This window comes from Dietzia sp. 179-F 9C3 NHS, from assembly GCF_045369825.1.
In the GTDB taxonomy this organism is placed as follows: Bacteria; Actinomycetota; Actinomycetes; order Mycobacteriales; family Mycobacteriaceae; genus Dietzia.
The window spans coordinates 1-56,240 of sequence record NZ_JBIQES010000011.1; the positions used below are offsets into that span (position 1 = coordinate 1).

Sequence of the window (56,240 nt, forward strand, 5' to 3'; positions counted from 1 at the left end):
CGTTCGTCTGGACGAAAACCGCAGAGGAAGTCCTCGCGAAAGCCAACCGTAAGAACACTTCAAATGCGGACCACTAGCGCCCCGCCCGCCCTCGTTCGTCTACGACACGTCGCGGGCGCATTCACCAATTCGTTTCGAGCTCGGCGCTAGTCGCGCGAAACGCGGCGTCCTTGCGAGGACACAGGTGGCCGTGTCGCACAATCGAGCCATTCAGCATTTGACTCTTGAGAGGCTGCCCACGTGTCTTCGTCTTGGCTCGATACCGCTGTTTCGGAATTCGGGCAGCGTTGCAAAGCCAAGTTGGCCGGCCCCGGCGAGGCCGAAGCGGCGATCCGAGCTCCGATCGAACAGCTTCTGGCTGCAGTCGGCGCACATCTAAGGCTAGAAGTCGTCCCCCATGACGAGGTCCGCGACGACGACCGCGGTGTGCGTCCCGACTATGCGATCAGCGTCGGCGGCGCGATCACCGGATACGTCGAAGTCAAGAAACCAGGCGCCAACCTGGACCCAGACTCAATGCGAGGACACAACCTCAAACAGTGGACCAGGCAGAAGGACCTGCCAAACCTCATCTACACCAACGGCACGGAGTGGCGGCTCTACCGAGACAGTGCTCCCGTTGGAGATCCGATACACCTCACTGGCGGGCCGCTCCGCTCGACAGGGGCCAAGCTCACCGCGCCCGCGGAGTTCGAGCAGCTCCTCACCGATTTCCTGCGGTGGAAGCCGGCACCCATCACTAGCGTAATCGCGCTCGTACGGGCCGTTGCACCACTAACTCGACTTCTGCGTGGTGAGGTCCTTGACCAACTCGCAGCCGAGAAACGCAACATCACCGCAGGGGCTCGTCGCGAAGACCAGCCCTTTCACGGCCTTGCACGGGACTGGCGACACCTGCTGTTCCCTACCGCGAGCGACGAAACATTCGCCGACGGCTACGCGCAAACCGTCACATTCGCCCTACTCCTCGCCCGCACCGAAGGCATCTCCCTCGCCGAAGCCGGCGGACTACACGCAGTAGGCACGAAACTCTCCGGTCAACACTCACTCATGGCCCGGGCACTTCAACTCTTGACCGACTACGTCGCTGACGACTTCAAAGTCACCGTCGACCTACTGGTGAGGGTGATCGATGCGGTGGAGTGGCCGAAGGTCCGTGCCGGCCGTCGTGACACCTACCTGCACCTGTACGAGACATTCCTGGACGTCTACGACCCGCAGCTCCGCCAGAAGTCCGGTTCCTACTACACACCCCGCGAAGTAGTGGAGCAGATGGTCCGCCTCACGGAGGAGGTTCTAGAGACCCGCCTGGGCAGGACCGCGGGCTTCGCAGATCCGGATGTCGTCGTGGCCGACCCCGCGATGGGGACCGGCACATTCCTCCACACAGTCATCGAACACGTCGCGGACCGGGTCACCAAACGCGACGGCGAAGGGGCCGTGGCCGGTGCGGTGAGCCAGCTCGCCGAGCGGCTAGTGGGATTCGAGCTCCAAACCGGCCCGTTTGCTGTCGCCGAACTGCGAGCCACCGATCTACTCACCGACCTGGGAGCCAGCCTCCCACCGGCAGGCCTGAACATGTACGTCACCGACACCCTCGACGACCCCCACGCCGAGCAAACCCAACTCGGCTCCGGACTCGAGCTGATCAGCCGGTCCCGGGCCCGGGCAGCCCAGATCAAGGCCAAGACCAAAGTCACCGTCGTAATCGGCAACCCGCCATATGACGAACGGGCACAGGGGCGCGGCGGCTGGATCGAGAACGGCAGCGACAGCGAGAAGACGAAGAAGGGCGGCAGCTACCGCCCCCTGGACGACTTCCGCGCCGAGGGCAACGGCCGCACCGAGTACGTCCTCAAGAACCTTTACATCTACTTCTGGCGGTGGGCTACCTGGAAAGTCTTCGACGCTAACGCGAACCTGGCCAACGGTGACGTGGGAGTCGTTTGCTATATCACCACGTCAGGCTATGTACGCGGCGCCGGTTTCAAGGGCATGCGCGAATACTTGCGCCGCACCACCAGCGAAGGCTGGATCATCGACGTCTCCCCTGAAGGGATGCGTCCCGATGTACCTACTCGGATCTTCCCCGGCGTGCAGCAACCACTCGCGATCGCGATCTTCACCCGTCGCCCGGATTGTGACCCGGACATACCGGCCACGATCCACTACACCGCGGTTCACGGCCGCCGACTGGAAAAGTACGCGGGCTTGGCCGACCTGAACCTCGATGGCGAGCAGTGGCGTCAAGCCCGCACAGCATGGCAATCCCCGTTTACCCCCGCGGCAGACACAGAGTGGGACGACTTCCCAGCGCTCAATGACCTGCTGCCGTGGAGTACCACCGGAATGACCCCTAATAGGGGTTGGGTATACGCCCCCAGCAAAGAGGTACTCTCCGACCGTCTTCAGCACCTCATCACAGAGCGTGATGCCGAATTGAAGGGCGCGTTTTTCAAAGAGACTTCTTCGCGAGACCTTCGTAAACCCCAACAGCCATTGCCGGGGAGGGACACGGAAACTAATACCGTCGCAGCTTTCGACCAGGAGACGTCTGTTTACCTCAGCTCATTGCGTTGCGTCCGGGTTGGATACCGTGCATTTGACCGTCAGTGGGTCGTGGCGGACAAGCGACTCATCGACCGACCACGGTTGCCCCTCTGGGAGGCTCGCCACCCAGGACAGATTTTCACGATCGAGCAGCATACGCACGTAATCAACGATGGACCGGGACTTGTTTTTTCATCGCTCATTCCTGACGTCGACCACTTCAACAACCGTGGTGGGCGGACGTTGCCACTCCTCCACCCCGGCGGACGACCCAACGTGGCCGCTGGCCTGCTCGGAGCGGTGGCCACACTGGCAGGGCGATCAGTCACTCATCATGATCTGATCGCCTACGTGGCTGGGACGGTTTCCCATCCCGGATTCACCGCGCGATTCGCAGACGAGTTGACCACCCCGGGTATCCGAGTACCGTTCACGACCAACCCGGAGCTCTTCGAGCGGGCCGTCACCCTCGGGATGGACGTTGTCTGGCTGCAGACTTACGGCGCCGCATTCATTGCCTCGGAGGCTGGACGCCCAGCCGGCGATGTGAGGCTCCCGGTCGGGGATTCTCGGCGGGTGATGAACAAAGCGGCAATAACCGAGATGCCGTCTGAGATGACGTTCGACGAGACGGCTGGCGAGGTGCGGCTCGGGGGTGGTGCATTCGGCCCGGTAGCCCCCGCAGTGTGGGAATACACCGTAGGCGGCAAGAACGCGCTCCGGTCGTGGTTCAGTTACCGCAAGGCCGAACCAGGGGGAAAGAAGTCGAGCCCCCTCGACGATGTACATGTGTCGTCATGGCCGTCGGAGTGGACCAGTGAGCTGCTGGATCTGCTGTCCGTGTTGACCCGGCTGGTCGGGCTCGAGGAAGCCCAGTCTGAACTACTGGACGAAATCATGTCTTCGTCGCTGGCATCTCGCGACATGCTCACAGCAGCGGGGGCGGCTTTGCCGAGCGGAGACAAGGACCCGCAGCGCAAGCCGAACTACTCAAGTGCGAGGCCCGGTGTGGAGGAAGTCGACGAGGGCCAGCTGGGCTTCTCTTTCACATGAACGAGTCGGGCTTACGAGTTCGGAAGTAGTACGCCACCCAGTATCTAACCGACGCTTTTGGAAATGGCGGACAATATCGTCATGGATTCGTATCTGAGAGAACCTGATTACCAGCTTGTGTGGCCGCGTCAGCTGTTCATCAGCGAAGCAACAGCACTACTCAACGACCGAGCGCAGCCCGATTGGAATGACCGGTGTGAGCTACTATTGGCGGATGCATTCGAGGGCGGCCAAGAGGCCGGCCCTGCAGCCGACCTTCGAGACCTATCCCGAGAAGTGACTGAGAAAGGCTCACGAACCGGGTGGGGCCAATCAGAACCACACGCGCAGAGGTCGAGTTTATTAACTGAACAGCAACGTTTCCTGCGCGGACTGGTAACTGACGCCAACAAGCTGAGCGAAGACCCCGCCCCGCGTCCCTACTGGAAGGAGCGCCGACTCGGGACTCAATCCGCGTCCAGTAGCCGTCTGACTTCTACCCAGGTAGTTGCTCGTGAGTACGTCCGCATCATCGCGGAGTTCGATACTGCCGGGTACTTCGACAAGCGCTTCGGCGTAGATTGCGTGGACGACGAGCGTGGTCATCAGCCCTCACTCCTACTCGAGCGATGGCTCCATCAAGACGATCTTTGGCCCCTCAACGCAGATCGCCTCGCCGAAGACGAAGACCTGATGTTTTCGGTGATGGAGTTCCTTCACGATCAGGTCGCTCGTCCTCGCAGCCCGGGTTGGTATCACAGCTTCTGCGACTGTGGGTGGCACCGCTCTAGCTTTGACGTTTCCACAGGAAGGCAAGTGTATCGGTGGCGGGTAAACAAGCTCCTCGCCCGCAGTCTCATTGGGCTGCATCTAGCCGATGAAGGAGAAGACACTGGCAGGCTGGTCGCTACCACCGACGAAGGCCGCGCCGATCTCATTGAAGCCGTCGCTGAACGTGAAGGCAGCACCGCCGATGAGCAAGTACGTCACGCGCTCACCCTGTTCAGAAGTAGAGAGGCCGATCGTCACCAAAAGCGCTCCGCAATTACGGCGTTAGCGCTCATCCTCGAGGAGCGGCGGCACAACGTCCTCGAAGACGCCCTCCCGAGTAAGGATCGCAACGAGCTGTTTCGAATCGCAAATGGATTCAACATCAGACACCAGGGCGGTGATCAGAAGTCCGAGTACGACGACTTCTACCTTGACTGGGTGTTTTGGTTGTTCCTCGCCACGATCGAACTGACCAATCGCATCGTCGAAGACCAGGCATCAAGCGACGCCATCAGTTGATCACCGATCGACAGTGTGACGACACTCCACCGCTAATCAGCCGCCTCGAACGTGTGACGATGTGAGCGACTGGCACGCTCCCGCGACCCACAGATCCCGCAGTGTGCCGATAATGTGCTTTTCGACAAGCTGCCGCGGTCGCCCTCCCCTGGCATCGCCTCGGGGCCCGGGGCACGTTCGAGTGCGTCTACGGCCCCACGCTGACAGCCCTGCCGCGACCAATGTGTTCCATCGGCAGAACCCCAGCGCCCGCGCTACGCGGTTCGGTGGTCCGACGGGACCGGCTCTTTTCGGCTGCCGAGCGTTCGCTCGTAGGGAAACCAGAGGGAAAGCACGGTCGCCACCACTCTTGCGAGCTGAAGCCGTCGGCTCACGCCTAGCATCTCGCTCCTCGCCCGCGGCCTGGGCTTTGCGGACCCAGGTCCTAAGTGCTTCGCGGTGCACGCCGAGCTCTTCGGCGGTCCGCATGATCGCACCGCGCGCCCAGCCGGGGTCGGCCAGTGCTTCCAGCGCCATCCGCGCCGCTCGTTCACGAAGCTCATCCGGATACTTGCGAGGTGCTCCCATAGCGTTGATGACCCCTTCCCGGGTAATCGATGTCTCCATCAAACCCGGGGCGCTTCACCAACGAAGCGGGAGCGGCCCCCTAGCCTCCCACCCAGTTGTCAATAGAGCCCCTTCATCCCCGAAAAACAACGTAGCCGCAGGTCACGACTTTGTGACCTGCGGCTACGATTGGGCTTAACCGCCCGTGGTGGGCGAAGGGGGACTTGAACCCCCACGTCCCGAAGGACACTGGCACCTGAAGCCAGCGCGTCTGCCATTCCGCCACTCGCCCGAGTAACGCCCGAACACGGTAACACGGGGCCAACCGGGCACACTAATCCCCTGATAGGGGCGGTATCACGGTGCCACTCCGGGGCGCGGGCGGAGCGTGAGCGTCGCCACTGCGGGACGCGGGCGCGTGCTTCGACCGCGATTCGCCTCTATGATCGACCGGATGCCGCCGGCGGGCGGCTTGCCGCGGCGTGCGCTGCGGAGGTCCGACGCGAGAGGAGGCACCCGTGGGCATCGTCGGAAGGTTCGAACGCACCCTGCAGGGTGCCGTGGGCGACGCGTTCGCCCGACTCTTCGGCGGCAAGGTCGTGGCGGCCGAGGTGGAGGCGCAGCTGCGCAAGCGCGCCGAGGCCTCGCTCAGGACGGTCGACGGCCGCCAGCTGGTCTCGAACAGCTACACCATCACGCTGGCCCGCTCGGACTACGAGTCCTTCACGGAGGACGAGGCCCTCGCCGTCAAGGCCTTCTCCCGCCACCTCTCGGACCACATCGCCGAGCAGGGCTGGCAGACCTACGGTCCCGTCACGGTCGGCTTCGCCGAGCGGGAGGACCTCCACACCGGGCAGATGCGCGTGAGCGGGGTGGTGGACCCCGACTCGGGCGAACCCGGCACCCCCTTCCAGATCTCGGCCGCCGCGCCGGCACCCGCCCCGGGCCACCCGGAGCCGTCGTCGCCGAGCATGCTCCAGGAGAGGAATCCCATGCAGGCACCCGCCTCCAACTACCCCGTCGACTCCCGTTCGTCGCGTTCCGCGAGCGGCTGGGGCGGCCCGTCGGACGCGCCCACCCAGATCACGCAGGGCCGCACGTCGCTGACCGTGACGCTGCACCTCGAGGACGGGTCGGGCCGCACGTTCCGGCTCCAGCGGGGCGACAACCTGCTGGGACGCGGCCAGGACGCAGCGTTCCGGCTGCCCGACACGGGCGTGTCCCGGCAGCACGCCCAGATCCACTTCGACGGCCGCGAGGCTGTTCTCTCGGACCTCGGCTCGACCAACGGCACCACCGTCAACGGCGGGCCGGTCCAGGACTGGCAGCTCGCCGACGGCGACGTGATCCGCGTCGGACACTCGGAGATCACCGTCCGTTTCGACTAGCCTCGACGCGAGTGACCCCCCGGAACCGTCCGGGGGTGCCCGGGCGTTGACCCGGCGTACCCCGCCCGCGAGGGCGGACCGGACACCAGGGGTGAGCAGGCGAAGGGAGGGGCCGCGATGCAGGGACTCGTATTGCAGCTCTCGCGTGGACTCCTGCTGGTCATGCTCTGGCTGTTCATCTACCTCACACTCCGCGCGCTCAAGACCGACGTGTTCGGCAACGTCGGCATGCGCTCGGGCGGGCGCTCGCCGTCGGGGGGAGGCTTCCTGGGCCGCGGCCCCAAGGCCATCCGCCACCTCGTCGTCACCCAGGGGGCGCTGGCCGGCACCCGCATCACGCTGACCGAACAGCCCGTCCTGCTGGGCCGGGCGGACAACTGCACCCTCGTCATCGAGGACGACTACGCCTCCAACCAGCACGCACGGCTCTCGCCCCACGGGCCCGACTGGTTCCTCGAGGACCTGGGCTCCACCAACGGCACCTATCTCGACAGATCCCGGGTCACCACACCGGTCAAGGTGGCGGCCGGGACGCCGATCCGCATCGGCAAGACCGTGATCGAGCTCCGCGCGTGACGCCCGCGCTCGACTACGCCGCCCGGTCCCACCTGGGCATGGTGCGGCAGAACAACGAGGACTCGGCCTACGCCGGACCCCGGCTGCTGGCGCTGGCCGACGGCATGGGCGGGCACGCCGCCGGCGAGATCGCCAGCCAGTACCTCGTGGCCTCGCTGGCCCGGCTCGACGAGGACGAGCCCGGCCAGGACCTCACCGGGGCGCTCGTCGCGGCGATGGAGCGGGGTAACCGCGCGATCGCCGCCCACGTCGACGCGCACCCCGAGACCGACGGCATGGGCTGCACGCTCACCGCCCTGCTCTTCGACGGCCGCCGCATGGGCCTGCTCCACGTGGGCGACTCGCGCGCCTACCTGCTGCGCGACGGCGAGCTCACCCAGATCACCAAGGACGACACCTTTGTCCAGTCCCTTGTGGACCGCGGCGAGCTCTCCCCCGACGAAGCCCACTCGCACCCGCGCCGCTCGCTCATCCTCAAGGCGCTCACCGGCGAGCCGGTGGAACCCACCGCCGTCATCCGCGAGGCCCGCCCCGGCGACCGCTACCTGCTCTGCTCGGACGGCCTGTCCGACCCGGTGAGCACGGACACCATCGCCGAGACCCTCCGGACCGGCTCGGCCGACTCGGCGGCCGAGCGGCTCGTGCAGCTCGCGCTGCGCTCGGGGGGGCCGGACAACATCACGGTGGTGGTGGCCGACGTTCTCGACGACCCGCGCCGCGCTCCCGTCGAGCCCGTCGTGGTGGGCGCGTCCTCGACGGACGAGCCGGGCGAGGTCGCGGACCCCGACACCGCCGCGGGCCGCGCCGCCGCGTTCTCCCGCTCCCGGGCGGCCGCCCAGGCCGAGCCCGCCGACGCGGAACCCCCGGACCCCGGAGACGACGACGAGGTCGACGCCGCCCCGCCCCGCGGCAGCCGCTGGCGGTTCGCCGTGAGCGTCCTCGGGGTGCTCGCGCTCATCGCCGGGATCGTCGGCGTGTCCGCCCTGCTCGTCCGCTCGAACTACTTCGTCGCCGAGGCCGACAGCCAGGTGGTGGTCAAGCGGGGTATCTCCGGCGAGGTGTTCGGGATCTCCCTGGCGTCGGTGAGCCAGGTCGCGTGCCTGTCCCGCGAGGGCGAGCTCACGCTGCACGACCCCGACGCGATCCCGGCCGGCTGTGACGTCTTCACACTCGGCGACCTGCGCGAGCCCGCCCGCGAGTCGGTCCGCGCCGGCATGCCGTCCGGCAGTCTGGCCGACGCCAACGCCCAGGTCTCGCGCCTGGCCCACGACAACCTGCTGCCCTCGTGCGGCGAGCTCGAGGCCGCCGACCGGCCCGCCCCGGCGCCCCGCGGGTCGGCACCCCGGGACGGCGATCCCACGACAACGGCGGAACCCTCGCCGTCGTCCACCTCCCCGTCCCCCGAGCCCCGCCCCGGTGAGCGAGCCCCCGACCCCGACGACCCGGAGGCGTCACCGTCGCCGGGGCGCCCCGCGCCCATGCCCGTGCCGGGGGAGAACTGCCGGGCGGTGAGCTGAGCCATGACCGCCCCCGCATCCGACACCGGACGGCAGGCGGCGCCCATCCGGCCCCGCCGCGGCAAGGAGCTCGTGCTCCTGGTGGCCGCGTCCGTCATCGTGGGCTTCGCCCTCCTGCTGGTGCAGCTCGCCCAGGAGCAGGAGTTGAGCCTGGCGCTGCTGTGGATCACCCTCGCCTTCCTGGGCCTCTGCGGGGTGGCGCACGCGCTGGTCCGCTGGCTGGCGCCGTTCGCCGACCCGGTCCTGTTACCGGGCGTCGCCCTACTCAACGGGCTGGGACTGGTACTCATCTACCGGCTCGACCTGGGGTACGCCTCCCGGGCTGCCGCGGCGGGCCGGCCCGATCCCGGCATGGACGTGACAAAGCAGCTGCTGTGGACCCTGCTCGGCCTGGCCGTCATGGCCGCCGTCCTGTACTTCCTGCGCAACCACCGGGTGCTGGCCCGCTACGGCTACACCATGGGCTTCGCCGGCCTCGTCCTCCTGGTGATCCCTGCGATCCTGCCGGCCCGCTTCTCCGAGATCAACGGCGCCAAGAACTGGATCATCCTCCCCGGCTTCACCATCCAGCCCGGCGAGTTCGCCAAGATCCTGCTCATCGTGTTCTTCGCCTCGATCCTCGTGGAGAAGCGCGAGCTGTTCACCACCGCCGGCCGCCGCATCCTCGGCGTGGACCTGCCGCGCGCCCGCGACCTGGGCCCGATCATCGTGGCCTGGTTCCTCTCGCTGGGCGTCCTGGTGTTCAACACCGACCTGGGCATGGCGCTCCTGCTGTTCGCGACCGTCCTCACCATGCTGTACGTGGCCACCGAGCGCGTGAGCTGGCTGCTCATCGGCGTGGTGCTCGTGGCGCTCGGCGGCCTGCTCGCCTACTCGCTCTTCGGCCACGTCCGGGTGCGGTTCCAGGTCTGGCGTGACCCCCTGGCCTACTTCGACACCGGCGGCTACCAGCCGTCCCAGGCCCTGTTCGGGCTCGCCTCCGGCGGCATGGGCGGCACGGGTCTCGGCAACGGCCGTCCCGACCAGGTGCCCTTCGCCAACACCGACTTCATCACCTCCACCATCGGCGAGGAGCTGGGGCTCATCGGCCTGGCCGCCGTGCTCATGCTCTACGCGATCCTCGTGCTGCGGGGGATCCGCGTGGGTCTGACCATCCGCGACAGCTTCGGCAAGCTCGTCGCCGTGGGCCTGGCGTTCACCGTCGCCATCCAGATGTTCGTGGTGGTGGGCGGCGTCTCCGGGCTCATCCCGCTCACCGGCCTCACGCTGCCGTTCATGGCCTACGGCGGCTCGAGCCTGCTGGCCAACTACGCGCTGTTCGCCATCCTGCTGCGCCTGTCCCACGACGCGCGACGCCCGATGCCCACCCCGCGGCAAGGGCCGGTGAGCGCCTCGTGAACACCGCCATCCGCCGGGTCGCGCTCGCCGCCATCGTCATGGTGGTGGCGCTGCTCGCGCAGCTCACCTGGGTGCAGGTCTTCCGGGCCGACGAGCTGCGCGCCGACGCGCGCAACACCCGCATGCTGCTCGACGAGTACTCGCGCCAGCGCGGCCAGATCACCGCCGGCGGGCGGGTCCTGGCCATGTCGCAGCCCAGCGACGGCCGCTACAAGTTCGTGCGCTCGTACCCCACCGACCCGGTCGCCTTCGGGCCGACAGTCGGTTACTACTCACTGGAGTTCGCCACCGCAGGCGTCGAGCAGTCCCAGGACGCCTTCCTCAACGGCTCCGACGACCGCCTGCTCTCCCAGCGCATCTCCGGGCTCATCTCGGGCCGGACCCCGCAGGGCGGCTCGGTGGAGCTCACCCTTGACCCGGTGGCCCAGAAGGTGGCCTACGACGCCCTCCAGCGCGGCACCGGCCAGGGTCCGGTCGTGGGCTCGGTGGCGGCCGTGCGGCCCTCGACCGGCGAGGTGCTCACGCTGGCTTCCAGCCCGGCCTTCGACCCCAACGCGCTGTCGAGCCAGGACCCGGACGCGCGCGCCGCGGAGATGCAGCGCGTCGAGGCGAGCGCCGACCGCCCCCTGCTCAACCACGCCACGCAGCAATCCCTCCCGCCCGGCTCCACCATGAAGGTCGTTACCACCGCCGCCGCGCTCGAGGCCGGCATGAGCCCCGACACCCCGGTCTCCGGGGCCGACCGCACCCTGCTCCCCGGCACCGCCACGTACCTGCAGAACTACGCCGGCCAGACCTGCGGCGGCGGTACCGTCACCCTCCGCACCGCGTTCGAGCTCTCCTGCAACGTGCCGTTCGTGGAGATGAGCCAGGAGATCGGCGCCGAGGCCTTTACCGACATGGCCGAGCGGTTCGGCATCGACGGCACCCGCCCCACCAGCCTGGGCGTGCCGTCCGCCCCGTCCGGGCTCGGCCGCATGGAGGACGACGCCCAGCTCGCCATGAGCGCGATCGGCCAGAGCGACGTGCGGATGACGACCCTGGCCAACGCCATGGTCGCCGCCACCGTCTCCAACGGCGGGGTACGCATGGAGCCGCAGCTGGTCAAGACCCTGACGGCGCCCGACCTCTCCGTCGTCAAGGGGTACACGCCGGACGACGCCGGCCGCGCCTTCTCCGACGACGTGGCCGGGCAGCTCACCGACCTCATGGTGGCGGCGGAGAACCACGCCGCCGCCTCGGGTGGCGGGGCGATCCCCGGCGTCACCATCGCCTCCAAGACCGGCACCGCCGAGCACGGTGCCGAGGACGCCGCTCCCTACACCTGGTACATCGCGTTTGTGCCCGGCCAGGACGTCGCCGTGGCAGTGGCGATCGAGTCCGGCCCCGGCATCACGCGCGACACCGTCGGCGCCACCTACGCGGGCCCCATCGGCCGCGAGGTCCTGGGCGCCCTCCTGGAGGGCGGGCGATGAGTCTCACCTCCGGCGCGGTGCTCTCCGACCGCTACCGCCTCCTGCGGCACATCGCCACGGGCGGCATGGGCGCGGTGTGGGAGGCGGACGACGCGGTGCTCGACCGGCACGTCGCCGTCAAGATCCTCAAGCCCGAGTTCTCCTCCGACGCCGAGTTCGTGGAGCGCTTCCGCGCCGAGGCCAAGGTCACGGCCCAGATCTCCCACCCGGGGATCGCCGCCGTCTACGACTACGGGCAGGTCGACGACCCGGTCTCCAGCACCCCGCTGTCCTACCTCGTCATGGAACTCGTCGTGGGCGAGCCGCTGTCCGACGTGCTCACCCGGGAGGGGACGGTCCCGCTGCGCCACACCCTCGACATGCTCGAGCAGACCGGGCGGGCGCTCAACGCGGCGCACGCCATCGGGCTCGTGCACCGGGACGTCAAGCCGGGCAATATCCTCATCACGCCCGCCGGGCAGGTCAAGCTCACCGACTTCGGGATCGCCAAGTCCATGGGTTCGGCCACCGTCACCCAGACCGGGATGGTCGTGGGAACCGCGCAGTACATCGCCCCCGAGCAGGCCATGGGGCACGCCACCACCCCGGCCGGCGACGTCTACTCCCTGGGCGTCGTGGGCTACGAGTGCCTGGCCGGGCGACGGCCCTTCGTCGCCGACTCGCCGGTGACGGTGGCGATGATGCACGTGCGCGACACCCCGCCGCCGCTTCCCGGGTCGCTGCCCGGCCCGGTGCGTCGCCTCGTCGGTTACGCCATGGCCAAGGACCCCAACCGGCGCTACCCCGACGGCCGGGCCTTCGCCGAGGCCGTGGCCGACGTGCGCGCCGGCCGCTCGCCCCGGCCCCCGGTCGCGTTCGCGACCGCCACGGGGACCGCGGCGACCACCGTGCTGCCCGAGGACCCGCCCGCCGGCGGACCCACCCCGACCCGCGCCTACACGCGGCTGGACTCCCGCCCGACCGGCCCCCGCACCGCGCCGCAGCAGTCCCGCCCGGGCCGTCCCGCGGGCGGCCCGCCCTCCCGGCGCCCGGCGCCGCCGCCGACCTCACCGCGCCGGCCCGCCCAGCGCAGGCGCGGCGGCTGTGCGATGTGGTTCCTCGTGATCACCGCCCTGGTCCTGGCGATCGCCCTGGCCGGCGCCATCGTCCTGTCCAACTCCGGCGTCTTCGGCCCCAACGGCCTGTTCGGCGGCTCCACGACCTCCCCCACCACCAGCACACCGCGCACCACGACCACCGTCCCCGCGCCCCCGTCGCCCGCCCCCGAGCCGGAGCCGGAGCCGGAGCCGACACCGGAGCCCGCCCCGCCGACCGCGCCCGAACCCCCGGCCGGCCAGGACCTGCAGGACATGCTCGACTCGCTCACCGCCGAGCTCAGCGACCTCGTCCCGCCCGGGGGTAACGCCGGCGGCGCCCCGCGCAATAACGGCAACGGTGCCGGTGGCGGCGCCGACGGAAACCAGGGCGTCGGAGGAGGTGGTGGCGAGTGACCACCCCCAGCATCCTCGCGGGCCGGTACCAGATCGGCGAGACGCTCGGCTACGGCGGCATGTCCGAGGTCCGCCGGGCGCGGGACACCGTTCTCGGCCGCGACGTCGCCGTCAAGATCATGCGGCCCGAGCTGGCCCGTGACGAGACGTTCTACGCGCGCTTCCGGCGGGAGGCGCAGAACTCGGCCTCGCTCAACCACCCCTCGATCGTGGCGATCTACGACACGGGCGAGGAACACACCGACGACGGCGACCTGCCCTACATCGTCATGGAACTCGTCGAGGGCGACACGATCCGGGACCTCGTGCGGATGGACGGCCCGATGGACGTGACCCGCGCCCTCGGGGTGATGGCCGACGTGTGCGGCGCGATCGGCTTCTCGCACAAGAAGGGCATCATCCACCGGGACGTCAAGCCAGCCAACATCATGATCTCGCAGGACGGCGCGGTCAAGGTGATGGACTTCGGCATCGCCCGCGCCATGAGCGACTCCACGTCCACCCTCACCCAGACCGCCTCCGTGCTGGGCACCGCCCAGTACCTCAGCCCCGAGCAGGCCCGCGGCGAGTCCGTGGACGCCCGCTCCGACCTGTACTCGGCGGGCTGCGTCCTCTACGAGATGGTGGCGGGCACGCCGCCGTTCACCGGCGAGTCCCCCGTCGCCGTGGCCTACCAGCACGTCCGTGAGGACCCGGCCCCGCCGTCGTCGGTCAATCCGGAGGTCGACCGCTACGTCGACGCGGTGGTCATGCAGGCCATGGCCAAGAACCCGGAGAACCGCTACGCCACCGCCGGCGACATGCGGACCGACCTGCTGACCGTCCTCTCCGGCGGCCGGCCCGCCGCACCGCTCGTGCTCTCCGACGAAGAGCTCGACGACGAGCACCGGCCCGAGGAGGACCACGGCTTCACCGGCGCCGGCTACGGCTCGCCCGCGCCCGGCTGGGGCACCGCCGACGCCCCCACCGAGGCCCACGCGCTGCCGGGCCTCGCCGGCGCCGCCGCAGGCGCCCGCGAGGGGGACGGCACCGGCGAGCGGTCCCGCCCGGCCTCGTCCGACACCCATTCGGCCTCCCCGCCGGCCCGCCATGAGGAGCGCACCCGGCCCCGGGCCGCCGTGATCGCCGCCGCGGTGCTGCTCGTCCTGGCCTCCATCGCCGGCGCCGCGGTCTGGATCGCGTCGCGGGACGGCGACGAGACCGTGCAGGTGCAGGAGGTCACCATCCCGGAGGTCGCGCAACGCCCCGTCGAGGAGGTCGTCGCCCAGCTCACGGAGCTCGGGCTGGAGCCGGTCGAGCATCCGCGGCCCGACCCGCAGATCCCGGCCGGCGTCGTCATCTCGTCGGATCCCATCGCGGGAAAGCGACTCCCGCGCGGTTCCGAGATCCACCTCGCCGTCTCCACCGGTGTTCCCGTCCTCACCATCCCCAACGTCATGGGCATGGCCCCGGCCGACGCCCGCCGCACCCTCGAGGAGGCCGGCTTCCGGGTGGAGCCCGAGAACACGCCGCGCCCCTCGACCCCCGAGGACCGAGACAAGGTGGTGGCCACCGAGCCCGGTCCGGGCACGGACATCCCCTCCGACCAGCCGGTCCGCCTGCTCGTGGGCTCCGGCCCCGAGCAGGTCCAGGTCCCCGGCGTGGTGGGCCAGGACGCCGACTCCGCCCGCGCCACCCTCGAGGCCGCCGGGTTCGGCGTGGACACCGTGCGGGTCGACGGCACCGAGCCCGAGGGCCGCGTGGTCCAGCAGTCCACCGCCGCAGGGCAGACCCAGCTCAAGGGCGCCACCATCACGCTGCAGGTCTCCGCAGGAAACCGCTTCGACATGCCCAACCTCGTGGACAAGACCGTCGATGAGGCGCTCGACGCGCTCCGCGCAGCCGGCTGGAAGGGCAACCGCGCGCAGCTCGTCGAACTGCCCCAGAACGACCCCGACCTGGGCCGGGTGGGCAAGATCTACTCCCAGCAACCGCCCGTCGGCGAGGCCGGCGTCAACGACCAGGTGGTGGTGCGGGTGATCCGCTTCGGGCTGGTCCCCGGGCCCGGCTGAGGGCGGGCTGGCGCGTGAGGCCAGGCGCTGCCGCTCCTGCCGCAGCCTCAGGCCAGCGCCGCGCCGCGCGTCCGGTCGAGATCGGCCTCGAGCTGCGCCACGAGCGTCTCCGACGGCCGCTCGCCGCAGAGACCGAGCCACGTCGCGAGCATGCGGTGCCCGCCGTCGCTCATCACCGACTCCGGGTGGAACTGCACCCCGTGGATCGGCAGCTCGCGGTGGCGCATGGCCATGACGGTGCCGGACTCCGTCCACGCCGTGGGGACGAGCTCGTCCGGGATCGACTCCGGCACCACGGTGAGCGAGTGGTAGCGGGTGGCGGTGAACGGGCTGGGAATGCCGTGCAGCACGCCCGTGTCGTCGTGCGTCACGCGGCTGGTCTTGCCGTGCATGAGCTCCTCGGCGCGGTCGACGGTCGCGCCGAACGTCGCCCCGATGGCCTGGTGTCCCAGGCACACCCCGAGCACCGGCACCCCGGCGCGGCCGCACACCCCGATGAGCGGAATCGTGGCACCCGCGCGGTCGGGGACCCCCGGTCCGGGACTGAGAAGGACGCCGTCGTACCCGGCCACAACCTCCCCGAGGGTCGCCTCGTCGAACGTGCCGTCGGGGCCGGCGAGCCGCGCATCGTCGTTGCGCCACACGTCGCACGACGCCCCGAGCTGGCCCAGGTACTGGACCAGGTTGTAGACGAAGCTGTCGTAGTTGTCGACGACGAGGATGCGCATGGGAGCAGCGTACTGCGGCGCGTCGGGCGCCATCCCCCTTGGTAGAGTGGGCCGGACATCCCCCCGCGAGCACGAGGTCTGACGAATGCCCAAGTCCAAGGTCCGGTCCAAGACCGAGTACACCGACGCGGCCGTCCGCCGTACCCCCGTCAAGGTCAAGGGCACGCCCACGCCGCGCTGGTACCTCGTGATCATGTTCGGGCTCATGCTGCTCGGGCTCGCCTGGCTGGTCGTCTACTACATCGCGGGCGAGAAGATCCCGTTCATGATGGAGCTCGAGACGTGGCAGAACTTCGCCATCGGCTTCGGCCTGGCCGTGATCGGCCTGCTCATGACGATGCGCTGGCGCTAGCCGCGTCCGGCCCGAGGCGTACCGCCACAGGGCTTTTCGGATTCCTCCACAGCTTTCTCCACAGATCACCCCCCGCCAGCCGCGGGGGGTGACCTGCATTTCTGGACCGAACTGTTCGTTTATGCAGGTCAACTGCCGGTTCTGTGGTAGCGCCAACCCGGGCTCGGGCGTGTCGATCCGCGTACACAGCCTGTGGAGAACCTCCTCCACACTGGGGAGAACCTCCCTGTCGGACGCTCGTCCGTGATGCCGCAGGTCGGACCGCGCCCCGCTCGAACGCCGCTCGAACTCCACGCGTGTGATTCATCCACAGTGTGGATAACCCCTGTGGACAATCGGCCCCCGCCCCGGGCTAATGCCACGGGTGTGATTCCGCCACACTGTGGAGGGGTCCTGTGGAATGACAGCGGTGTAGTTCATGCACACTGTGGACGACCGCTGTGGAGGGGCCGCCGCGGGCGAGGAGGTCCGACGATGGAGCAACCCGAGCCGCGGGCCGCGTCGTGGTCGCCCGGTGTGCTGTGGCCGTCGGTGCAGATCGCGCTGGGGATCGTGGTGGTGGTGGTGGGGTTGCTCAGCGACTCCCCGATCGGCCTGCTGCTCTCCGGGCTCGCCGCGCTGTTCCTGCTGCCGGCCGGCGCACTGCAGCTCGTCCGGCGCCCGCGCCTCGAGGTGGTCGACGGCGAGTTGGCGATCAAGGCCCTCACCGGCACCCGCTTCGTCCCCCGGTCCGAGGTGGTGGAGGTCCGTGACCTCGGCATCCCCCGCTGGGGGATCCGTCAGCACCTCATGCGGATCGAGTACACCGACGAGCAGGGGCGCGAACAGCTCGACGTGTTCACCCGTGCGGACCTGGGCACCGACCCGCGGGACGTGGTGGACCGGCTCGTCGGGCTGGGCTTCCCGGGACGCCGGGCCAGTGACTGACTCCGCTGCTCAGCCGACCCACCCGCTACTCACCCGTTCCTCGCCTCCTCCGGCTTTCCCGATTTGCACAACGGCAGTCGGCGGACCACTCGCACGATGCCGGGCCTGTGTTGTGCAAGACCGCCGTGTTGTGCAGAACCGAGTGCAGGACAGGCGGGCACCGGCAGCGGCCGACCCTCCTGCGCGTTTCAGCGGCGGAGGACCGACTCCAGGGTCATGACCTCCGCGGAGTACCACGCGGCCACGGCCACCACGGCCACGAGGAGCAGGAACGTCCCCCACGAGGCGGCCCGGCGGGTCCCGCGCCCGACGCGGGCCGGCAGCCGGCGCGGGAGGATCACCAGCACGAGCGCGGCAACGGCGCCCACGACGAGGCCGCCCATGTGCGCGGCCAACGAGACCCCGGGCACGAGGATGCTCACCAGGATATTGAGCCCGATGAGCACCGCGATGCCCCGGAACTCCAGGCGCAGGGCCGCCGCGATGATCCCGTACGCGCCCATGAGGCCGAACACCGCGCCGGAGGCGCCCGCGGTGAGCGCGCCGGGGCTGAAGTACATCACCGCGACCGACCCGCCGAGCGCCGAGATCAGGTACAGCGCGAGGTAGCGACCGTGGCCGATGCTGCGCTCGGTCCCCACCCCGAGGATCCACAGCATGTACATGTTGAGCAGCAGGTGCAGCGGCCCGAAGTGCTGGAACGCCGCCGTGAGCAGCCGCCACCACTCGTCCAACACCACGACGAACGGCGGATAGAGGGCGGTGGCCTCGAACAACGGCGAGTCCGCGTTGTCGAGCAGGCTCCCGGACTGGACCACAGTGGCGACGTAAACCGCGAGGTTGGCCGCGATGAGCCACGCCGTGACCGGCTGCAGGCGGAAGAAGCGGGCGATCGCGCCGTTGCGGCGGGCGGCGGTTGTCATGGGTCCGTCCTGGGTGGGGACACGACGGCGGCGCGGGACCGGCGGACCGGTTCCCGCGCCGCGCGTCAGTGGTGGGTCGGGGAGTCAGACCTGGGGTGTCAGGCGATCTCGATGGACTCTATGACGACGTCCTCGACCGGCCGGTCCATCGCGCCGGTGCGGGTGGTGGCGATGGCGTCGACGACCTTCTGCGAGTCGGCGTCGGCGACCTTGCCGAAGATCGTGTGGCGGTTGTTCAGGTGCGGGGTCGGGCCCACGGTGATGAAGAACTGCGAGCCGTTGGTGCCCGGGCCGGCGTTGGCCATGGCCAGCAGGTACGGCTCGGAGAACTGCAGCTCGGGGTGGAACTCGTCCTTGAACTGGTAGCCCGGGCCGCCGCGGCCGGTGCCCGTGGGGTCGCCGCCCTGGATCATGAAGCCCGAGATGACGCGGTGGAAGATCGAGCCGTCGTAGAACGGGCCCGACTGCTCACCCTTGGCGTTGGGCTGCGAGTAGTCCTTGGAGCCGGCGGCCAGACCGGTGAAGTTGGCGACCGTCTCCGGCGCGTGGTTGCCGAACAGCTCGACGACGATGTCGCCCTGGTTCGTGTGGATGGTGGCCTTCTGCGTTGCGATGCTCACGCCACCCATCCTGCCACGGTGCGCGATCGGGTGTCGCCGAGGCGGTGGTCCGCGACCGATGCCTGTGGAAGCATCGGGTCATGAGCAAACGACGTGATCGTGCCGAAGAGAAGCGTGCCCTCAAGGGCGCCGAGAAGGACCTCAAGGCGGCCGGGAAGACCGCCCGCAAGGCCATCGACCTCAAGGATCCGCGCCTCCTCGGGGAAGCCGCCATCGCCGCCTCGCGCGGCCCGGTTGGGCTGGCGATGTTCGGGGCCAGCCGCGGCCTCAAGGTGATGCGCGAGCGCCGCGCCGAGCAGGCCGAGGTGCTGGACGGCCTGGCCTCCGACGCGCGCAAGCACGCCGAGGCGCTCAAGGAGCGAACTTCGGCGGTCTCGGCGCCGCCGCAGAAGCGCCGCGGTGTCCTGCGCCGGTTCGCACCGCTGTGGATCGTGGGCCTCGCGGGTGGCGCGGCCGTCGCCGGCGCGACCGCCTACTTCCTGCGCGACCAGGGCACCCCGGCCACGGCCCCCGCGCCGAAGCCCACCCCGGCGCCGCCGACCCCGCCCGCACAGTCCGCCGTCCCCGGGACCGGCTCCGACGCCTCGGGCGAGGACCTCGCCGTCGACACCCCGGACCCCGAGGGCCCCGGCGACCAGAAGGCGGACACCACCCCTGCCGCCACCTCGGCCGACAACGCCCCCGCCGCCGGCGACGCCACCCCGGGCGCCGCGGCCGGTATCGCGCCGCAGCCCGCCGACGAGGGCCTCACCACCGACGACGACAAGTGAGCGACGGCGACGACCCCCTGCGGATCGTCGCCGCGCCGCTGACCGGGCTCGGCCCACTGGACGTCCACGCGCTGTACAAGCTGCGCGTGGACGTCTTCGTCGCCGAGCAGGACTGCCCGTACGCGGAGATCGACGACGTGGACGCCGACCCCGGCACCACGCACCTACTCGCCTGGGCGCCCGGGCAGCACGGCGAGGAGCTCGCCGGGACCCTCCGGGTGTTCGGCTCGGACGTGCACGGCGGCGTCATGCACCTCGGGCGCGTGTGCACGCGCCCGGACCGGCGCCGGAACGGCATCGCGGCGCGGCTCATCCGGCGCGGGCTCGCGCTGTGCGGCGACCGGCCGGTGGAGATCGGCGCCCAGTCGTACCTCGAGCGGTGGTACGAGCAGTTCGGGTTCGTGCGATGCGGCGAGGAGTACCTCGACGAGAGGATCCCCCACGTGCCCATGCGCCGCGATCCGGCCTCCTAGGATGAGATCCGGCTCATACCCCCTGTGAAGCGCGAGGAACCCTCATGACGTCTGATCTGGTCAAGGCCCTGCTCCCCGAGAGCGAGATGCCGACCCACTGGTACAACATCCAGGCCGACCTGCCCGAGCCGATGGCGCCGCACCTGCACCCCGGCACCAAGGAGCCGCTCGGGCCCGAGGACCTCGCGCCGCTCTTCCCCAGGGCGCTCATCGAGCAGGAGGTCACCCCCGAGCGCTTCGTGGAGATCCCCGAGCCGGTCCGCGAGATCTACCGGCTCTGGCGGCCGTCGCCGCTCATCCGCGCCCACCGGCTGGAAAAGGCGCTCGGCACCTCTGCGCGGATCTACTACAAGTACGAGGGCACCTCTCCGGTCGGCTCGCACAAGCCCAACACCGCCGTCGCGCAGGCGTACTACAACGCCGCCGAGGGGATCACCAAGCTCACCACCGAGACCGGCGCCGGCCAGTGGGGCGCCTCGCTCGCCTTTGCCGGCCAGGCCTTCGGGATCGACGTCGAGGTGTGGCAGGTCAAGGCCTCCTTCGAGTCCAAGCCGTACCGCCGCATGCTCATGGAGACCTTCGGCGCGACCGTGCACCCCTCGCCGTCGGACCTCACCGAGTCGGGCCGCGCGTTCCTCGCCAAGGACCCCGACACCCCGGGCTCACTGGGGATGGCGGTGTCCGAGGCCGTCGAGGTGGCCGCGGGTGACGGCGAGGCGCGCTATTCGCTGGGCTCCGTGCTCAACCACGTGTGCCTGCACCAGACGATCATCGGCGAGGAGACCCTCAAGCAGCTCGCGATGTTCGGCGAGGGTGCGCCCGAGTTCCTCTTCGGCTGCGCCGGCGGCGGCTCCAACCTCGCCGGGCTGGCGTTCCCGTTCGTCCGCGAGAACCTGGGCGGCGGGTCGACGAGGATCGTCGCCGTCGAACCCGAGGCGTGCCCGTCGCTGACCCGGGGCGAGTTCCGCTACGACCACGGCGACGTCGCCGGCCTCACGCCGCTGATGAAGATGTACACGCTCGGACAGGACTTCGTCCCGGACCCCATCCACGCCGGCGGCCTGCGCTACCACGGCATGGCGCCGCTGGTCAGCCACGTCAAGCACCTCGGGCTGCTCGACTCGATCGCGGTGGAGCAGAACGCGGCGTTCGCGGCCGGTGTGGAGTTCGCCAAGGCCGAGGGCGTCGTCCCCGCGCCCGAGTCCACCCACGCGCTCGCGGGCGCGTTCGCCGAGGCCCGCAAGCACACGGGCGAGGCGGGCTCCGGACCGGCCATCGTCATCGGCCTGTCCGGCCACGGTTTCCTCGACCTGCCGGCCTACGAGGCCTACGTCCGAGGCGACCTCGCCTGAGACCCCGCCTCCCGGCGGGTCATGCCGAGCCGGTCGCCAGCGGCGCCGGACCGGGAGGGCGGCCGCCATCAGCTGTTTCGTGAGCAGCCGGTCCGGGCCCGTGGGCCGCGATTACGCTGAAGCGTAGGGCACGCGGCGACGAGTCCCGCGGCCACCCCGACGAGCACCCCGGAGGACCCTGGAATGAGCACCCCCATCGACTTCACCGACCGCGTCGCGATCGTCACCGGCGCCGGCGGCGGCCTCGGCCGCGCCTACGCCCTGGCCCTGGCCGAGCGGGGCGCCAAGGTCGTCGTCAACGACCTCGGCGGCGACGTCCACGGCGCCGGCGGGGACGCCAGCCCGGCGCAGAAGGTGGTCGACGAGATCGTGGCGGCCGGCGGCGAGGCGATCGTCGACGGCCACGACATCACCGACGAGCCCGCCGTCGACGCGCTGGTCTCCTCGGTGATCGCCAAGTGGGGCCGCATCGACATCCTCATCAACAACGCCGGCATCCTGCGCGACAAGTCCTTCGCCAAGATGGAGACCGACGACTTCCGCAAGGTCCTCGAGGTGCACCTCATGGGCTCGGTCACCTGCACCAAGGCCGTCTGGCCGCACATGGCCGAGGCCGGCTACGGCCGCATTCTCATGACCACCTCGACCTCCGGCATCTACGGCAACTTCGGCCAGTCCAACTACGGCTCCGCCAAGTCCGGCCTCGTGGGCCTGATGAACGTCCTGGCGATCGAGGGCGCCAAGAAGAACATCAAGGTCAACGCCATCGCCCCGACCGCCGCCACCCGCATGACCGAGGACCTCCTGCCCCAGCAGGTGCTCGAGCTGCTCGGCCCCGAGACGATCGCCCCCGGCGCCCTGTTCATGGTGAGCGACGACGCCCCCACCAAGACCATCCTCGGTGCCGGCGCCGGCGTCTTCGCCGTCTCCCAGATGGTCGAGTCCCGCGGCGTCTTCCTTCCCGAGCAGGCCCGCACCCCCGAGGTCGTCGCCGAGCGCTGGGACGAGATCGCCGACCTCACCGACGCGCAGCCGCTGGAGTCCGCGTTCGAGCAGACCTCCAAGTACGCCGCTCTCGCCGCCCGCGAGCTGGGGATCAACCTGGACTAGGCACCCATCGGCCCCCCACGCGTCCGGCACGTCCGGGTTCACGTCGGGAGGGTGCCTACTCCTGGTCCGCGAACTGAGTCTCGTAGAGCTCGGCGTACCGCCCGCCCAGTGCGAGGAGCTCGGTGTGCGTGCCGGACTCGACCACCGAGCCGGCCTCCAGGACGAGGATCCGGTCGGCCGCGCGGACCGTCGAGAGCCGGTGCGCGATGACCAGCGACGTCCGGTGCGCCATCGCCTCGGCGAGCGCGGCCTGGACGGCGGACTCGTTGGTCGAGTCCAGCGCGCTCGTGGCCTCGTCGAGCACCACCACGGACGGCTCGGCGAGCAGTAGACGGGCAATGGTCAGACGCTGGCGCTCGCCGCCGGACAGGCGGTAGCCGCGGTCGCCGATCACGGTGTCCAGTCCGTCGGGCAGGGAGCGGACGAGGTCCTCGAGGCGGGCGCGCCGGAGGGCGTCCCACACCTGGTCGTCACTCACCTCGGGCCGCGCGAAGGCCAGGTTGGCGCGCACCGAGTCGTGGAAGAGGTGCCCGTCCTGGGTCACCACGCCCACCGTCCGCCGCAGCGACTCGGCGGTCACCTTTCGTACGTCGAGGTCGGCCACGCGGACGGCGCCCGAGTCCACGTCGTAGAGGCGCGGCAGGAGCGAGGCGATGGTGGACTTGCCGGCGCCCGAGGAGCCGACGAGGGCGATCATCTCCCCCGGCTCGGCGCGGAAGTTGATCCCGTGCAGCACCTCCTGGCCACCGCGGGTGTCGAGGACCGCGACCTCCTCGAGCGAGGCCAGCGAGACCTTGTCGGCGGAGGGGTAGGAAAAGCGGACGTCGTCGAACTCGATCGAGGCCGGGCCGGCGGGGACGTCGACCGCGTCGGGGGCATCGGTGAGCAGCGGCTCCAGGTCGAGGACCTCGAAGACGCGCTCGAAGCTGACGATGGCCGAGACCACGTCGACCGGCGCGTTGGCCAGCGCGGTGAGCGGCCCGTAAAGACGGGTGAGCAGCAGCGCCAGCGCCACGACGGAGCCGGCGTCCATCGCCCCCTGGAGCGCGAACCAGCCGCCGAAGCCGTAGACGAGCGCGAGGGCCAGCGTGGAGACCAGGGTGAGCGAGTTCATGAACACGCTCATGAGCAGCGCGGTGCGCACGCCGATCGACCGAACCCGGCCGGCGCGCGCCGCGAACTCGGCCGACTCCGCGTGTGGCCGGCCGAACAGCTTGACCAGCGTGGCGCCGCCGGCGTTGAACCGCTCGGTCATCTGGTCGTTCATCGACGCGTTGAGGTCGGAGGCCTCGCGTCGCAGCCGTGCCAGGCGGCGGCCCACGTAGCGGGCGGGCACGAGGAAGATCGGCAGCAGCAGCACCGAGAGCACGGTGAGCTGCCAGTTGAGCCCGGCCATGACGATCAGCGTGAGCGCGAGCTGCACGACGTTGGACACCACCCCGGACAGGGTGTCGGAGAAGGCTCGCTGGGCGCCCAGGACGTCGTTGTTGAGGCGACTGACGAGCGCGCCGGTGCGGGTCCGCATGAAGAACGCGACCGGCATGGTCTGGACGTGGTCGAACACCGCGCGGCGCAGGTCCAGGATCAGGCCCTCGCCGATTCGCGCCGACCAGAGCCGGGTGGCCACGTTGTTGACGGCCTCGGCGATGCCGATCGCCGCGATGGCCAGGGCGAGCAGGATGACGATCCGCGGTGCCGAACCGTCGACGATCGCCGTGACGACCCGCCCGGCGAGCAGGGGGGTGGCGACGGCGAGGACGGCGCCGAGGACCGAGAGCACCAGGAAGAGGACGATCCGACCCGTGTGTGGGCGGGCGAAGACCCCGATCCGGCGCATGTTCTCGCGGGTGAAGACGCTGCGGTCGAGTCGGGTGTCGGCATTGTCGGACCGCATCATCGCGCGCATGGCGGCCTGCTGCATCGTCACGTCCCGCAACTCCTCTCCGGGGCCCGGTACGCCGCTCGCCCGCTCGCCCTGTCGCGTCGGAGGGAGGTACCGACGGCCTGTCGGATCCAACCCCGCGGGCGGCGGACCTATTCCGCCGGGCTTGTTCCGGCGGGCGCGTCGTCGGGCGGCGCCCCATCCGGGTTGCGCATCCCTTCTGTCGCGGAAGGGAAGCACAGCCGCCCGGCAGCACGACGATGTGGGTGCACAACCGAGGGCCCGGGGAGGCTCGGCGCCCCGACCGGCGCCCGAACGGACGCTGCTGGACAAATTCGGCGCCTGTGTCTAGACATAGCGCAGGAATTTGTCTAGCCTGGCGTCAATGCAGTGGCGTAAGCCACATGCGCCCGAGTACGGAGGTCGTCCGAGATGTCCAGCACCGAGTTCAGCCGCCCGACCGATCAGGCCGCGCCCGCCGAGCCCGCCGTCGAGCCCTACGCGTGGACCGACGCCAAGCGCTACCTGTGGCTCCTCGGCCTCATTCCGGCCACGGGCCTGTTCCTCTCCCTGCCGCTCGTGGCGGGCTTCAACGCGCTCGGATGGTCGATCCCGGCCACCGTGGCGTGGTACCTGCTGCCGTTCCTGGTCTACGTGGCGGTGCCGTGGGGCGACTGGAAGATCGGCGCGGACGGCGAGAACCCGCCGGACGAGGTCATGGAGCGGCTCGAGGCCGACCCGTACTACCGCTGGTGCACCTACCTCTACATCCCGTTCCAGTACGGCGCGCTGATCCTCGCCTGCTACCTGTGGGCGGCCGACGACCTGAGCTGGCTCGGCTACGAGGGCGGGCTGGGCCTGGCCGCCAAGATCGGCGTGGCGTGGACCGTGGCGATCACCGGCGGCATCGGGATCAACACCGCGCACGAACTGGGCCACAAGATCGCGGGCAGCGAGAAGTGGCTCTCCAAGGTGGCGCTGGCGACCACCGGCTACGGCCACTTCTTCATCGAGCACAACCGCGGCCACCACGCCCGCGTCGCCACCCCGGAGGACCCGGCCAGCTCGCGGTTCGGCGAGTCGTTCTGGGTGTTCCTGCCGCGCAGCGTGTTCGGTTCGCTCAAGTCCGCCTGGCACCTGGAGTCCGAGCGTCTCGGCCGGCTGGGCAAGAGCCCGTGGACGATCCGCAACGACAACCTCAACGCGTGGCTCATGACCCTCGTGCTCTTCGGCGGGCTCACCGCGATCTTCGGGCTCGAGGTCCTGCCGTGGCTGCTGGTCCAAGCCGTGTTCGGCTTCTCGCTGCTCGAGGTGGTCAACTACCTGGAGCACTACGGGTTGCGCCGGCAGAAGCTCCCCAGCGGCCGCTACCAGCGGTGCCGGCCCGAGCACTCGTGGAACTCCGACCACCTGGTGACGAACATCTTCCTCTACCACCTGCAGCGGCACTCGGACCACCACGCCAACCCGATGCGCCGGTACCAGACCCTGCGCAGCTTCGACGAGGCGCCGCAGCTGCCGTCCGGCTACGCCGCGATGATGGTCGTGGCCTACATCCCGCCGCTGTGGCGCAAGGTCATGGACAAGCGCGTCCTCGCGCACTACCAGGGCGACCTGAGCCGCGCCAACCTCCAGCCGTCCAAGCGGGAGAAGCTGCTCGCGATGTACCCGGCACCGGGGGCGGCGAGCGCGGCGGGGCACGCCGCCGACACGGCCACCACGACCCTTCCGGAGCCCGAGGCCCCCGCCACCCGGGTCTCCCCCACCGGTGAGTACGTGTGCCCCAACTGCGGTCACCACTACTCGGAGGCCGCGGGTGAGCCGCGAGAGGGGTTCCCGGCCGGTACGCCGTGGTCGGCGATCCCCGACGACTGGCAGTGCCCGGACTGCGGGGTGCGCGACAAGGTCGACTTCCTGCCGGTCTCGTGACCACCGCCGGGACGGCCCCCGCCGACGCGGTGGGGGCCCCGGCGCCGGGGTTCGTCCGCACAGCCCGGCGCCGATCGGGGACACTGGACGGCATGGCCCCCCGCAGACGACACCCCGGCGACCAGGCGACGCGGCGACCGCTGCGCGTGACCGTGTTCGAGGCCATGCACGAGTTGCTCACCCACCGCGACTGGTCCGCCGTCACGATGAGCGACGTGGCCAAGGCGGCGGGACTGAGCCGGCAGACCCTCTACAGCACCTTCGGCAACCGCCAGGGCCTGGCCCAGGCGTACGCGCTGCAGCTCGCCGAGACGTACGCCGGCGCGATCCGGGACTCCATCGAGCGGCACCCCGGCGACATCGACACCGCGCTCAGCGAGGGTATCAACGGCTTCCTCCAGGCCAGCGCCCGCGATCCGCTCATCCGAGCCCTGCTCACGGGCGAGATCAAGCCGGACCTGCTCAGGCTCATCACCACCGAGGCCGGCCCGCTCATCGAGCGCGCCACCGAGGTGCTCACCCCCGCGCTGAGCGAGAGCTGGATGCGGCTCGAGGAGCGCCACGCCCAGTTGGCCGCGGCGATCATCGCGCGCATCGGGATCAGCTTCGTCTCCCTGCCCCCCGAGGACCCGGAGGTGCTCGCCACAGGACTCACCGAGGTGATCGGCCCCTACCTCAAGGAGGTCGTGCGGATCGACGTGTGACGGCGAGGGGTCAGGCCCCTCCGTCGCCGACCGTCGACCGCTCGTCCGGCTGACCCGGCACCGGCACGCTCGCCTCGAGAAACAGACCGCGAGCCTCGACGCACAGGCGGTCGCCGGCGTGGATGGTGGCGTGGGTCCACGTCTTGCGTCCGTCGATCTCGGCGACCCACGACCGGAAGCTCAACGGCTGTAGCAGCGGGGTGGGAGAGCGGTAGTCGATCTCGTAGTGGGCCGTCATCCCGTACCGGTCGGCCCAGTGGTTGGCGAAGCCCATCATGTGGTCGATGATCAGCGCGCTGATCCCGCCGTGCACACATCCGGGCGGGCCCTGGTAGGCGATCCCCAACGTCTCCTCGGCCCACACCGAGCCGTCGTCACAGCCGTAGAAGAGCACCGGCGGGGCGATGGGGTTCTCCTGGCCGCCCACCGGGTTGGCGCGGCGCGACCCGGCGCCGGACCACATGTTCTCCAGGCGCTTCCGCGGGTCGGGCACTCGGGGCTCGAGCAGGTCCGCCGCGCGGGCGAGGCTATCCGCGACGTCGCCGAGCTCGACCCCCGAGTGCGCCAGGCCCGCGATGGACTCGCGCAGGCGGCGCAACTCGGCCACCGCCCGGTCGAGGTCCGGGTCCGGGGTGGGCAGCTCGGCCACGGGCACCGGGTCGAAGCGGTCGCCCAGTTCCTCCCGCACGGTCTTGAGCTGGAAGGCGTCCACCCCGGGGATCCGGGGCAGGGGGCCGCGGCTGATCCCCGGCGTGTCGGTGTCGTTGGCCATAGGCTGGAGCCTATGTCGACAACCGGCAGCCCCACCAACCAACCCACTCCCTTCGACCCGGCGACCTTCGACGCGGCCGCCTACGGCCCGTGGGCCCTCGTCGTGGGCGGCAGTGAGGGCGTGGGCGCCGAGATCGCGCTCCACCTCGCCGACACGGGGGTCTCCTCCGTCCTCGTGGCCCGCAAGCCCGGGCCCCTCGAGGAGACCGCCGCCGCGGTGCGCGAGCGGGGGCGGGGGCACGGGGTGGAGTGCCGGACGGTGTCGGTGGACCTCACCCAGGAGGGCTCGACGGCCCGGATCGCGGACGCCACCGCGGATCTCGACGTGGGCCTCGTCGTCCTCAACGCCGGAGCCAACACCTACGGCGCCGAGTTCGCCGACTCGGACATGGAGCAGGTGCAGAAGGTCATCGACCTCAACATCACCTCTCCCCTGGCACTGCTGCGGCAGGTCGCGCCCCGGCTGCGCGAGCGGGGGCGTGGCGGGATCGTGGTGATGGGCTCGATGGCCGGCTACCTGGGCCACGCCGACATGAGCATCTACTCGGCTGCCAAGGCGTTCTCCCGCGTGTTCGTCGAGGGCCTGTGGCTCGAGATGCGCGCGCACGGCGTGGACGTGGTGGAGGTGATCCTCGGCGTGACGCGCACGCCCGCGATGATCCGCGCGGGGCTCGACATGGATCTGCCGGGCATGACCGTGAGCGAGCCGGACGACGTGGCCCGCGAGGTACTCGGCGCGATCGACTCCGGCCCCGTGTACGTCTGCGGCGGCGAGTCCAACCAGACGGGCGTCGCCTTCTCCTCCGGGACCGACCGGGGCCGGATCGTGGCCGGCGCGGCCAAGCGGATGAAGGCCCTGCGCGAGGGCCGCTGACGCGCCCCGCGCTACTCCCCCGCGACCTGCTCGGCGGTGACGCGGGACTCCTCCTCGGCGGCCATCCGCTCGGCGAGCGCGCGGGGGACGACGAACATGCCCGTGGCCGACGCGCAGAGCCGGTCGCCGGCATGTAGCTCGGCCTCGGTCCAGATCTTGCGGTCGTCGCGCCGGGTGACACGCGAGGTGAACACGAGCGGCTGCCCGAGCGGGGTGGTCGAGTGGTAGCGGACGTCCAACTCGACGGTCATCGCGGGGATGCCGGCCACGGCGTTGGCCACGCCCAGCATCTCGTCGATCACCATCGCCACCACGCCGCCGTGCACGCAGCCGGGCGGGCCGTGGTACTCGTGGCCCAGGGTCAGCTCGGCGCGGATCGAACCGTCGGGCATGACCTCGGGCTCGAGTGGCGGGGCGATCGGGTTGATGTTGCCGATCACCGGGTTGGTGCCGATGACGTGCGGGTCGTGCCAGCGCGCGTGGATCCGCAGGTCGGACGGGGTGGCGCGCGATTCGAGCTCGTCGGCCACCCGCCGGAGGGCCTCGGTGGCCCCGGTGACGTCGCCGTCGATCGAGTGCGCGGCCGTGAGCGAGCGCAGCCGACGCAGCTGCGTCACCAGGTCCGCCATCTCGCCGGCATGCTCGGTGAGCAGGTCGATCCGCTCGCCGCTGCCTGCCGTGTCGTCGTTGTCCATGCCGCGTGACGTTACCCGCCCGTGAGTCGGCGCCGGTTCTCGCGGAGCAGATCGCCGGGTAGGACCGAGAAATACTCGACCGTAACCGGACCCGGCTCGGCGGAGAGGGCGCGGATCCGCCGCACCTGCTCCACCAGGTCGTAGAGGCCCGCCTCGTCGTCGGGCTGCCGGTCCACCGGCTCTCCACCACGGCGCCCCGGGTCGAGTGGGGCGAGGTCGGGGGCCGGGCCGGGGGTCGACGACGAGGTGGTCACGCGCCCGCCGCCCCGCGGCCTGCGCGCCGGCCGAAGAACGACCCGTCACCGAGCGACGTACCGGAGATGTAGCCCTCGCCGTGGAGGCCGTGCGTGCAGCGGCCCGCGGCCCACAGGCCCGGGATGGGCTCGCCGGAGCGGTCGAGGACGCGGGAGTCGACATCCGTATGGAGTCCGCCGAGGGTGAAGCCCTGGGCGTTGAGCGGCAGGCCGTTGAACGTCTCCGGGCCGCCCGCGCCCGTGGGGTACGCGCCGAACGGCGGCTCGAGCGGGCGCAGCCAGGTTGCGCTCTTGCCGTGGGCGTCGTTGCCGGACCCTGCGCCGGCGTTGTAGCGGCGCAGGGTGTCGGCCAGGGCGTCGGCGGGTAGGCCGCAGTCGGCGGCCAACTCCTCGATGCTCTCGGCGGCGTGCATGGGCTGCATGCCCCACAGCTCGCCCTCCGGGACCTCCTCGATGCCCTTCTCGTCGACGATCACCCAGACCGGCCCGGGCCGGTGGTGCACGGCGGCGTGGCAGTACAGGCCCGGGTAGACCTCCTCGTTGATGAAGCGCTGGGCGTCGCCGTCCACGAGCATCCCGCCCACGACCAGGCGCGGGATGACGAGCATCGCCGTCTCGGTCTGGTGCATGCGGCGCACGGCCGCGCCGGCCGCCATGCCCATCTCGATGCCGGAGCCGTCGTCGCGGCCGTCGGAGATCTTCTCCTTGCCCAGCTGGTGGGGCGCCCACTGCTCGAGCATGCGGTCGTTGTCCACGAACCCGCCCGTGGCCAGGACGACGCCGCGGGTCGCGCGGTATTCGCGCTCGGCGCCGAACTCGGTGGCCCGGACGCCCACCACACGGCCGTTCTCCACGACGAGCTCGCGCGCCCTGACGTCGCAGTGCGTCTCCACACCTGTCGCGTCGGCGGTGGCCTGCAGTGCCGCCATGAGGTGGCCGCCGGCGAAGTTCGGCTCGGGTGGGCGGTGTCCGCGGGCGGCGGGCCGGGCGAGCGAGGCGTACGGCTCGGCGCGCTCTCCCATCCACATGAGCCCCGAATCGTCGCCCGGCATCCACGTGGGGGTGTCCCAGAGTTTCACGTGGAACACCGCGCCGTGCGCGACGAGCCAGTCGTGGTGCTCCACCGCGCCCGCGCAGTAGTCGGCGAGCTTGGCCTCGTCGGCGTTCGGGCCCAGCGCCGCGGTGAGGAACGCGCGCATGTCCTCGACCGTGTCCTCGATGCCCAGCGCCTGCTGCGTGCCCGTGCCGCCGCCGAGGTACACCTCGCCGCCGGACTGCGCCGACGACCCGCCGGGCCCCGACGCCCCCTCGAGAGCCAGCACCGAGGCGCCCGCCTCCGCCGCTTCGATCGCTGCACACACGCCGGCGATGCCCATCCCCACCACAACCACGTCAGCGGTGAACACCGCGGCGCCGGCCTCCGCCGGACGGCTGTCTGAACTCGTGTCCGTCATGAGGGTGAGACTACTGCGCCCCTCCGCGGCCCGCCGGTCCGGCCGGCGCATTAGTCTCGGATCCGTGGCCGCCGGAACCGACCCGAACCGACTCGACGCCCTCGAGGCACGCCTCGCCGCCGCCGAGGCCGGCCTCGCTCGGGCGGCCGACGAGCTCGCCGTCATGCGCATCCTCGCCTCCTACTCCCCCCGCGTGGACTCCGGCGACGCCGAGGGCGTGGCAGCACTGTGGACCGAAGACGGGGTGTACGACGTCGACACCGGGCGCCTCGACGGCCGCGACGGCATCGAGGAGATGGTCCGTGGCGAGGCCCACCAGGGGCTCATCGCCCACGGCTGCGGGCACGTGCCGAGCCTGCCGGTGGTCCTGCTCGACGGCGACCGCGCCGTGGCGACCGGGTATACCCAGCTCGTCGCGCGCTCCTCCCGCCCCGGCCGGTACACCGTGTTGCGCGTGACGGCCAGCCGCTGGGAGCTCGAACGGCGCGGCCCGGTGGACGCGCCCGACCGCGGCTGGCGGGTGGTGCTGCGCACGGCGCGCGCGGTGACCGACGACGGCGAGGGCAGAGCCCTCCTCGGCCGCTCCCGCGAGGGGTAGCGTGGCCGGTATGTTCCGGCGACGCACCCCGGCCCCCGAACCCGCGCCCGACCCCTTCCTGCGCGCCGGGCGGCTCGCCCTGCTCACGTCGTCCGCCGTGCACCTGGGCTTCCAGTCCGTCGTGACCGCCGTGGTCTTCCCACAACTATTCGAGGGGCCGAGGCACGACATGGCCGACCGGCAGGCCGACCACGCCCGGCGGATCGCCCCCGTGGCCGTGGCCGTGTACGCCTCGACCCTCGGCGCCGCCGGCTGGGCCACGGTAGCCTCGCTGCGCTCGCAGGAGGAGTCCGGTCGGGCGGCCACCGCCGTGGCCTGCGTCGCGGCCGCTCTCGCGCCGACCGTCACCGGAGGCGTGGCCGTCCCCCTGCACGTGGGCGTGGCCTCGGACCGCGCCTCGACGATGCGCCTGCAGACGCTCCTCGCCTCCGACCGCGTCCGCACGGGCGTCGCCGCGATCGGCGTGGTGGCCGCCGCCCGGGCGCTGGGCGCCTGAGCACAGCCACCCGTCCACTGTCACCCATGACGCGACTCATCACAAAGTGGAGCCTAGGGGATTCGAACCCCTGACATCTGCCTTGCAAAGGCAGCGCTCTACCAGCTGAGCTAAGGCCCCGCGCGCCGGCCGAGGCCGACGACTGCCACCTAGCATAAACGCCGGTCCGCTGCTGATGCGGATCCGGCGTCTGCTCGTGCGGAGTGGGCCTAGGAGGACTTGAACCTCCGACCTCCAAATTATCAGTTTGGCGCTCTAACCACCTGAGCTATAGGCCCTTGTACCGATCGATGAATCTACCCGACGTCCCGCGCGCTTCCCAAATCGGGGCGCGGAGGGCCGTCACCGGCGGCGGTCGCCGAGGGTCAGCTGCACACCCCCGCCGGTGAGGCCGGCGACGAGGTTGTAGATGAACACCGCGAGGGTGGCGAGGATCGACAGGAGTAGGACGTTGAGCAGCCCCACGCCGCCGGCGTAGAGGAAGATCGTCGACGGTCCGATCACCGTGGCGGAGGCGTCGCCGGCCACTCCGGAGAGCAGCCCGCCGAGGCGGTCCCACACGCCCATGCCGGACATCAGCAGGTAGACCACGCCCACGGCGACCATCCACACCAGGTAGAGCGCGAACATCAGGCCGAGGACGGTGGTGAACGCCGACCACGGGTCGATCCGCCGCAGGACCAGCACCGACTCCATGGGGCCGCGCCGCTCGGCGGGCGAGACCATAGGCGCCGCCTGGCCGGCCGCGCCGCCCGAGTGGGCTCGGGCCACCCCACCGGAGCCGCCCTCCGCGCGGTGCTGTTGCGCGGCCGGGAACCTCGTCGTCCGGGCCTCCCCCGAGTCGGCCGGGCTGTCCGTGGCCGGGACATCCCGGGTCGGCGCGTCCGGCGTCGACGACTCCGACGTGCCCGAGAACGGCGGCGGCGTTGACCCCTTGGGGGCCGGTCCGGCCCCCGCGGCGCCCGTGTCGGTCGGCTCGCTCATCGCGTGCTACTCCTTGCCGGACCCGGCCTCCGCTGCGGCCTGGTCCTCCTCGTCGGGCTCGTCGGCGTTGCGGGCGATCGCCAGCAGCGCGTCACCCTCGGCGAGGTTCATGAGCCGGACGCCCTTGGTCTGCCGGCCCGCCTTGCGGACCTGCTTGGCGAACGTCCGGATCACGCCGCCGCCGGAGGTGATGGCGTACAGCTCGTCCTGCAACTCCACGATGGTCGCACCGACGAGCTTGCCGCGCTTGGGATCGAACATCAGGGTGAGCACGCCCTTGCCGCCGCGGCCCTGCGCCGAGTACTCGCTCAGGGCGGTGCGCTTGGAGTAGCCGCGCTCGGTGGCGACCAGCAGGAAGAGCTGGTCCTCGTCCACCTCGGAACGGACCACGGACATGCTCAGGAGGGCGTCGCCGTCGTTGAACCGCATCCCCATGACGCCGGACGTCGCGCGGCCCATCGGGCGGAGCGTGTCGTCATTGGCGTGGAACCGGATCGACTGGCCCTTCTCGGAGACGAGGAGCAGGTCGTCGTCGGGACCGGCCAGGGCCGCGCCGACGAGCTCGTCGCCGTCACGCAGGTTGACGGCGATGAGGCCGCCCGAGCGCGGCGAGTCGTAGTCCTCGAGGCGCGACTTCTTGACCAGGCCGTTCTTGGTGGCCAGCACCAGGTACGGAGCGTCGGCGTAACCCTTGATCCGGATGACGCCCGCGATGCGCTCCTCCGGCTGGAACGCCAGGAGATTGGCCACGTGCTGGCCGCGCGCCGTGCGGTTGGCCTCGGGCAGCTCGTACGCCTTGATCCGGTACACGCGGCCCTTGGTGGTGAAGAACAGGAGCCAGTCGTGCGTGGAGGAGACGAAGAAGTGGCGGACGATGTCGTCCTGCTTGAGCTCTGCGCCGCGCACGCCCTTCCCGCCACGTTTCTGGGCGCGGTAGAGGTCGGTGCGGGTGCGCTTGGCGTAGCCGGTCTCCGTGATGGTGACGACCACGTCCTCACGCGCGATGAGGTCTTCGTCCGTGACGTCGCCGTCCGCCGGGATGATCACCGTGCGGCGGTCGTCGCCGTACTTCTCGACGATCTCGGCGAGCTCCTCCCCGACGATCGCCCGCTGCCGCTCGGGCTTGGCGAGGATGTCCTTGTAGTCGGCGATCTCCAGCTCGATCGCGGCGAGCTGGTCGATGATCTTCTGCCGCTCGAGCGCCGCGAGGCGGCGCAGCTGCATGTCGAGGATCGCCTGCGCCTGGTCGTCGTCGATGTCGAGCAGGTCCTTGAGGCCCTCACGCGCGATGTCGACGGTCTCCGACCGGCGGATCAGCGCGATCACCTCGTCGAGCGCGTCGAGCGCCTTGACCAGACCGCGCAGGATGTGGGCGCGCTTCTCGGCCTCGTCGAGCAGGTACTGGGTGCGCCGGACGATGACCTCGATCTGGTGCTTGACGTACAGCCGCACCATCTGGTCGAGCCGCAGGGTGCGCGGTACGCCGTCCACGATCGAGAGCATGTTGCAGCCGAACGAGGACTGCAGCGCCGAGTGCTTGTAGAGGTTGTTGAGCACCACCTTGGCCACGGCGTCGCGCTTGAGCGTCACCACGATCCGCAGGCCCACGCGGTCCGAGGACTCGTCGTCGATCTTGGAGATGCCGGCGATCTTGCCGTCGCGCACCTGCTCGGCGATCGACAGGATCATGTTGTCCGGGTTGACCTCGTAGGGCAGCTCGGTGATCACGATGACCGTGCGGTTGCCCTCCTCCTCGATGGAGGTCTTGCCCCGCATGCGGACCGAGCCGCGACCGGTCGAGTAGGCGTCCTTGATCCCGGCGTCGCCCACGATGAAGCCGGCGGTGGGGAAGTCCGGGCCCTTGATGTGCTCCATGCAGGCCGCGAGGGTCGTCTCCTCGTCGGCCTCCGGGTTGGCCAGGCACCAGTCGACGGCCGCGGCCACCTCACGCAGGTTGTGCGGCGGCATCTTGGTGGCCATGCCCACGGCGATGCCGGAGGAGCCGTTGATGAGCAGGTTGGGCACCCGCGACGGCAGGACCACGGGCTCGGACGTCTTGCCGTCGTAGTTGGGCTGGAAGTCCACCGTGTTCTTCTCGATGTCCCGCACCATCTCCATGGCGAGCGGGGTCATCTTGCACTCGGTGTAGCGCATGGCGGCCGCGCCGTCGTTTCCGCGGGAACCGAAGTTCCCCTGGCCGTCGACCATCGGGTAGCGCATCGCCCACGGCTGCGCCAGGCGCACCAGGGTGTCGTAGATCGCCGAGTCACCGTGCGGGTGGTAGTTACCCATCGTGTCGGCGACCGGCTTGGCGGATTTGACGTAGCTGCGGTCCGGCCGGTAGCCGTTGTCCCACATCGCGTACAGGATGCGGCGGTGCACGGGCTTGAGCCCGTCGCGGACATCGGGGAGCGCGCGGCCGACGATGACGCTCATCGAATAGTCGATGTAGCTCTTCTGCATCTCCGCCTGGATGTCGACCGGCTCGATGCGGTCGCCTCCCTCGGCTTCGGGCGGCAGCGTGGTGTCCGTCATGAGCTCCTCTTCTGTCAGCTCGGCTCGGCGCCCAGGGGGCAGCGGTCCGACCGGGACAGTCTATAGGTCCTGCGGAAACGGGACCGCCGGGCACGCGGCCCGGCCCCGATTACTCCGACCCGACACCGGGTGCGGGTACGAATGGGGAATGACCGAATCCTCGTCGGGCGTTCGTGCCGACCTCGCCCCCCTCTTCGAGCCCCTGCGAATCCGCGGGACGGAGCTGGCCAACCGCGTGCTCATGTCGCCCATGACGCAGATGACCTCCCCCGGCGCTCGCCCCGGCGAGACGGTCCTCGAGCACTACCGCTCGCGCGCCGCCGGCGGGACCGGGCTCGTCGTCACCGAGGGCATCGGCATCGACCACCCGGCGTCCGTGGACCACAGCGCGATCCCCCGGCTCGACGGGCCCGGGGCCATGGACGCCTGGCGGGTCGTCGTCGACGCCGTCCACGCCGCCGGCGCGCCGATCGTCGCGCAGCTCTGGCACGTCGGCCCACTCTGGGGCGCCAACGCGATGTGGGACCCGGAGCACCGCGCCGCGCTCGACGCCGTCCGCCCGATGCGCCCCTCCGGCCTGTGGGGCCACAAGGGGGTCACCACCTATCCCGACGACGAGGTGGCCCGCTGGCTGGAGCCGATCGATCCCATGTCGGACCGGGAGATCTCCGACTGCCTGGACGCCTACGCCCACTCGGCGGCGCTCGCGGTGGAGGCCGGGTTCGACGGCGTCGAGATCCACGGCGGCCACGGGTACCTGCCCGACGCCTTTGTCTGGTCCGAGACCAATCGGCGCACCGACCGCTGGGGTGGCGACCTGGCCGCGCGCGCCGGGTTCGCCGCCGAGGCCGTGCGCCGGGTGCGCGCAGCGATCGGCGGGGACCGGCCGCTGTTCTACCGCTTCTCCCAACACACCCAGCAGGACTACACGGCGCTCAAGGCGCGGACGCCCGACGAGCTCGGCGTGTACCTCGGTGCGCTCGTCGCGGCCGGCGCCGACGTGCTCGACGCCTCCGCCCGGCGCTTCGACGCCCCCGCCTTTCCGGACCTGCCCGGCACCGACGGCGAGCTGAGCCTCGCCGGCTGGGCCAAGCGGCTCACCGGCGCGTTCGCGGTGGGCGTCGGCGGCGTGGGCGTGGCCACCACCCTGCGTGAGGCCCGCGAGGGACGTAAGGCCGCCGACGCCGGCTCGGGCGAGAACATCCACCTCGCCGCCGCGGCGGTGGGCCGCGGCGAGTTCGACCTGCTCGCCGTGGGCCGGATGCACCTCAAGGACCCCGGGTACGTCACGTCGCTGCGCAACTGACCCGAGCGGTGATTCCCCGGTCGACGCAAGTGTGACCTGGGTAACATCCCGACATGGTGTCCACGCGAACCCCTCGTCGTCGTCCCCTCCTCGCCCTCACCGCGGCCCTGACCCTGGGGCTGGGCCTCCCGACCCCCGCCGCCGCCCTGCCGGCCCCACCCGAGGCGGGGGTGGCGGACGCCGAGGTGTTCGACCTGCCCGGGAGCTTCTATGACACGCGCGACCTGCCCGTCGGGGCACCCGGCGAGGTCCTGCGCGCGGAGCCGGCGAGCCTCCCCCTCGCCGTCACCGTCCCCGGGCTGCCCGAGGTGCCGTCACCGCTCCCCGCCCGCGCCCAGCGCGTCATCTACCAGTCCACCGACGTGCACGGCCAGCCCGTCGCCACCTCCGGCGCCCTATACGACTCCACCGCCCCGTGGCACGGCCCCGGACCGCGGCCGACGGTCGTGCTCGGGCCCGGCACCCAGGGCCAGGGCGACCCGTGCGCCCCCTCGCGCAACCTCGAGTCCGGCGTGGGGACCAACCCGCACACCGGCGGGCCCGCCCCGTCGTACGAGCAGGCCTTCGCGCTGGCGCTCGCCGGCCAGGGGCATCGCGTCATGGTGGTGGACTACATCGGCCTCGGCACCCCGGGGACGCACACCTACGCCGACCGCGTCGAGCAGGCCCACGCCATGCTCGACGGCGCCCGCGCCGCCAACGCGCTCACCGGCGGCGTCGCCCCCATGGTGTTCTGGGGGCACTCGCAGGGCGGCGGCGCCTCCGCGGCCGCGGCCGAGCTCGCCCCGGAATACGCGCCCGAGCTGGACCTGCGCGGCGCCTACGCCTCCGCCCCGCCGGCCGACCTGCTCGCCGTACTCCGCCACATCGACGGCAGCACCCTCACCGGCGCCATCGCCTACTCCATCAACGGCATGAGCCTGCGCTACCCCTCGCTGGCCGGGGTGATCGAGCGCAACATCAACGACGCCGGGCGCGCGGCCCTCACCGACACCGCCAAGCTCTGCACCCTCGACCTGCGCAGCCGCTACGGCGACCACACCACCGCCGAGTGGACCCGCAGCGGCGAGCGGCTGGGGGACCTCATCGTCTCCGAGCCGGACGCCCTCGCGGTCCTCGACCACCAGCGCATCGGTGCCCGACGGCCCGACGTCCCCGTGCTGCTCGCGGGCGGGATCCACGACGACACCATCCCGCTCGGCCAGATCGAGCAGCTCGGCCGCGACTGGTGCGGCCAGGGCGTCGACGTGCAGTTCCACCACGAGACCACCCCGCCGGTGCGCGGCGTGACCCACGCCGCGGCAGCCGTGACCAACTTCCCGCTGGCCGTGCAGTTCGTCCACGACCGCCTCGCCGGCGTGCCCCCGCGCAACGACTGCGGTCGCCTCTAACCCTGCCCCGCCATCGGCGACTCCGCTGCCGGATCGGCAGCCCCTGAGGGGATCGCGGACACAGCGGCGGAGTCGCCGATTTCGGGGGTCAGACGTCGAGGAAGCGGACGTCGCGGGCGTTGCGGGTGATGAAGCTGCGGCGCGCGTCCACGTCCTCGCCCATGAGGATGGAGAACAGCTCATCGGCGGCGGCCGCGTCCTCGAGCGTCACCTGGCGGAGCGTGCGGACCGTCGGGTCCATGGTGGTCTCCCACAGCTCCTTGGGGTTCATCTCGCCGAGGCCCTTGTAGCGCTGGATGCCGTCGTCGACGTTGATCTTGCGCTTGTTCTCCAGGCCGATCTTGAGCAGCTCGTCGCGCTCGCGGTCCGAGTACGCGAAGTCCGGCTCGCCCTTGCCCCACTTGAGCTTGTAGAGCGGCGGCTGCGCCAGGTAGACGTAGCCGTTCTCCACCAGCGGCTTCATGAACCGGAACAGGAGCGTGAGCAACAGGGTCGCGATGTGCTGGCCGTCCACGTCGGCGTCGGCCATGAGCACGATCTTGTGGTAGCGCAGCTTGGAGATGTCGAACTCCTCGTGGATGCCGGTGCCCAGGGCCGTGATGATGGCCTGGACCTCGGCGTTCTTGAGGACCTTGTCGATGCGCGACTTCTCGACGTTGATGATCTTGCCGCGCAGCGGCAGGATCGCCTGGAACATCGAGTCGCGGCCCGACTTGGCCGAGCCGCCGGCGGAGTCGCCCTCGACGATGTACAACTCGGACTTGGCGGGGTCGTTGGACCGGCAGTCGGCGAGCTTGCCCGGCAGGCCGCCGATGTCCGTGGCGGACTTGCGGCGCACCATCTCGCGCGCCTTCCGGGCGGCCACCCGCGCCTGGCTCGAGGCGATCGCCTTGTTGACGATGGTCTTGGCCTCGGCCGGGTTGGCCTCGAACCAGTGGCCGACGTGGTCGGTCACCTGCCGCTGGACGAAGCCCTTGACTTCGGTGTTGCCGAGCTTGGTCTTGGTCTGGCCCTCGAACTGGGGGTCGGCGATCTTCGCCGAGATCACGGCGGCGAGTCCCTCGCGGATGTCGTCGCCCGTGAGGTTGGGGTCCTTCTCCTTGAGCAGCTTCTTGTCGCGCGCGTACTTGTTGACCAGGGAGGTCAGCGCCGCGCGGAAACCCTCCTCGTGGGTGCCGCCCTCGTGGGTGTTGATGGTGTTGGCGAAGGTGTGGACGGACTCCGAGTAGCCGGAGTTCCACTGCATCGCGACCTCGACCTCGTGGCCGGTGCCCTTTCCGTCGAAGTACAGGATCGTGGGGTGGATGGCGGTCTTCGACTTGTTGATCGCCGTGACGTAGTCCTTGAGCCCCTCGGGGTAGTGAAAGGTGCGCTTGCGCTCGCGGACGGGCGCCGCCGGCGCGGCCTCCGTGTCGCCGGCCCCCTCGGCGAAGGTGGCCTCGGCATCGACCGCGTGCTCGTGGTCCGAGCCCTCGTCGGAGCCGGGCGCGGCGTCGGCGCCGCTCGTGCCCTCGCTGTCCGCGATCGCCTCGAGCTCGGCGGCCTCCTCTGCCGCCGGGCGGCGGTCGGTGAGCGTGATGGTCAGGCCCTTGTTGAGGAACGCCATCTCCTGCAGACGGCGCGCCACCACGTCGAAGTCGTACTCCACGGTCTCGAAGATCTCCGGGTCCGCCCAGAAGCGGACCTTGGTACCGGTGCCCTCGGCCGGGCCGGCATCGACGAGCTCCGCGGGGACGGCGCGGTCGAAGTCCTGCTTCCACAGGCGCCCGTCGCGCTTGATCTCCACCTCGACCCGCGTCGACAGGGCGTTGACCACCGAGATGCCGACGCCGTGGAGGCCGCCGGACACGGCGTAGGAGTCCGAGTCGAATTTGCCGCCCGCGTGAAGCTGGGTCATGACCACCTGCACAGTGGGCATGCCCTGCTCGTGCATCTCCACCGGGATGCCGCGGCCGTCGTCGATCACCTCGATACCGCCGTCCTCCAGCATCGTCACCTTGACGCCGGTGGCGTGGCCGGCCATCGCCTCGTCGACCGAGTTGTCGACGACTTCCCAGATCAGGTGGTGCAGGCCGCGCGGACCGGTGGAGCCGATGTACATGCCCGGACGCATCCGGACGGCCTCGAGCCCCTCGAGGACGGTGATGGAGGACGCACCGTAGTCCTTCTTCTTGCTGGCCTTGCTCTTGCCGGCGTCCGCCACGTGCGAACTCCTCGCGTCTCGGGGATCTGGGACCCGGCCAGTCTACCTGCGGCGACGGCTCGGAGCGGCCTCCGCCTCGCGGTGGCGCCCGATCAGCCGTAGGTGTCCCGCGGCCCGCGGCCGCGCACGTGGAGCGGACCCTTGCGCCAGCTCGGCCCGGCCGGCCCCTCGATCCGCAGTCGACGCACACGGTTCGGCCCCATGGCGGCGGCGATCCGACGGAGGATGTCCGCCGACATGAGCCGCAGTTGGGTGGCCCACGCCGTGCTCGACGCCCGGACGTGGAGCACGCCGTCCTCGAGGCGTTCCGGAGTGGCGTGCGCGGCCACGTCCTCGCCGACGATCGTGCCCCACTGCGCGAAGAGCCGGCCGGTCGTGACGTTGTCCTCCCAGCCCCTGCGCTTGGCGACCTGCCCCATGAGCCGCCCGAGCGGCTGCGGATCCCAGGGGTCGGCGCCGGCCCCGGTCCAGCCCCGCTTACGCAGGCGGTTGCCCGTGCCCACGGGCCGCGCCCGCCCCCGGCCCACCTGTTTGCCCTCGGCCCGGGCGCGGGCGCGGGCCTCCTCGAGCGCCTGCCGAGCGACGTCATAACCACGTTGCGGCTGGCCGGACGGTGTTACGGACCCCTGTCCCGGGATGTCTGTCACGGCTTCTCCTCCTGGGCGGCGCGGCCCGGGTCCGGCTCGGCCCGGCCTGTCGTGGCGGCGTCGTCACCGGCTCGTGACGCCGTGATGCCCGACTGTCGATCGGCGCCCTCCCCCGTCATGACGACGTCGTGACGCACTCCCCGGAGCGCGTCGGGCACGTCCTCGCCGACGGCTGCAGTGACCAGCACCTGCTCCACGCCGGAGGCCACCTCGGCGAGCGCGGCCCGCCGGTGACGGTCGAGTTCGGCGAACACGTCGTCGAGCAGAAGCACCGGTTCGAGGCCGTCGGCGCGAAACAGCTCCAGCGAGCCGAGGCGCAGCGCGAGTGCGAACGACCACGTCTCGCCGTGGCTCGCGAAGCCCTTGGCGGGTTCGTCGCCGAGGTTCAGGGTGAGGTCGTCCCGGTGGGGACCGACCAGGGACAGGCCCCGGTCGATCTCGTCCTCCCGCCGGCGGGCGAGTTCCGCGAGCAGCAGGGCCTCGACCAGTCCGGGGTCGGCGAGCTCGGCCTCGGGGGGCGGGTCGGCGACGCGGAACACGTAGGCGAGGCCCGCCGGGCGGGACTCCGGCGCGAGGTGGTGGTAGGCCTCGACGACGAGGGGGCGCAGATCCGACAGGAGTGCCACCCGCCCCGCGACGATCCGGGCCCCGTGCTGCGCGAGCCGGCCGTCCCACACGTCGAGCGTGTCCAGCGCGGCCCGCGCCTCGTCGCCCCGACCCCGCCGCAGCGCGACGGAGGCCGACTTGAGCAGCGCCGACCGCTGGCGCAGGACCGAGGTGTAGGCAGTGAGGTCCGCGCCGTGCGCGGGGCGGCGCTGGATCTGCAGGTCGTCGAGCAGGCGCCGACGTTCGCCGGGTTCTCCACGGACGAGCGCCAGGTCCTCGGGGGCGAAGAGCACCGACTGCACCACGCCGAGGATGTCGGACTGGCGGCGACACGGAGAGGTGTTGAGCCGGGCCCGGTTGGCCTTGCCGGCGTTGAGCGCGAGTTCCACGGTGAGCTCGCGGCCGGCGTTGTGGGCAAGTGCGCCCACGAGCGCGGTCTCGGCCCCGGTGCGGATCATGGGCGCGTCCTGCGCGACCCGGTGCGAACCGAGCGTCGCGAGCAGGCCGATCGCCTCGAGGACGTTGGTCTTTCCGTGCCCGTTGCGCCCCACGAGGGTGGTGACCCCGGGCGCGAGGTCCAGTTCCAGCAGGGGCCAGGACCGGAAATCGAGGAGCCGCAGGTGACGCAGGTGCATTCGTGCCGGATCAGCCCGGCAGGCGCACGGGCATGAGCAGATAGGTGTGGTCGGACTCCACCGGCGCCAGGGTCCCGTCCTCGGCCGGCGTGGGCAGGGCCTCCGGCGCGGGCCGGAGCACGGCGGGGCGGCTGGGCTGGGTGAACCCGAACGCCACGCGTGGGGAGTGGATGCTCGACAGGCCGTCGAGCAGGTAACCGGGGTTGAAGGCGATCGTGAGGTCCTCACCCACGAACTCCACGGGGAGGGTCTCGTTGGCCTGGGCCGCGTCGTCCCCGCCGGCCGAGAGCGCGAGCTCGCCGTCGGAGAACGCGAGACGCACCTGGACGCCGCGGTCCGCGACCAACGCGACGCGCTTGATGGCCTGGACCAGCGAGTCGACCTCGACCACGGCCATCGACGTGTGCTGCGGCGGCAGGAGCTGGCGGACCTTGGGGAACTCCGCGTCGAGCAGCCGCGTGGTGGTGCGCTGCCCGGACACGAGCACGCCGAGGATGCCCTCGGCCCCGACCTCCGAGCCGGCGCCGAGGCTGAGGTCGACGCGGCCACCGTGGCCGGAGGAGCGGCTCACCTCGGAGAGCGCCTTGGCCGGGACCAGCACCTCGACGGCGACGTCCTCGCGCGCAGGCTCCCAGTCGAACTCGCGGATGGCCAGGCGGAACCGGTCGGTGGCGATGAGCGTGACCCGCGGGCCCTCGATCTCCATGCGGATGCCGGTGAGCATCGGCAGGGTGTCGTCCTTGCCGGCGGCCACGGCGACCTGCGCCACGGCCTCGGAGAACGCGTCGACCGCGGCGGTGCCGGTGGTCCCGGGCATGGTCGGCAGCTGCGGGTAGTCCTCGACCGGCATGGTCGGCAGGGTGAACTTCGCCGAGCCGCACGTGATGTGCATCTTCTGCGCGGTCACGCTCACCTCGACGGGCCGGTCCGGCAATGCGCGGGCGATGTCGGCGAGCAGTCTGCCGGAGACCAGGGTCGTGCCCGGCTCGGACACCTCGGCGGGGACGGAGACCTGGGCCGAGGTCTCGTAGTCGAATCCCGAGATCGTCAGGCCGGAGTCGGCCTCGAGCAGGACGCCGCCGAGGATCGGCACTGACGGCCGCGAGGGCAGCGTGCGGGCCACCCAGGCCACGGAGTCGGCGAAGTCCTCGCGGGTGACGCGGAACGTCGGATCCGTGATCTCCATCGGTGACCTCTTTCAGGCGGGCGGGTACCTGGTTCGGTACCTGGACGGGTGGTCTGATGACGGCTGTCGTGTCAGGACGCGCGCCGGCGAGCGGCGGGTGTCCTCACGAGGGTAACGGTTCGGTCGGACTCCGGGGTCACGGACTCCGGTAACCCGGTCAAGCTGACTCGCCGCTCCACATCCCTACTTCTTACAAGAACTCCAAAGAGAGAAAAGAAGTAGTAGTAGGTCCTGTGAAATTGTGAGCCGACGCCTGTCGGTGCAGGTCTGCCTTCATGTGCTGATGTGGACGCCGCTGAGGGATCCTGTGGGCCGCGGGTGGGGGTCGGGGGAATGACACAACAGTGTCCACCGTCGGTCCACCGTCCGTCCACAGGATTCCACAGAGTTGTCCACACCTGTGAAGGATGTGACGAACGGTGTGAACGGGATCACAGTTGCGTTGCGGTCGGGTCGCAGAAGAAAGACGGCCCGCGCGTGGGCGGGTCGTGGGGTGGGGGTCACAGGGACCGCGAGCGCTCCTTGATCCGGGCGGTGAGTTCCTGGATCTGGTCGTACGTCCGGCGGTCGTCCTTGATCTCCTTGAGGATCTTCTTCTGGGCGTACATGACCGTGGTGTGGTCCTTGCCGCCGAAGGTGACGCCGATCTTGGGCAGGGAGAGGTCCGTGAGCTCGCGGCAGAGATACATGGCGATCTGGCGGGCGCGGGAGAGCGACCGGGTCTTGGACGTCCCGCAGAGCTCGTCGATGCTCGTGGCGAAGAACTCGGCCGTGACCGCCATGATCGTGGCGGCGGAGATCTGCAGCGAGTCGTCGTCGGAGACCACGTCCCGCAGCACCACCTCGGCGAGCGGGACGTCGATCTCGTGCCCGTTGAGCGAGGCGAACGCCACCACGCGGATGAGCGCGCCCTCGAGCTCGCGGATGTTGCGCTGCACGCGCGTCGCGATGAGCTCGAGCACCTCGCGGGGTACCACGTAGCCCTCGGACTTGGCCTTCTTGTCGAGGATCGCGATTCGCGTCTCGAGCTCCGGCGGCTGGATGTCCGTGATCAGTCCCCACTCGAACCGCGTGCGCAGGCGCTCCTCGAGGGGCTGCAGCTGCTTGGGCGGCCGGTCGGAGGAGATGACGATCTGCTTCTGCGCGTTATGGATCGTGTTGAAGGTGTGGAAGAACTCCTCCTGCACCTGCTCCTTGCCGATGAGGAACTGGATGTCGTCCACCAGCAAGATGTCCGCCTCGCGGTACCGCTTCTTGAACAGGTTCTGGCGGCCGTCGCGGACGGAGTTGATGAAGTCGTTGGTGAACTCCTCGGTGGAGACGTACTTGACCTTCTGGTCCGAGTACATCCGCAACGAGTAGTGCCCGATCGCGTGGAGCAGGTGGGTCTTGCCGAGCCCGGATTCACCCCAGATGAACAGTGGGTTGTAGGCGCGGGCCGGCGCCTCGGCCACCGCGAGCGCGGCGGCGCGGGCGAAGCGGTTGGAGTTGCCCTGGACGAACCCGCTGAACGTGTAGCGCTCGTTGAGCCCGGGGGCCGTCGCCGCGGAAAGCGCCTCGTCGCGGTCGGTTCCGCGCAGCAGCCGCTCGGCGGCGAGCTGCTCCTCGGTCATCCGCGGCGGACGCGGCGTGGCGGGCTCGGCGTCCTGATCAGGATCGGGCCGGTGGATCTGCGCACCGTCGACGCGGGGGTGCTCCTCGCCGTCGACCCGGTCGGTGTCGTCCGGCGGCCCGCCGGCGAGCGAGGTGTCGACCTTGACCGCGAGGTCCACGGGCTCGCCGAGCTGGGAACTGAGCGCGCGCGTGATGGGTCCGCGGAGGACCGACTCGATGTTGTCGCGGGCGAACGCCGACGGCGCCGCGAGCATCGCGAACCCGTTGACCACGGCGATGGGCTGGACCAGCCGCAACCAGGCCTGCTGCTGCCGGGTGAGGACGGGATTGTCGTCGTCCGCCCGGGAGGGATCGGTGAGCGAGTCGAGGACGGAACCCCACACGTGTTCGAGGTCGGGAGACACGGTGGGGGTCTCCTCTCGTCGGACGATCACACGGGCATGGGCACTCTATCCACAGGCTCGTCACCCGGTCCACCACGGTATCCACACACTTGTCCACAGGTGTGGATGCGTGACCCCCACCCGGGTCCGGGTGGTGGTGCGCGTTGTGTGGTCCTCGGTGGACGGGCACGTGCGACGGCCCGGTCACGAGCCGATGATGGAAGACGGTAACAACATCGTGAACGCACGGGCAACCCTCAAGATCAACTGGAGAGCGGTTGTCAAGGATCCGCGCCGGGCGCGTGTCGCGGTGGCCTGCGAACTGGTGCCGTTGTGACCGGTGAGACGGCACGGTTTGGTCGGGAGCAGCGGGTACGCGTAATCTTGAACAGTCTGTCGTGCGCCCGTGAGGCGTGCGGCGCGTCGTGGTGCCGCCCGGGTGCGGCACCCGGCGACGTCGGAACTCGAACGGGCGCCCCGCCGGCGCCGACATCACGTAGAGGAGCCAGCCATGGCCAAGGGTAAGCGGACCTACCAGCCCAACAACCGTCGTCGTGCCAAGGTGCACGGTTTCCGCCTGCGCATGCGGACCCGCGCAGGACGCGGCATCGTCGCCGCGCGTCGCCGTAAGGGCCGCTCCTCGCTGACGGCCTGATCCGGGCCGGGGTGGCGGGTGCTTCCCGGTTCGCACCGGCTCCACCGCTCCGCTGACTTCGCGGCGGTGGTGCGCCGGGGTGCCAGGAAGGGCCGCCGCACCATGGTCGTACACGCCCACGTGGACTCCTCGGACGTCCGCGTGGGCGGTCCGCGTTTCGGGCTGGTCGTGAGCAAGGCCGTGGGGGACTCCGTCACCCGGCACCGCGTCAGCCGCCGGCTCCGCCACCTGGCTGCCGGGCTCCTCGACGAGGTGGAACCGGATCTCATGGTGGTCATCCGCGCCACCCCCGCGGCCGTCTCGGCGTCGCGCGGAGAGCTGGAGCGGGATCTGCGTTCGGGGCTGGCCGCGGTCCGGTCCCGGCTGCGGGAGGAGGCGTCGTGACCGAGGATCGACCGGGGCCCATCGCCCGCATCCTGCTGTGGATGTTGGACTTCTATCAGAAGGGCATCTCGCCGCTCACCCCGCCGAGCTGCCGCTTCGAGCCCACGTGCAGCGCGTACGCCGTCGGCGCCGTCCGGGCGCACGGCGCGTGGCACGGGACCTGGCTCGCGGTGTGGCGTCTGCTCAGGTGTGGTCCGTGGACGCGCGGCGGCTGGGACCCCGTCCCGGAGCCGCGTGCCCGCTCGGTCCCCGTCCCGGCGCCCCCCTCGGAGGACTCCCCCACGGTGGACCCTCCCGTGACCGACCCGACCGACCGACTCTAGGACCCACCACCCATGTCGTTCATCACCGATCCCCTGGTCTACTACCCGATCTCCGGGATCCTCTGGTTCTGGCACAAGATCTTCGCCTTTCTCGGCGGCCTGCTCCCCTGGGTCCGGTCCCCGGACTCCAACGGCGTGATCTGGGCGCTCTCGGTGATCTTCCTCGTGGTGACGCTGCGCGTCATCCTGTTCTGGCCGGCGGCCAAGCAGATCCGGTTCTCCCGCAAGATGCAGGAGATGCAGCCCAAGATGAAGGCGCTGCAGAAGCGGTACAAGAACGACCGCGAGAAGCTCGCGATGGAGACCCGCAAGCTGCAGAAGCAGGAGGGCTTCAACCCGGTCCTCGGCTGCCTGCCGATGTTCATCCAGATCCCGGTGTTCCTCGGCCTGTTCCACGTGCTGCGGTCGTTCAACCGTATGGGCGAGGCGTTCGGTCAGCTCGGCATGACGGCCGAGGAGACCCGGAACACGGGCAACTACGTGTTCAACGCCGACGAGGTACAGAGCTTCCTCGACGCGCGACTGTTCGGGGCGCCGCTCTCGTCCTTCATCTCGCAGGCCGAGGAGCAGTTCCAGGCCTTCGTCGCGCCCGGGATGGCGATCGACTTCGAGCGCTGGCACATCTGGGTGGTCGCGATCCCGCTCATGATCATTTCCGCCGTCACCACCCACCTCAATGCGCGGATCTCCCTGTCGCGGCAGTCGGCCGAGGCGGCCGCCAACCCGCAGGCCAAGATCATGAACCAGCTCATGTTGTGGGCCTTTCCCATCGGCATCCTGGTCACCGGTGCGTTCTGGCCCCTGGCGATCCTCGTGTACATGGTCACCAACAACCTGTGGACGCTCGGGCAGCAGTACTTCCTGTTCGAGCAGATGGCCAAGGAGGACAACGAGGCGGCGCGGGAGCGCCGCGCCTACCAGGAGTCGCTGGCGCCCAAGGTCGGAGTCAAGCCGGCCAACCCCAAGAAGGGCCGCGGCACCGGTTCCCGGGGGGCGGTGGCGGTGGCCCCTGCCACCGAGGGTGTGATGTCCGAGGGCGCCGACGACGAGGTCACTCCGTCGACGGTGGAGGGCCGACCGGGCGGGAGCTCGGAGACGACCGACGAGCCGTCGGCACCGGCCGGTCGCCGCAAGCGCAACCGCTCCAAGAACCGGAAGGCCGCCTCGGCGGACGCGGAGAAGGGCGCACCCGGTGCGAAGCCGACCGCCGGGGCGGCGGACACCTCGTCGTCGGGATCAGATGCTGCGGCCACGTCGTTCCCCGCGACCCCGTCTCCCGGGACCCCGTCGCCCTCTTCCGCGGGCCCGGCGCCGGGGGCGACGCCCCGGCCGGGGCAGCGGCCGCAGGGTTCGGGCCGCCAACGCAGCCGGCCCGCCCAGAAGAAGGGCGGCGGCAAGGGTAAGGGCAAGAAGAAGAAGCGGTGACGCCCGCCCGGACGAGAGGTCGTCCACTCGACGTGGTCCCCGGTGCCCCGGCGCCGGGGACCTTGTCGCATACTCGTGTGAGAACATCGGTGCCGCGGAGGCGACGATCGGCAGAAGTGACGGAGGCGGGTTCATGTCCAGAAGGAACGTCGAGGTGTCCGAGGAGCGGCTCGTCGAGGAGGGCGAGGTCGCCGGCGATTACCTCGAGCAGCTGCTGGACATCCTGGACTTCGACGGCGACATCGACCTTGACGTCGAGGGCGACCGGGCGATCGTGAGCATCGATGGGGGCGACGACCTCGATCAGCTCGTGGGTTCCGACGGCGAGGTGCTCGACGCGATCCAGGAGCTCACCCGTCTCGCGGTGCAGCAGGAGCTCGGCGACCGCAGCCGATTGATGCTGGATATCGCGGGGTGGCGCGCCGCCAAGCGGGAGGCACTCACGGACGCAGGACGGGTTGCCGCCCAGCGGGTTCTCCAGTCTGGCGAGTCCGAGGAGCTGGAGCCGATGACGCCGTTCGAGCGGAAGATCGTGCACGATGCGATCGCGGAGATCGAGGGCGTGCGGTCGGACTCTACCGGGGCGGAACCGAACCGCCGCGTGGTGGTTCTGCCGGAGGACTGAGGACCGGGTCCGGTGGATCCGGACTGACGCGAGCAGGGGTGAGGGCGACGCGCCCTCACCCCTGCGGCGTGTAGGGCCCGCGAATGACAGGCGTGTAATTCGGGGCGTGTTTCACGTGAAACCTGGCGGCCGATGAGCGCCGGAAAGGACGGCATCCCCATGACCGAGGACTCACGGACCGAAACGACACGTGACGCCAGCGGAACGACCCGGGGCGAAGCGTCCGGCCTCGAAGTCCCGCCGGCCCCCGCCGGCGCTCGAGAGGTGTTCGGCGAGCGACTCGGTGTCGCTGAGCGGTACGTCGGGTGGCTTGCCGGCGCGGGTATCGAACGCGGGCTCATGGGCCCCCGCGAGCGGCCCCGGTTGTGGGACCGGCACGTCCTCAACTGCGCCGCCGCCCGGGCCGGGATCGGTGACGGCGAGACCGTGGTCGACATCGGGAGCGGTGCGGGGCTCCCCGGCATCCCGCTGGCGCTCGCCCGACCGGACCTCATCGTGACGCTCGTCGAGCCGCTGCTGCGGCGGGTGACTTTTCTCGAAGAGGTGATCGCAGATCTCGGGCTCGAGGTGCGTGTTGTCCGGGGCCGAGCGGAGGAGAAGGCGGTGCGGGCCGACCTCGGCGGTGCGGACGTCGTGACGTCCCGCGCCGTGGCCCCGCTCGAGCGCCTCGCCGGTTGGTCTGCCCCCCTGCTCCGGGAGGGTGGTCGGATGGTCGCGCTCAAGGGGATCTCCGCCGAGCAGGAGGTGGCGCGGGACTCCGCGACGCTCACCCGCCTCGGCTTCACTGACGCCCGCGTTGAGGTGGTGACGGCGCCTGACGCCGAGGAGACCCGACTGGTGATCGCGACTCTCACCGGGGTGCGGTCCGGGGATAGGATGGGAGGCCGCGGCTCGCGCACGGGGTCGCGGCGCCGCGGTCGACGGTGAACTCCCGGTAGCGGGGACGACGATGTCCGTTTCACGTGAAACACTGACCATTGCGTTGAAGACCCCGGGGCCCTCCCGGGCCGCGTAGCTCTGTCCAGCAGTCGAGAGGTGACGGATGACCGACGACGAGACCCCGATCTTCGCCGCCGCGCGACAGGCGAACGAGGTTCTCCACGGGAACGCCTACCTTCTCCCGCGTCCGGATGGGACGCGGATCATCACGATCGCCAATCAGAAGGGCGGCGTCGGTAAGACGACGTCTACGGTCAATCTCGCTGCCGCGCTCGCACTGGGTGGCCTGGGAGTGCTCGTGATCGACATGGACCCACAGGGCAACGCGAGCACCGCGCTCGGCGTTGACCACCGAGAGGGGACCCCGTCGAGCTACGAGCTGCTCATGTGGGAGACGGCGGTCGACGACCTCATGCAGCAGAGCCCCCACGCGGACCGTCTCTTCTGCATCCCCGCGACCATCGATCTCGCCGGATCGGAGATCGAGCTGGTCGGCCTTGACCACCGCGAGCGCCGCCTCGCGGAAGTGCTGGTGCCGGACGACCTCGCCTCGCTGGGGATCGACTACGTCTTTATCGACTGCCCGCCGTCGCTCGGCCTGCTCACCGTCAACGCGATGGTGGCGGCACGCGAGGTGCTCATCCCCATCCAGTGCGAGTACTACGCCCTCGAGGGCGTGGGCCAGTTGTTGCGCAACGTGGAACTGGTGCAACAGCACCTCAACCCGGAGCTCGAGATCTCGACGATCATGCTCACGATGTACGACGGCCGGACCAAGCTCGCGGAGCAGGTGGCTGGCGAGGTGCGCGAGCACTTTGGGGACACCGTCCTCCGTACGGTCATCCCCCGGAGTGTCAAGGTGTCGGAGGCACCCGGCTACGGGATGACGATCCTGCAGTACGACGCCGGCTCGCGAGGGGCACTGGCCTACCTCGACGCCGCGCGAGAGATCAACAGCCGAGCCGTCGCCTCATCCGCGACAGCCGGGAAGACGGAGGAGTGACGATGGCTCAGCAGCGCAAGGGTGGTCTCGGTCGGGGCCTCGCCGCACTCATCCCCACGGCCCCGGAGCAGAGCCCGCGGCTCGGAGACGACGCGGCCGACCTCATACTGGGTCCTCGCGGCACCGAGGACCGGGGAGACGGTCCGCGGACCACCCCGCCGCGGCCCCGTAGGGCGGGCGGTACTCCCCCGCGTCCAGGGGGCACGCGTACCGGCACGCCGGCGGAGAGCGCGGACGATGTTTCACGTGAAACCTCGGAGCTCGTGGACCCGGGCGCCGTGTACCGCGAGATCTCGCCGGCGGACATCGACCCCAACCCCAAACAGCCGCGGACGTATTTCGACGAGGAGGCGCTCGCGGAGCTCGCCCACTCGGTCAAGGAGTTCGGGCTTCTCCAGCCCATCGTGGTCCGGGAGATGCCCGACCATCGCTATCAGCTCATCATGGGCGAGCGTCGGTGGCGGGCCAGCCAGCGCGCGGAGCTCGAGACGATCCCCGCGATCGTCCGGCAGACCGAGGACGAGGACCTGCTCCGTGACGCGCTCCTCGAGAACATCCACCGCGTCCAGCTCAACCCCCTCGAGGAGGCGGCGGCGTACCAGCAGCTGCTCGACGAGTTCGAGGTGACCCAGTCCGAACTCGCGGCCCGCATCGGCCGGTCGCGCCCGGCCATCACCAACAGCATCCGCCTCCTCCAGCTGCCCACGGCCGTGCAGCGCCGCGTCGCCGCCGGCGTCCTCTCGGCCGGCCACGCGCGGGCACTCCTCGGTCTCGAGGCGGGGATGGCCGCGCAGGACGACCTCGCGGCGCGCATCGTCGCAGAGGGACTGTCGGTTCGCGCGACGGAGGAGATCGTCACGCTCGCGAACAAGGACCGCAGCGAGACCACCGAGAAGACGCGGCGACCCACGCCCGGCCGGGAGCGCAACCCCGAGTGGGAGGCAGCAGCCGGCCGGCTCTCCGACCGGTTGGAGACGACGGTCGCGGTGACGATGGGTCGCCGCAAGGGCCGGATCACGATCGACGTGGGCGACGACGACGACCTCCGTCGCGTCCTGGCCCTCCTCGAGGGCGGGACGGCCGGGACCTCGCGATGACCTTCGTCCGTCCCCTTGATCTGTCCACCGTGAACCGCCTCGGCGCGCGGTCGCGGCGGTGCGTCTACTGGCAGACAGAAGGGGACGGCGTCCCGGGCGACCCGGAGTTCGAGAAGGAGGCCTGGATCTCCCGGGTGGCCTTGGAGTGGGGCGTGTGCGGGCAGGTGGCCGAGGCAGCCGGTCGGCCCGCGGGCGCAGCCTTCTACGCTCCCCCGGGCATGGTGCCCCGCGCGGCCTGCTTCCCCACCTCCCCCGTGGGGGCCGACGCCGTCCTCCTCGCCGGACTCGACGAGGAGCCCGACGCGCCGTCGGGGGTCCGGACCACCCTCCTCGGCGCGGTGGTGGAGGACCTGCGCGGGCGCGGGATCAAGGCCGTGGAGACCTTCGGACTCACGAACGGGGACCCAGGCGGGATTACGTCACGTGACGGGTGTGGGGCGAGCGCATGTCTGACCTCCGCGGCGTTCCTCGTGGAGCACGGGTTCACCGTGGTGGCCGAGCACGAGACCCATCCCCGGCTGCGGTTGGACATCGAGACCGATCACCTGTGGAAGGCCGACGTCGAGCGGGCCCTGGATCAGCTCTTCGCCGAGCGCGGGTTCCCCAGCCGGAAGATCGGGGTGCTCTCCGGCGCGACGGCCCGGATGCGGGCCCGGGGCCGGGGGCCCCGGCTCAGCCGCGCTGGTGCTGCTCGTAGTCGATAAGGTCGTTGACGGAGAGCGAGCCGGTGGGCTGGTCGTCCTTGTCGAGCAGGTAGAGCCGCTTGACCCCGACGAGGATCGAGTCGATGATCGTGTCCTGCATCGCGCGGTCACCGAGGATCCGGAGGTCGCCGAGGTTGTGGGCGTAGCCCAGTGCGATCTGGACCGAGGGCATCCGGGTGAGGCGCAGCAGCGGCCAGCTCCGGCCGTGCGTGCGGCAGTCGCGCAGCGGTGTCCGCTTGACGATCTCGCGCTGGATGAACCCCGAGAGCGCCTCGCCGAGCATGGACTCCGCGCCGAGGGAGTTGCCGAAGTAGAAGGTGGCGATCCCGTTGCCTTGCGGGTTGGGATGGCGGTCCAGGCGCAGGGAGATGAGCAGGTCGGCGTTGAAGGCGTTGGCGATTTCGGCCCGCTCGGGATCGGTGGGAATCATGGCCTCGGGGCGCGAGAGGAACACCTCGACCCCGGCCTGGTTCATGCGCTCGGACAGCCGGCGGGTGAGGTCCCAGAGCAGTTCCGCGTCGGTGACCGTGCCGGAGGGGGTCTCGATGCGGATGGGGTTCTCCGAGCCGCTGGGCCCGGGGTCCAGAATGATCCGCTTACCGGTGAGCATGGGGCCCGAGGAGCGGGCGCGCTCGCGTTCGACGAGCGAGGACACGTCGCCGCCCTTGAACAGCGTGGAGAAGCGGCTCAGGGTGGCCAGGGTCTCGGCGCCCACCACGCCGTCGGGGTCGAGGGCGCAGTCCCGCTGGAAGTCGGCGACGGCGGCGTGGGTGAGCGGGCCAAAGGTGCCGTCGACGGTGCTCGTGTAGAAGCCGAGTTCGCCGAGGCGGCGCTGGAGCTGGGCCACGTCGTCGCCGGCCATCGGCTTGGAGACGATGTAGCTCAGGTCGCGGGTGCCCAGGACGTGGCTCGCGTCGTGGAGCGCCGCCTGTGTGGCGGGGCCCACGATGCCGTCGGAGATGAGGCCGCGCGCCTGCTGGAAGGCGAGGACGGCGGTCTCGAGGTCGGCGTCGAAGACGGCGTCGGTCCGGGCGAGGGACGATCCGGTCTCGGGCTCGGTCACGCCCACCGAGTCGATGGCGTGGAGCAGGCCCATTCCCGCGAGCGTGGCGCGGATCGTTGCCACCTCGGGCCCGCGATCACCCCGTCTCCATGCCATGGGTCACTCCTTCGTCTCGGCGCGTACCGTCACGAACTTACCGCCTGGGACCGGCGGACGCCCGCTCAGAGAACGTCGGAGAGTTCCTTGCGCAGAGCGGCCTTGGACTTGGCGCCGGTGATGCGCTTGACCGGCTGACCCTCGGAGAACAGCAGCAGCGCAGGGATGGCGGTGATCTGGTATTCGGCGGCGAGTTCCTGATTGGCCTCGACGTCCACCTTGGCAACGGTGAGCTTGTCGGCCTCCGCGCCGGCGAGCTCATCGAGGACGGGCGCCATCATGGTGCACGGGCGGCACCAGGTGGCCCAGAAGTCCACGAGGACGGGCTTGCTGCCGCTGGCGGCGAGGACGGCCTCGGCGAAGTCGGCCTCGGTCACGTCGACGATGTTCGGGGTGTCACCGGCCATGGGGCGGGTCCTTTCGGGTCGGTCGGGGCGGGTGCCCCGGGGTCAGTTCTGCTCGGCGAGCCAGCGCTCGGCGTCGATCGAGGCGGAGCAGCCGGAGCCGGCGGCGGTGATCGCCTGCCGGTAGCGGTGGTCCACGAGGTCGCCGCAGGCGAAGACGCCTGGTAGCGATGTGGCGGTGGTCTCCCCCACGGTCGCGACGTAGCCCTCGGCGTCCACGGTCACCTGGTCGCGGACGAGTTCCGAGCGGGGGTCGTGGCCGATCGCCACGAACAACGCGGAGGCCTCGATCTCGCGGGTCTCATCGGTGACGGTGTCGCGCAGGCGCAGCTTCTCGACCGAACCGCTCTCGCCGGCGAGGACCTCGTCGACGGTGGCGTTGAGGACAAACGAGATCTTGGGGTTCTGCTTGGCGCGCTCGAGCATGATCCGCGAGGCGCGGAACTCCTCGCGGCGGTGGACGATGGTCACCGAGGAGCCGAACTTGGTGAGGAAGGTGGCCTCCTCCATGGCGGAGTCGCCGCCGCCCACCACGACGATGGGCTTGTCCTTGAAGAAGAAGCCGTCGCAGGTGGCGCAGGCGCTCACGCCGCGGCCGAGGTACTCCTGCTCGCCCGGGATGCCGAGGTAGCGGGCGGCGGCGCCCATCGCGAGGATCACCGCGCGGGCGCGGTGCTCCTCGTCGCCCACCCGGACCACCTTGATCTCGCCCTGCAGGTCGATCGACGTGACGTCCTCCATGCGCAGGTCCGCGCCGAACCGCTCGGCCTGCTCCCGCATCTGCATCATGAGGTCCGGGCCCAGGATGCCCTCGGCGAAGCCGGGGAAGTTCTCGACGTCGGTGGTGGTCATGAGCGCGCCGCCGAACTGGGAGCCCTCGAAGACCAGCGGGGCGAGCTCGGCGCGGGCCGAGTAGATCGCGGCGGTGTACCCGGCGGGGCCGGATCCCACGATGATGACGTCGTGGACTGTGTCGGAGGCCGGGGCGCCGGAGACGTCGTCGGCGGGCTCGCTGTCGGAGGAGAGGGTGACGAAGTTGTCGGCCATGCGGGCGGGAGCTCCTTGTGGACGGTCGGGTCGCGGGTGGCCGCGGGGGCGGTTCACCACGTTGTCAACACCCGGGGGCGCCGGGTTGTTCCCGGCCGCACGAGGCCGCGGGCCCCGCTAGCGGGTGAGGGAGACCTCGGCCAGGAGGACGGCGAGCTTGGCCCGGCCCCGCGCGCAGCGGCTCTTGACGGTGCCCGGGGGGATGTTGAGCAGGTGGGAGGCCTCGGCAACGCTGCAGCGCAGCATGTCGACGACGACGACGGCGTCGCGCTGGTCGGTGGGCAGTTCGGTGAGAGCTTCGGCCACGATGATCGCGTAGGCCGGATCCTGATGGAAGTGATCGCGCAGCGAGACCTGTTCGTGCAGAAGCGGAGTGAGTTCGGAATGGGTGCGCAGCCGCTGGGCGCGCATCTTGTCGAGGCAGGCGTTGACGACGATCCGGTACAGCCAACCCCGGACCGGGCAGGCGTGCCGGAAGGTGTGGGCGCGGCGGTAGGCGGACAGCAGGGCCTCCTGCAGCGCCTCCGCGGCGTCGTCCCGGTTGAACGAGGTGCGCAGGGCCAGGCGCCACAGGTAGTCGTAGTGCCGGCGGACGAGGGCGGCGAACGCGTCGGGATCCCCGGCCACGTGGGCGTCGAGGAGCTCGACGTCGCTGCGGTCGGTGCACGTCAACGCGGTGGTGGTCACGCGTGTCACGCTAACGCCCCGGCGGCGCCCGTGGGGGTGTCACCTTCAGCGGGTCAGGACGATCTCCGAGACG

The 56,240-nt window shown here is 70.6% G+C and carries 53 protein-coding genes and 3 tRNA genes (1 of these 56 running past the window's edge); 32 read left to right on the forward strand and 24 right to left on the reverse strand.

Going from position 1 to position 56,240, the window contains the following annotated elements; genetic code table 11:
- Positions 1-240 precede the first annotated feature (240 nt).
- Positions 241-3,603 carry a type ISP restriction/modification enzyme gene (locus tag ACH0BZ_RS13090; RefSeq protein WP_406898952.1) on the forward strand — a complete coding sequence of 1,121 codons (3,363 nt, stop codon included), beginning with the start codon at positions 241-243 and terminating at the stop codon, positions 3,601-3,603.
- A gap of 63 nt (positions 3,604-3,666) precedes the next feature.
- Positions 3,667-4,872, forward strand: a complete 1,206-nt coding sequence (locus tag ACH0BZ_RS13095) for a hypothetical protein (protein WP_406898953.1) — start codon at positions 3,667-3,669, stop codon at positions 4,870-4,872.
- A gap of 36 nt (positions 4,873-4,908) precedes the next feature.
- On the opposite strand, the gene ACH0BZ_RS13100 is transcribed toward ACH0BZ_RS13095, so the two are convergent.
- Positions 4,909-5,478 (reverse strand): transposase, encoded by a 570-nt coding sequence (locus ACH0BZ_RS13100; RefSeq protein ID WP_406898954.1) that lies wholly within the window; start codon positions 5,476-5,478, stop codon positions 4,909-4,911.
- A 146-nt stretch (positions 5,479-5,624) separates the two neighbouring features.
- Positions 5,625-5,710 (reverse strand) — tRNA-Leu (locus tag ACH0BZ_RS13105).
- 226 nt (positions 5,711-5,936) lie between these two features.
- On the opposite strand from ACH0BZ_RS13105, the gene ACH0BZ_RS13110 reads away from it, so the two are divergent.
- From ACH0BZ_RS13110 to pknB, 7 genes are all read left to right on the forward strand, one after another.
- On the forward strand, positions 5,937-6,806 hold the full coding sequence (locus ACH0BZ_RS13110) for a DUF3662 and FHA domain-containing protein (RefSeq protein WP_406898955.1): 870 nt from the start codon (positions 5,937-5,939) through the stop codon (positions 6,804-6,806).
- A gap of 117 nt (positions 6,807-6,923) precedes the next feature.
- Entirely contained in the window at positions 6,924-7,382 is a 459-nt protein-coding gene (locus ACH0BZ_RS13115) for an FHA domain-containing protein (protein WP_406898956.1), read from the forward strand.
- Positions 7,379-8,899: a protein phosphatase 2C domain-containing protein gene (locus tag ACH0BZ_RS13120; protein ID WP_406898958.1), complete on the forward strand. Its 1,521-nt coding sequence runs from the start codon at positions 7,379-7,381 to the stop codon at positions 8,897-8,899. Before ACH0BZ_RS13115 ends, ACH0BZ_RS13120 begins: the two co-directional genes overlap by 4 nt.
- A 3-nt stretch (positions 8,900-8,902) precedes the next feature.
- Positions 8,903-10,297, forward strand: a complete 1,395-nt coding sequence (locus ACH0BZ_RS13125) for an FtsW/RodA/SpoVE family cell cycle protein (RefSeq protein ID WP_406898959.1) — start codon at positions 8,903-8,905, stop codon at positions 10,295-10,297.
- Complete coding sequence (locus ACH0BZ_RS13130) at positions 10,294-11,772, forward strand: penicillin-binding transpeptidase domain-containing protein (protein WP_406898960.1); 1,479 nt, start codon at positions 10,294-10,296, stop codon at positions 11,770-11,772. The genes ACH0BZ_RS13125 and ACH0BZ_RS13130 overlap by 4 nt, the downstream gene beginning before the upstream one ends.
- The gene (locus ACH0BZ_RS13135; protein ID WP_406898961.1) at positions 11,769-13,262 is read left to right on the forward strand and encodes a protein kinase domain-containing protein; all 1,494 of its coding nucleotides are present in this window, start codon (positions 11,769-11,771) and stop codon (positions 13,260-13,262) included. The genes ACH0BZ_RS13130 and ACH0BZ_RS13135 overlap by 4 nt, the downstream gene beginning before the upstream one ends.
- Positions 13,259-15,313 (forward strand): Stk1 family PASTA domain-containing Ser/Thr kinase, encoded by a 2,055-nt coding sequence (gene pknB, locus ACH0BZ_RS13140; protein ID WP_406898962.1) that lies wholly within the window; start codon positions 13,259-13,261, stop codon positions 15,311-15,313. Before ACH0BZ_RS13135 ends, pknB begins: the two co-directional genes overlap by 4 nt.
- Before the next feature lie 47 nt (positions 15,314-15,360).
- On the opposite strand, the gene ACH0BZ_RS13145 is transcribed toward pknB, so the two are convergent.
- Positions 15,361-16,041: an aminodeoxychorismate/anthranilate synthase component II gene (locus tag ACH0BZ_RS13145; RefSeq protein ID WP_406898963.1), complete on the reverse strand. Its 681-nt coding sequence runs from the start codon at positions 16,039-16,041 to the stop codon at positions 15,361-15,363.
- An 85-nt stretch (positions 16,042-16,126) separates the two neighbouring features.
- Between ACH0BZ_RS13145 and crgA the strand changes: the two genes are divergently transcribed.
- Entirely contained in the window at positions 16,127-16,393 is a 267-nt protein-coding gene (gene crgA, locus ACH0BZ_RS13150; RefSeq protein ID WP_406898964.1) for a cell division protein CrgA, read from the forward strand.
- 474 nt (positions 16,394-16,867) lie between these two features.
- Positions 16,868-17,320 carry a PH domain-containing protein gene (locus tag ACH0BZ_RS13155; RefSeq protein ID WP_406898965.1) on the forward strand — a complete coding sequence of 151 codons (453 nt, stop codon included), beginning with the start codon at positions 16,868-16,870 and terminating at the stop codon, positions 17,318-17,320.
- A gap of 188 nt (positions 17,321-17,508) precedes the next feature.
- Here ACH0BZ_RS13155 and ACH0BZ_RS13160 read toward each other — a convergent pair whose 3' ends face one another.
- Both ACH0BZ_RS13160 and ACH0BZ_RS13165 read right to left on the reverse strand, forming a co-directional pair.
- Positions 17,509-18,243 carry a rhomboid family intramembrane serine protease gene (locus tag ACH0BZ_RS13160; protein WP_406898966.1) on the reverse strand — a complete coding sequence of 245 codons (735 nt, stop codon included), beginning with the start codon at positions 18,241-18,243 and terminating at the stop codon, positions 17,509-17,511.
- Positions 18,244-18,341: 98 nt separating this feature from the next.
- A complete protein-coding gene (locus ACH0BZ_RS13165) occupies positions 18,342-18,872 on the reverse strand; it encodes a peptidylprolyl isomerase (RefSeq protein ID WP_406898968.1) in 531 nt (176 codons plus the stop codon).
- Between the two features lie 71 nt (positions 18,873-18,943).
- Here ACH0BZ_RS13165 and ACH0BZ_RS13170 point away from each other — a divergent pair, with 71 nt between their 5' ends.
- From ACH0BZ_RS13170 to ACH0BZ_RS13185, 4 genes are all read left to right on the forward strand, one after another.
- Entirely contained in the window at positions 18,944-19,633 is a 690-nt protein-coding gene (locus ACH0BZ_RS13170; RefSeq protein ID WP_406898970.1) for a hypothetical protein, read from the forward strand.
- The gene (locus ACH0BZ_RS13175) at positions 19,630-20,106 is read left to right on the forward strand and encodes a GNAT family N-acetyltransferase (protein ID WP_406898971.1); all 477 of its coding nucleotides are present in this window, start codon (positions 19,630-19,632) and stop codon (positions 20,104-20,106) included. The genes ACH0BZ_RS13170 and ACH0BZ_RS13175 overlap by 4 nt, the downstream gene beginning before the upstream one ends.
- Before the next feature lie 44 nt (positions 20,107-20,150).
- Positions 20,151-21,458, forward strand: a complete 1,308-nt coding sequence (locus tag ACH0BZ_RS13180) for a TrpB-like pyridoxal phosphate-dependent enzyme (RefSeq protein WP_406898972.1) — start codon at positions 20,151-20,153, stop codon at positions 21,456-21,458.
- 183 nt (positions 21,459-21,641) lie between these two features.
- The gene (locus tag ACH0BZ_RS13185; RefSeq protein ID WP_406898973.1) at positions 21,642-22,568 is read left to right on the forward strand and encodes an SDR family oxidoreductase; all 927 of its coding nucleotides are present in this window, start codon (positions 21,642-21,644) and stop codon (positions 22,566-22,568) included.
- Between the two features lie 55 nt (positions 22,569-22,623).
- Here the strand turns inward: ACH0BZ_RS13185 and ACH0BZ_RS13190 are convergent, their stop codons facing one another.
- A complete protein-coding gene (locus tag ACH0BZ_RS13190; protein ID WP_406899035.1) occupies positions 22,624-24,489 on the reverse strand; it encodes an ABC transporter ATP-binding protein in 1,866 nt (621 codons plus the stop codon).
- Positions 24,490-24,882: 393 nt separating this feature from the next.
- Here ACH0BZ_RS13190 and ACH0BZ_RS13195 point away from each other — a divergent pair, with 393 nt between their 5' ends.
- Both ACH0BZ_RS13195 and ACH0BZ_RS13200 read left to right on the forward strand, forming a co-directional pair.
- Positions 24,883-26,379 (forward strand): fatty acid desaturase, encoded by a 1,497-nt coding sequence (locus ACH0BZ_RS13195; RefSeq protein WP_406898975.1) that lies wholly within the window; start codon positions 24,883-24,885, stop codon positions 26,377-26,379.
- A 92-nt stretch (positions 26,380-26,471) separates the two neighbouring features.
- Positions 26,472-27,083, forward strand: coding sequence for a TetR family transcriptional regulator (locus tag ACH0BZ_RS13200; protein WP_406898976.1), 612 nt, complete (start codon positions 26,472-26,474; stop codon positions 27,081-27,083).
- 10 nt (positions 27,084-27,093) lie between these two features.
- Here ACH0BZ_RS13200 and ACH0BZ_RS13205 read toward each other — a convergent pair whose 3' ends face one another.
- A complete protein-coding gene (locus tag ACH0BZ_RS13205) occupies positions 27,094-27,855 on the reverse strand; it encodes a PaaI family thioesterase (protein ID WP_406898977.1) in 762 nt (253 codons plus the stop codon).
- Between the two features lie 12 nt (positions 27,856-27,867).
- Between ACH0BZ_RS13205 and ACH0BZ_RS13210 the strand changes: the two genes are divergently transcribed.
- Positions 27,868-28,728 carry an SDR family NAD(P)-dependent oxidoreductase gene (locus tag ACH0BZ_RS13210; protein WP_406898979.1) on the forward strand — a complete coding sequence of 287 codons (861 nt, stop codon included), beginning with the start codon at positions 27,868-27,870 and terminating at the stop codon, positions 28,726-28,728.
- Between the two features lie 11 nt (positions 28,729-28,739).
- Here ACH0BZ_RS13210 and ACH0BZ_RS13215 read toward each other — a convergent pair whose 3' ends face one another.
- Genes ACH0BZ_RS13215 through ACH0BZ_RS13225 form a run of 3 tightly spaced genes read right to left on the reverse strand, consistent with a single transcriptional unit; the run spans position 28,740 to position 31,131 of the window.
- The gene (locus ACH0BZ_RS13215) at positions 28,740-29,423 is read right to left on the reverse strand and encodes a PaaI family thioesterase (protein WP_406898980.1); all 684 of its coding nucleotides are present in this window, start codon (positions 29,421-29,423) and stop codon (positions 28,740-28,742) included.
- An 11-nt stretch (positions 29,424-29,434) separates the two neighbouring features.
- Positions 29,435-29,677: a hypothetical protein gene (locus ACH0BZ_RS13220; protein ID WP_406898981.1), complete on the reverse strand. Its 243-nt coding sequence runs from the start codon at positions 29,675-29,677 to the stop codon at positions 29,435-29,437.
- Positions 29,674-31,131 carry an FAD-dependent oxidoreductase gene (locus tag ACH0BZ_RS13225; RefSeq protein WP_406898982.1) on the reverse strand — a complete coding sequence of 486 codons (1,458 nt, stop codon included), beginning with the start codon at positions 31,129-31,131 and terminating at the stop codon, positions 29,674-29,676. Before ACH0BZ_RS13225 ends, ACH0BZ_RS13220 begins: the two co-directional genes overlap by 4 nt.
- 64 nt (positions 31,132-31,195) lie before the next feature.
- Between ACH0BZ_RS13225 and ACH0BZ_RS13230 the strand changes: the two genes are divergently transcribed.
- On the forward strand, positions 31,196-31,729 hold the full coding sequence (locus ACH0BZ_RS13230) for a nuclear transport factor 2 family protein (RefSeq protein ID WP_406898983.1): 534 nt from the start codon (positions 31,196-31,198) through the stop codon (positions 31,727-31,729).
- 10 nt (positions 31,730-31,739) lie between these two features.
- Positions 31,740-32,225, forward strand: coding sequence for a hypothetical protein (locus tag ACH0BZ_RS13235; protein ID WP_406898984.1), 486 nt, complete (start codon positions 31,740-31,742; stop codon positions 32,223-32,225).
- A gap of 47 nt (positions 32,226-32,272) precedes the next feature.
- Here the strand turns inward: ACH0BZ_RS13235 and ACH0BZ_RS13240 are convergent.
- The 4 genes from ACH0BZ_RS13240 to gyrA all read right to left on the reverse strand — a co-directional run bounded on the left by ACH0BZ_RS13240 (position 32,273) and on the right by gyrA (position 35,744).
- Positions 32,273-32,345: transfer RNA gene (locus tag ACH0BZ_RS13240), tRNA-Ala, on the reverse strand.
- Positions 32,346-32,429: 84 nt separating this feature from the next.
- Positions 32,430-32,503, reverse strand: a tRNA-Ile gene (locus ACH0BZ_RS13245).
- Positions 32,504-32,567: 64 nt separating this feature from the next.
- Positions 32,568-33,209, reverse strand: coding sequence for a DUF3566 domain-containing protein (locus ACH0BZ_RS13250; RefSeq protein WP_406898985.1), 642 nt, complete (start codon positions 33,207-33,209; stop codon positions 32,568-32,570).
- 6 nt (positions 33,210-33,215) lie between these two features.
- Positions 33,216-35,744: a DNA gyrase subunit A gene (gene gyrA / locus ACH0BZ_RS13255; protein WP_406898986.1), complete on the reverse strand. Its 2,529-nt coding sequence runs from the start codon at positions 35,742-35,744 to the stop codon at positions 33,216-33,218.
- A 148-nt stretch (positions 35,745-35,892) separates the two neighbouring features.
- Between gyrA and ACH0BZ_RS13260 the strand changes: the two genes are divergently transcribed.
- Together ACH0BZ_RS13260 and ACH0BZ_RS13265 are read left to right on the forward strand one after the other, a co-directional pair.
- Positions 35,893-37,050 (forward strand): 12-oxophytodienoate reductase, encoded by a 1,158-nt coding sequence (locus ACH0BZ_RS13260; protein ID WP_406898987.1) that lies wholly within the window; start codon positions 35,893-35,895, stop codon positions 37,048-37,050.
- Between the two features lie 53 nt (positions 37,051-37,103).
- On the forward strand, positions 37,104-38,441 hold the full coding sequence (locus ACH0BZ_RS13265; protein WP_406898988.1) for a lipase family protein: 1,338 nt from the start codon (positions 37,104-37,106) through the stop codon (positions 38,439-38,441).
- Between the two features lie 88 nt (positions 38,442-38,529).
- Here ACH0BZ_RS13265 and gyrB read toward each other — a convergent pair whose 3' ends face one another.
- The 5 genes from gyrB to dnaA form a co-directional block, all read right to left on the reverse strand.
- The gene (gene gyrB / locus ACH0BZ_RS13270; protein ID WP_406898989.1) at positions 38,530-40,644 is read right to left on the reverse strand and encodes a DNA topoisomerase (ATP-hydrolyzing) subunit B; all 2,115 of its coding nucleotides are present in this window, start codon (positions 40,642-40,644) and stop codon (positions 38,530-38,532) included.
- Positions 40,645-40,736: 92 nt separating this feature from the next.
- A complete protein-coding gene (locus tag ACH0BZ_RS13275; RefSeq protein WP_406898991.1) occupies positions 40,737-41,291 on the reverse strand; it encodes a DciA family protein in 555 nt (184 codons plus the stop codon).
- Positions 41,288-42,532 (reverse strand): DNA replication/repair protein RecF, encoded by a 1,245-nt coding sequence (recF, locus tag ACH0BZ_RS13280; RefSeq protein WP_406898993.1) that lies wholly within the window; start codon positions 42,530-42,532, stop codon positions 41,288-41,290. Before recF ends, ACH0BZ_RS13275 begins: the two co-directional genes overlap by 4 nt.
- A 10-nt stretch (positions 42,533-42,542) precedes the next feature.
- Positions 42,543-43,718, reverse strand: coding sequence for a DNA polymerase III subunit beta (gene dnaN / locus ACH0BZ_RS13285; RefSeq protein ID WP_406898995.1), 1,176 nt, complete (start codon positions 43,716-43,718; stop codon positions 42,543-42,545).
- A gap of 500 nt (positions 43,719-44,218) precedes the next feature.
- Positions 44,219-45,715: a chromosomal replication initiator protein DnaA gene (gene dnaA, locus ACH0BZ_RS13290; RefSeq protein ID WP_406899036.1), complete on the reverse strand. Its 1,497-nt coding sequence runs from the start codon at positions 45,713-45,715 to the stop codon at positions 44,219-44,221.
- Between the two features lie 130 nt (positions 45,716-45,845).
- On the opposite strand from dnaA, the gene ACH0BZ_RS13295 reads away from it, so the two are divergent.
- The 10 genes from ACH0BZ_RS13295 (at position 45,846) to ACH0BZ_RS13340 (ending at position 52,870) form a co-directional block, all read left to right on the forward strand.
- A complete protein-coding gene (locus tag ACH0BZ_RS13295) occupies positions 45,846-46,052 on the forward strand; it encodes a hypothetical protein (protein ID WP_406898996.1) in 207 nt (68 codons plus the stop codon).
- A gap of 174 nt (positions 46,053-46,226) precedes the next feature.
- Positions 46,227-46,370 (forward strand): 50S ribosomal protein L34, encoded by a 144-nt coding sequence (rpmH, locus tag ACH0BZ_RS13300; RefSeq protein WP_406898997.1) that lies wholly within the window; start codon positions 46,227-46,229, stop codon positions 46,368-46,370.
- A gap of 18 nt (positions 46,371-46,388) precedes the next feature.
- Positions 46,389-46,754: a ribonuclease P protein component gene (gene rnpA, locus ACH0BZ_RS13305; protein ID WP_406898998.1), complete on the forward strand. Its 366-nt coding sequence runs from the start codon at positions 46,389-46,391 to the stop codon at positions 46,752-46,754.
- On the forward strand, positions 46,751-47,077 hold the full coding sequence (gene yidD / locus ACH0BZ_RS13310; protein WP_406898999.1) for a membrane protein insertion efficiency factor YidD: 327 nt from the start codon (positions 46,751-46,753) through the stop codon (positions 47,075-47,077). Before rnpA ends, yidD begins: the two co-directional genes overlap by 4 nt.
- A 12-nt stretch (positions 47,078-47,089) precedes the next feature.
- Positions 47,090-48,502: a membrane protein insertase YidC gene (gene yidC / locus ACH0BZ_RS13315; protein ID WP_406899000.1), complete on the forward strand. Its 1,413-nt coding sequence runs from the start codon at positions 47,090-47,092 to the stop codon at positions 48,500-48,502.
- A 133-nt stretch (positions 48,503-48,635) separates the two neighbouring features.
- A complete protein-coding gene (locus tag ACH0BZ_RS13320; protein WP_406899002.1) occupies positions 48,636-49,127 on the forward strand; it encodes a protein jag in 492 nt (163 codons plus the stop codon).
- 132 nt (positions 49,128-49,259) lie between these two features.
- A complete protein-coding gene (rsmG, locus tag ACH0BZ_RS13325; RefSeq protein ID WP_406899004.1) occupies positions 49,260-50,054 on the forward strand; it encodes a 16S rRNA (guanine(527)-N(7))-methyltransferase RsmG in 795 nt (264 codons plus the stop codon).
- Positions 50,055-50,169: 115 nt separating this feature from the next.
- Positions 50,170-51,069, forward strand: coding sequence for a ParA family protein (locus ACH0BZ_RS13330; protein ID WP_406899005.1), 900 nt, complete (start codon positions 50,170-50,172; stop codon positions 51,067-51,069).
- Positions 51,070-51,071: 2 nt separating this feature from the next.
- Positions 51,072-52,166 (forward strand): ParB/RepB/Spo0J family partition protein, encoded by a 1,095-nt coding sequence (locus tag ACH0BZ_RS13335; RefSeq protein WP_406899006.1) that lies wholly within the window; start codon positions 51,072-51,074, stop codon positions 52,164-52,166.
- Positions 52,163-52,870: a hypothetical protein gene (locus ACH0BZ_RS13340; protein WP_406899007.1), complete on the forward strand. Its 708-nt coding sequence runs from the start codon at positions 52,163-52,165 to the stop codon at positions 52,868-52,870. Before ACH0BZ_RS13335 ends, ACH0BZ_RS13340 begins: the two co-directional genes overlap by 4 nt.
- Here the strand turns inward: ACH0BZ_RS13340 and ACH0BZ_RS13345 are convergent.
- From ACH0BZ_RS13345 to ACH0BZ_RS13365, 5 genes are all read right to left on the reverse strand, one after another.
- Complete coding sequence (locus tag ACH0BZ_RS13345) at positions 52,839-54,029, reverse strand: N-acetylmuramoyl-L-alanine amidase (RefSeq protein WP_406899008.1); 1,191 nt, start codon at positions 54,027-54,029, stop codon at positions 52,839-52,841. The genes ACH0BZ_RS13340 and ACH0BZ_RS13345 overlap by 32 nt on opposite strands.
- Positions 54,030-54,094: 65 nt before the next feature.
- Complete coding sequence (trxA, locus tag ACH0BZ_RS13350; protein WP_406899010.1) at positions 54,095-54,436, reverse strand: thioredoxin; 342 nt, start codon at positions 54,434-54,436, stop codon at positions 54,095-54,097.
- A 42-nt stretch (positions 54,437-54,478) separates the two neighbouring features.
- The gene (gene trxB, locus ACH0BZ_RS13355) at positions 54,479-55,480 is read right to left on the reverse strand and encodes a thioredoxin-disulfide reductase (RefSeq protein ID WP_406899011.1); all 1,002 of its coding nucleotides are present in this window, start codon (positions 55,478-55,480) and stop codon (positions 54,479-54,481) included.
- A gap of 117 nt (positions 55,481-55,597) precedes the next feature.
- A complete protein-coding gene (sigM, locus tag ACH0BZ_RS13360; protein WP_406899012.1) occupies positions 55,598-56,167 on the reverse strand; it encodes an RNA polymerase sigma factor SigM in 570 nt (189 codons plus the stop codon).
- A 45-nt stretch (positions 56,168-56,212) separates the two neighbouring features.
- Positions 56,213-56,240, reverse strand: the end of a protein-coding gene (locus ACH0BZ_RS13365) for a hypothetical protein (RefSeq protein WP_406899013.1). Its footprint extends 1,613 nt past the window's final position; the window shows 28 of its 1,641 coding nt (coding positions 1,614-1,641); its start codon lies beyond the right edge, outside the window — the gene reads right to left on this strand; the stop codon is at positions 56,213-56,215.

Coding starts and splice junctions, on each gene's coding strand:
- ACH0BZ_RS13100 (WP_406898954.1), bottom strand. CDS start 5,478: ATGGAGACATCGATTACCCGGGAAGGGGTCATCAACGCTATGGGAGCA.
- ACH0BZ_RS13215 (WP_406898980.1), bottom strand. CDS start 29,423: ATGGACAACGACGACACGGCAGGCAGCGGCGAGCGGATCGACCTGCTC.
- ACH0BZ_RS13335 (WP_406899006.1), top strand. CDS start 51,072: ATGGCTCAGCAGCGCAAGGGTGGTCTCGGTCGGGGCCTCGCCGCACTC.
- dnaN (WP_406898995.1), bottom strand. CDS start 43,718: ATGGAGATCACGGATCCGACGTTCCGCGTCACCCGCGAGGACTTCGCC.
- ACH0BZ_RS13155 (WP_406898965.1), top strand. CDS start 16,868: ATGGAGCAACCCGAGCCGCGGGCCGCGTCGTGGTCGCCCGGTGTGCTG.
- ACH0BZ_RS13195 (WP_406898975.1), top strand. CDS start 24,883: ATGTCCAGCACCGAGTTCAGCCGCCCGACCGATCAGGCCGCGCCCGCC.
- ACH0BZ_RS13125 (WP_406898959.1), top strand. CDS start 8,903: ATGACCGCCCCCGCATCCGACACCGGACGGCAGGCGGCGCCCATCCGG.
- ACH0BZ_RS13250 (WP_406898985.1), bottom strand. CDS start 33,209: ATGAGCGAGCCGACCGACACGGGCGCCGCGGGGGCCGGACCGGCCCCC.
- ACH0BZ_RS13330 (WP_406899005.1), top strand. CDS start 50,170: ATGACCGACGACGAGACCCCGATCTTCGCCGCCGCGCGACAGGCGAAC.
- ACH0BZ_RS13235 (WP_406898984.1), top strand. CDS start 31,740: ATGTTCCGGCGACGCACCCCGGCCCCCGAACCCGCGCCCGACCCCTTC.
- yidC (WP_406899000.1), top strand. CDS start 47,090: ATGTCGTTCATCACCGATCCCCTGGTCTACTACCCGATCTCCGGGATC.
- recF (WP_406898993.1), bottom strand. CDS start 42,532: ATGCACCTGCGTCACCTGCGGCTCCTCGATTTCCGGTCCTGGCCCCTG.
- ACH0BZ_RS13260 (WP_406898987.1), top strand. CDS start 35,893: ATGACCGAATCCTCGTCGGGCGTTCGTGCCGACCTCGCCCCCCTCTTC.
- ACH0BZ_RS13190 (WP_406899035.1), bottom strand. CDS start 24,489: ATGCAGCAGGCCGCCATGCGCGCGATGATGCGGTCCGACAATGCCGAC.
- ACH0BZ_RS13265 (WP_406898988.1), top strand. CDS start 37,104: ATGGTGTCCACGCGAACCCCTCGTCGTCGTCCCCTCCTCGCCCTCACC.
- ACH0BZ_RS13345 (WP_406899008.1), bottom strand. CDS start 54,029: ATGGCATGGAGACGGGGTGATCGCGGGCCCGAGGTGGCAACGATCCGC.
- ACH0BZ_RS13115 (WP_406898956.1), top strand. CDS start 6,924: ATGCAGGGACTCGTATTGCAGCTCTCGCGTGGACTCCTGCTGGTCATG.
- ACH0BZ_RS13145 (WP_406898963.1), bottom strand. CDS start 16,041: ATGCGCATCCTCGTCGTCGACAACTACGACAGCTTCGTCTACAACCTG.
- ACH0BZ_RS13095 (WP_406898953.1), top strand. CDS start 3,667: ATGGCGGACAATATCGTCATGGATTCGTATCTGAGAGAACCTGATTAC.
- ACH0BZ_RS13135 (WP_406898961.1), top strand. CDS start 11,769: ATGAGTCTCACCTCCGGCGCGGTGCTCTCCGACCGCTACCGCCTCCTG.
- crgA (WP_406898964.1), top strand. CDS start 16,127: ATGCCCAAGTCCAAGGTCCGGTCCAAGACCGAGTACACCGACGCGGCC.
- ACH0BZ_RS13180 (WP_406898972.1), top strand. CDS start 20,151: ATGACGTCTGATCTGGTCAAGGCCCTGCTCCCCGAGAGCGAGATGCCG.
- ACH0BZ_RS13200 (WP_406898976.1), top strand. CDS start 26,472: ATGGCCCCCCGCAGACGACACCCCGGCGACCAGGCGACGCGGCGACCG.
- ACH0BZ_RS13205 (WP_406898977.1), bottom strand. CDS start 27,855: ATGGCCAACGACACCGACACGCCGGGGATCAGCCGCGGCCCCCTGCCC.
- trxB (WP_406899011.1), bottom strand. CDS start 55,480: ATGGCCGACAACTTCGTCACCCTCTCCTCCGACAGCGAGCCCGCCGAC.
- trxA (WP_406899010.1), bottom strand. CDS start 54,436: ATGGCCGGTGACACCCCGAACATCGTCGACGTGACCGAGGCCGACTTC.
- ACH0BZ_RS13165 (WP_406898968.1), bottom strand. CDS start 18,872: ATGGGTGGCGTGAGCATCGCAACGCAGAAGGCCACCATCCACACGAAC.
- ACH0BZ_RS13320 (WP_406899002.1), top strand. CDS start 48,636: ATGTCCAGAAGGAACGTCGAGGTGTCCGAGGAGCGGCTCGTCGAGGAG.
- ACH0BZ_RS13170 (WP_406898970.1), top strand. CDS start 18,944: ATGAGCAAACGACGTGATCGTGCCGAAGAGAAGCGTGCCCTCAAGGGC.
- ACH0BZ_RS13160 (WP_406898966.1), bottom strand. CDS start 18,243: ATGACAACCGCCGCCCGCCGCAACGGCGCGATCGCCCGCTTCTTCCGC.
- ACH0BZ_RS13340 (WP_406899007.1), top strand. CDS start 52,163: ATGACCTTCGTCCGTCCCCTTGATCTGTCCACCGTGAACCGCCTCGGC.
- ACH0BZ_RS13185 (WP_406898973.1), top strand. CDS start 21,642: ATGAGCACCCCCATCGACTTCACCGACCGCGTCGCGATCGTCACCGGC.
- gyrA (WP_406898986.1), bottom strand. CDS start 35,744: ATGACGGACACCACGCTGCCGCCCGAAGCCGAGGGAGGCGACCGCATC.
- rpmH (WP_406898997.1), top strand. CDS start 46,227: ATGGCCAAGGGTAAGCGGACCTACCAGCCCAACAACCGTCGTCGTGCC.
- ACH0BZ_RS13225 (WP_406898982.1), bottom strand. CDS start 31,131: ATGACGGACACGAGTTCAGACAGCCGTCCGGCGGAGGCCGGCGCCGCG.
- ACH0BZ_RS13210 (WP_406898979.1), top strand. CDS start 27,868: ATGTCGACAACCGGCAGCCCCACCAACCAACCCACTCCCTTCGACCCG.
- rsmG (WP_406899004.1), top strand. CDS start 49,260: ATGAGCGCCGGAAAGGACGGCATCCCCATGACCGAGGACTCACGGACC.